This window comes from Streptomyces sp. NPDC001514 (genome assembly GCF_053597075.1).
In genome coordinates this window covers 124,980-181,508 of the sequence record NZ_JBSFHO010000001.1, presented here as the reverse complement: position 1 = coordinate 181,508, position 56,529 = coordinate 124,980, and the positions used below count along the sequence as shown (strand labels likewise).

Sequence of the window (56,529 nt, the reverse complement as noted above, 5' to 3'; positions counted from 1 at the left end):
CCAGATGCGCGAGCACCCGGTCGCGCGCGTCATGTTTCAGCTCGCCGTCGATCAGAGCTGCGAGCCGGTCCCCCAGGTGCTGCTCCGCGGGGGTCGGTCCGATGCCGCTCATTGCGCACCGCCCTCCCCGGCCACGCCCGCCAGTGCGCGCTGCTCGGCACGCGCCTCGGGGGAGCGGTGCTGGAGGGCCTTGCGCAGATGCGAGCGGCCGCGGTGGATGCGACTGCGGACGGTGCCGAGCTTGACGCCGAGCGTGGCCGCGATCTCCTCGTACGACAGCCCCTCGATGTCGCAGAGCACCACGGCGGCGCGGAACTCGGGCGCCAGGGTGTCCAGCGCCTGCTGCACATCGGCGTCGAAGTGTGTGTCGTGGAAGACCTGCTGCGGGGACGGCTCACGGCTGGGCAGCCGCTCGGCGGCGTCGTCTCCGAGCGCGTCGAAGCGGATCCGCTGCTTGCGGCGGACCATGTCCAGGAAGAGGTTCGTCGTGATGCGGTGCAGCCAGCCCTCGAACGTCCCCGGCGTGTACGTCGAAAGGGAACGGAAGACGCGGACGAAGACCTCCTGGGTGAGGTCCTCCGCGTCGTGCTGGTTTCCGGTCAGACGGTAGGCGAGGCGGTAGACCCGGGCGCTGTGCGTGCTGACGATGTCCTCCCACGAGGGAGGGGTCCACGCCTGCGAATCCGCATCCGATGCGAACGTCGCGGTGGGTACGGAGTCGGTCTGGCCGGAACGGGCGTCAGCGGTGTCTGTCACGGATTTCGGCTCACCCGCCGACCTGAGGAGGCGCCTCAGCACCCCTCTCCGATCCACAGGCGCAGCCGCACCTCCCCTGTCGGCTCTGGTGGTGTCCAGTGGAGTCCCTACCATAGCCACCTCGCCCGTTAGCTCCGGATAAGAATCTTTACGCGAATTTGGGGCCGGTCGGCGGTCGCCCGCACTGCCATCCCCGCCCTTCCATAACGCCCGGTCCCATCTGCGGGTTCCCGGGCACAGCGGATACAGTCACCGTTGCGCCAACTACGGGGACAGGAGAGGGTCATTACCGCCAACCGGCAGACGAGCTGGGCGTTCGCCGACGCCTTTGTCGCCGAGGACGAAGCGTTGCGCTGGGCCCGTGAGCGGGCCCGGGAAGCAGCGCTGCCCTCGGTGTCGCCAGGCACCGGCGCCGCGCTGCGACTGCTGGCCGCGACGGCGGACGCCAAGGCGGTGGCGGAGATCGGTACCGGCACCGGTGTCTCCGGGATCTATCTGCTGCAGGGCATGCGGCCCGACGGCGTACTGACGACCGTGGACCCCGAGCCGGAGCGCCAGGGCTTCGCGCGGCAGGCCTTCCGTGCCGCGGGCTTCGCGGGGAACCGGGCACGATTCATCCCGGGCCGCGCCCTGGACGTACTGCCGAGGCTCGCGGACGGCGGATACGACCTCGTCTTCTGCGACGGCGACCGGCTGGAGTCGCTGGACTATCTCGCTGAATCGTTGCGCCTGCTGCGACCTGGGGGTCTTGTCTGCTTCGAGGGCGTCTTCGCGGACGGCCGCACGGTCGACTCGGCGGCTCAGCCGGCCGAGGTGCTGCGGGTCCGGGAGCTGCTGCGGGCGGTACGGGAGAGCCAGGAGCTGCTGCCGTCGCTGCTGCCGGTGGGCGACGGGCTGCTGTGCGCGGTACGCCGCGGCTGACACGCCGGGGCGCCGCGGCCGATACGGCCGGGGTCGCGGGGCGTCGCCCGCGGGGGCGGCTCGTACAGCTCTGCCCCGGCACGGTCGTACCGTACCGGGGCAGCGCAGAAGGGTGTGGGCGCTCCTTGCGTCAGCCGACGACCTTCTTGAGGGCGTCGCCGAGCGCGTCGGCCTCGTCCGGAGTCAGCTCGACGACAAGCCGACCGCCGCCTTCGAGCGGAACGCGCATGACGATGCCCCGCCCCTCCTTGGTCACCTCGAGCGGGCCGTCGCCCGTCCGCGGCTTCATGGCCGCCATGCTCGTTCCCCTTCCTGAAACCAGCTCATCGTCAGCCGACGGCCCCCTGGGTGGGCACACGTCACCGGCATCGAACACATTGCTTCCCAGCCATTATCCCGCATGGCAGGACCCGATGACCAACATCGGTCGGCATCGCTTGCGCAACGCGCTTTCGCAAAACCACCCAATTCGGCGATCCGCCTGCGATACTTCGCCATCGCGCTCACACAAGTGACCCACAAATCTTTGACGCACGTCACATACCGGGCCGTATGTCGGGCCTCCGCGATCTCCGTCATGCTGGGCCCGACACGATCGCATCGCCCGAGCCGCAAAGGGGACCCCGCCATGGCCGACACCGTTCTGTACGAGGTGAAGGACGGACTCGCGACCATCACGATCAACCGGCCCGAGGCCATGAACGCGATGAACGTCGAGGCCAAGGAGGCCCTCCGGGACAGCGTGCGGGCCGCCGCGTCCGACGAGGCGGTGCGGGCGGTGCTGCTGACCGCGACCGGCCGGGCGTTCTGTGTGGGCCAGGACCTCAAGGAGCACATCTCGCTGCTGCAGTCCGACCGGGAGTCGGGCACCCGTAGCACCATGAGCACCGTGCGCGAGCACTACAACCCCATCGTCCGGGCACTCACGGAGATGCCGAAGCCGGTCGTCGCCGGCGTGAACGGCGTCGCGGCGGGTGCCGGTCTCGGCTTCGCGCTCGCCGCCGACTACCGGGTGGTCGCCGACTCGGCGAAGTTCACGACGTCTTTCGCAGGGGTCGCGCTGACCGCCGACTCGGGCGTCTCCTGGACGCTGCCGCGGCTGATCGGGGCGAGCCGCGCCGCCGATCTGCTGCTCTTCCCGCGGTCGATCTCGGCTCAGGAGGCGTACGACCTGGGCATCGCGAACAAGCTCGTCCCGACGGACGAGCTGGCCGCCGAGGCCGCGGCGGTCGCGCGCGCCCTGGCGGAGGGCCCGACCCTCGCGTACGCCGCGATCAAGGAGTCCCTGGCGTACGGCGCCGGTCACTCGCTCGGCGAGACGCTGGAGAAGGAGGACGAGCTGCAGGCCAGGGCCGGAGCCTCCGGGGACCACGGGATCGCGGTCCAGGCCTTCCTCGACAAGGCGAAGCCGAAGTACCTGGGGCGGTGACGCTCCCGCGCACCGGCCCCTCCGGCCCTCCGGTGATCCGGGGTCCCCGGTGATCCGGGGGCTCCGGTGGTCCGGGGTCCCCGGTGCGTGCTCTACGCGGTGACCGCCGCGACGCGGGCCACGCAGTCCGCCAGGTGGTCGTCGACCAGGCCGCAGGCCTGCATCAGGGCGTACGCCGTCGTGGGGCCGATGAAGCGCAGGCCGCGCTTCTTGAGGTCCTTGGAGAGGGCCGTGGATTCGTCCGTGACCGCCGGGATGTCCGCGAGGGAGCGCGGCGCCGGGCGGGCGGCCGGGTCCGGGGCGTACGACCAGATCAGCGCGTCCAGCTCGCCGGCCGGCCAGTCCGCGAGCACCCGCGCGTTGGCGAGGGTCGCCTCGATCTTGGCGCGGTTGCGGATGATTCCCGGGTCGGCGAGCAGGCGCTCCGTGTCGGCGTCCGTGAAGGCCGCCACCGACGCGATCTTGAAACTGTCGAAGGCCTGCCGGAAGCCCTCGCGGCGGCGCAGGATCGTGATCCAGGACAGCCCGGACTGGAAGGCCTCCAGACAGAGCCGCTCGAACAGTGCGTCGTCCCCGTGGACCGGGCGGCCCCACTCCTCGTCGTGGTACGCCACATAGTCCTCGGTGGACAGGCCCCAGGGGCAGCGCAGCCGCCCGTCCGGGCCCGCGATCGCGCCGCCGCTCATCGCTCCTCCTCCGGCCCCGGGCGCTCGTCCCCGGGATACCCGGCGGGCCGCTCGTCGAAGTCCTCACCAGGGCGCTTGTCGAAGAAGCCGCCGGGCCGCCCGCCGGGACGGTCACCCGGCTGCTCGCCGAACAGCTCCCGCGGCCCTGTCTCCGTCGCCTGCCGCCCGGCCAGGGCCGACTCCAGCTCGGCGATCCGCGCATCCCGCTCCGCGAGTTCCGCGCCCAGCCGGTCGAGGACCTCGTCGACATCCGCCATCCGGTAGCCCCGCGGCGCCACCGGCAGCCGCAGCGCATCGATGTCCGCGCGGCCGACCGGCCGCGCCGTCGGCAGCGGGTCCACCAGCTGCTCGGGCGCCACCTCCGGAAGGACCGCGCTCTCACCGCCGCCGACCACCGCCAGGGTGACCGCGGCGACCACCACGACCATCGCGATCAGCAAGAACCAGAACACAGCGTGCCTCTCCCCGGAGCAGGAAACCGTCCGCTGCCGATCGTGCCATGCGCCACCGACAGTTAAGGTCGCAGGCGACCGATCGCGAGGAGGAAACAGCGGATGCAGGGGATGCGCAGCGGGACTCTGCGGCTGGGGCGGCGCGAATTCGGCGCGCACGAGCCGGTGATCATGGCCATCGTGAACCGGACCCCGGACTCCTTCTACGACCAGGGCGCGACGTTCCGCGACGAGCCCGCCCTCGCCCGCGTCGAGCACGCGGTGTCGGAGGGCGCCGCCATCATCGACATCGGTGGCGTGAAGGCCGGTCCCGGGGAGGAGGTGACGGCCGAGGAGGAGGCCCGTCGCACGGTCGGTTTCGTCGCCGAGGTCCGCCGGCGCTTCCCGGACGTGGTGATCAGCGTCGACACCTGGCGCCATGACGTGGCGGCGGCTGTCTGCGAGGCGGGCGCGGATCTGCTGAACGACGCGTGGGGCGGCGTGGACCCGAAGCTGGCCGAGGTGGCGGCCCGCTTCGGGGTGGGGCTGGTGTGCACGCACGCGGGCGGCGCGGAGCCGAGGACGCGGCCGCACCGGATCGCGTACGACGACGTGATGGCGGACATTCTGCGGGTGACGACCGGGCTGGCGGAGCGGGCCGTGGAACTCGGCGTGCGCCGGGACGGCATCCTCATCGACCCAGGTCATGACTTCGGGAAGAACACCCGGCACTCGCTGGAGGCGACCCGGCGGCTCGGCGAGATGGTGGAGACGGGCTGGCCGGTGCTGGTGTCCCTCTCGAACAAGGACTTCGTCGGCGAGACGCTCGACCGCCCGGTGAAGGAGCGCGTGATCGGCACGCTCGCGACGACCGCGGTGTCGGCGTGGCTCGGTGCGCAGGTCTACCGCGTGCACGAGGTCGCGGAGACCCGGCAGGTACTGGACATGGTGGCGTCGATCGCGGGCCACCGGCCCCCGGCGGTCGCCCGCCGGGGACTGGCCTGAGTCCGGGCCGAGTCCGGCTCGAGTCCGGGCCCTAGGCCTCGTAGCCCTCGTAGGGGATCGGCGGGGGCGGGCCGGTCTCCTTCGTGACGAGGGCGACCGCCTCGTCCACGTCGTCCGTGACGTGGAAGAGCAGCAGGTCCCGGGCGGACGCCTTGCCCTGGGCGATCACGGTGTTGCGCAACCAGTCGACCAGGCCGGACCAGTACTCCGTCCCGAAGAGCACGATCGGGAAGCGGGTCACCTTGCGGGTCTGGACGAGGGTGAGGGCCTCGAAGAGCTCGTCCAGGGTGCCGAATCCGCCGGGCATGACCACGAAGCCCTGCGCGTACTTGACGAACATCGTCTTGCGGACGAAGAAGTACCGGAAGTTCACGCCGATGTCGACGTGCGGGTTGAGCCCCTGCTCGAAGGGCAGCTCGATACCGAGCCCGACGGAGATGCCCCGGGCCTCCCGCGCGCCCCTGTTGGCGGCCTCCATCGCACCGGGCCCGCCCCCGGTGATCACCGCGAAGCCGGCGTCGACGAGGGCCCTGCCGATGCGCACGCCCGCGTCGTACTCGGGAGTGCCGGGGGCGGTCCGCGCGGAGCCGAAGACGCTGATGGCGCTGGGCAGTTCGGCGAGGGCGCCGAAGCCCTCGACGAACTCCGACTGGATGCGCATGACCCGCCAGGGATCGGTGTGCACCCACTCGGAGTCGCCCTCGGTGTCCAGCAGCCGCTGATCCGTGGTGCCGGGCTGGATCTGCTCTCTGCGGCGCAGCACCGGTCCCAGCCGCTGTTCCTCCGGCCTCCGTGCTTCGTCGGGGTTGCCCATGACCTGCTCCCTCCGCTGCGGTGCTCGTTCCAGGTCAGCGTAGGTCGACGGAGGTGGACACGGGCGAAATTCCGCGGGTCGAACAGTGGGGGTCAGGCTGAGAGCCAGTCCCGGAGCCGCTCCTCGCAGTGCGTGATCTTGTCGATGGCCACATGTTCGTCGCGCTTGTGGGCGAAGAGCGGGTCGGCCGGCCCGTAGTTCACGGCGGGGACACCGAGCGCGCTGAACCGCGAGACATCGGTCCAGCCGAACTTCGGCCGGGCCGCCCCGCCGACGGCCTCCATGAACGCGGCGGCCGCCGGATGCGAGAGCCCGGGCAGCGCTCCGCCCGTGTGGTCGTCGACGACGAACTCGGTGACTCCGCAGTCCGCGAAGACCTCGCGGACGTGGGCCTCGGCCTCCGCCATGCTGCGGTCCGGGGCGTAGCGGTAGTTGATCACGACGGTGCACTCGTCGGGGATGACGTTGGTGGCGACGCCGCCCTCGATCCCGACGGCGTTGAGCCCCTCCCGGTACTCGAGTCCGTCGATCACCGGGCGGCGCGGCTCGTACGCGGCGAGGCGGGCCAGGATCGGGCCGACGGCGTGAATGGCGTTGGACCCCATCCAACTGCGCGCGGAGTGTGCGCGCTCGCCTGTCGTACGGAGATGGACCCGCAGCGTGCCCTGGCAACCGCCCTCGACCTGGGCGTCGGAAGGCTCCAGCAGTACGGCGAAGTCACCCTCCAGCCAGTCGGGGTGGGCCTCGGCTACATGCCCCAGACCGTTGAGGTGTGCGGCGACCTCTTCGTTGTCGTAGAAGACGAAGGTGAGGTCGCGGTTCGGGGCCGGGACGGTCGCGGCGATCCGCAGCTGGACGGCGACGCCCGACTTCATGTCCGAGGTGCCACAGCCCCACAGGATGCCGTTCTCGTCCAGCCTGGAGGGGAGGTTGTCGGCGATCGGCACCGTGTCGATGTGGCCCGCGAGGACGACCCGCTCGGCGCGGCCCAGGTTCGTACGGGCCACGACGTTGTTGCCGTGCCGGTCGACCGTGAGGTGCGGCAGCCGGCGCAGCGCCTCTTCGATCGCGTCGGCTAGGGCCTTCTCGCTGCCGCTGACCGACGGGAAGTCGACGAGCCTGGCGGTCAGTGCCGGGCCGTCCAGGGTGAGGTCAAGCGCGGTTTCGGACATGGCACCGACCCTAGCGCCCCGCATGCGGGGCCTGTCTTGTGGATCAGGCCCCGACCCACGCCGGGACGGCGGGAGAGGGCCGGTACGGTGTGCAGCGTGACCGAGACCGCCTCCCCCGTCCGGCGCGGCCGCCTTCTGCGCAGCACGGCCGCGCTCGCCGTGCTGCTGGCGCTGGTCGCGTATGTGGTCGTGCAGTACGTGAGCGGAGGCGGGGGCGCGCCGCGGTGCGTGGTGAGCTCGGCCGACGGTGCGGATTCCGGCTCCGGCTCCGGTACGTCGTACGAGCTCACCCCGGAGATGGCCGCCAACGCCGCCACGATCTCCGCGGTCGGCACGACCCGCGGGATGCCCGAGCGCGCGGTCACGATCGCCCTGGCGACGGCCCTGCAGGAGTCCGCGCTGCGCAACATCGGGCACGGCGACCGGGACTCGCTCGGCCTCTTCCAGCAGCGCCCCTCGCAGGGCTGGGGAACCCCTCAGCAGATCCTCGACCCGGTGTACTCCGCCGGGAAGTTCTACGACCACCTCGCCGAGGTGCCGGGCTATTCGCGGCTCCCGCTGACCGAGGCGGCGCAGCGCGTGCAGCGCAGCGGTTTCCCGCAGGCGTACGCGAAGCACGAGCCGGACGCCTCCCTGCTGGCGGCCGCGCTCACCGGGCGTGCGTCCGCCGCCCTGACCTGCACGGCCGGTCGGGAGCCCGGTCCGGGCGACCCGGCCGAGCTGCGCGCGGAGCTGACCCGCTCCTTCGGCACCGGCGTGCTGCCCGCGTCCCGGGGCGTGGACGGTGGCGAGCTGACCGTGCCGGTGAACGCGACGGCCGGGGCGGGTGCGGGCAAGGGCAAGGGCACCGGCGGGGCCGCCGGTGGCGCGTCCCGGCGGGGCTGGGAACTGGCCCACTGGGCGGTGGCTCAGGCGTCCGTGCTGCGCATCGAGGAGGTCTCGTACGCGGGGCGTGTCTGGAGCGCGGCCGAGGCGGACGAGGGCTGGACGTCGACGGACGCGGGCGCCGGCGCGGGTGAGGTCAGGATCCGCGTCGCGCGGTAGGCGGGCGGGCGCCTGCCGCGGGCCACGCGGCGGAGCCGCACATCGGACACAGCCCCCGCCCCGCCCTTTCCCGAACTGGAGCTCCCCAGACCCCGTTTTACGGTGCTCCGCACCGCACTCCGGGAATGTGGCCGGTACCGTCCGGCCGGCCCGCGTGTCCGTCCTCAAACGCCGGACGGGCTTGGTGTGTGGCCGTTACCGCCGAGCGCCATGCCCCGCGGCCCCCGAATTCGTATCGCTCAGGCGTCCAGCACCTCACTCCCCCGTGGGGCCCGCGGCGCGAGTGGGCGAGATTTCTGCGGGACGTTCGGGCACGTTCGACGGATATCCGTAATTCCCTTGCGCGAAAAGGGAAGTGACGGTTCACCAAGCTGTCTGGACGCGCATTGTTCGCCCGTTTTTGTCCGCAGCCGATTATGCGATGCATTGCAAACTCTTTACCTCGGCCCACCGCAACCATCCCGGGCCCAAGGACGGTTGTCACTGCGTCCGACCGCCGGACAGGCAACACCCAACGTTCTCTCGTCGAAGGAGCATCATGTCCCTCCCCCTGACCCGCCGGATCGCCCGTGCCGCGCTGCTCGTAGCAGCGGGTGCAGCTCCCGTGGTCGGTGCGGCCGGCTCCGCAAGCGCCGTGGACCTCTCCCAGGCCCAGAACCTGGGCGGCCTGACCCAGCTCGACAGCGCCGAGGCCGCCGACACCGCGAGCGGTGCCGCGCAGCAGGCGACCGGTCTGGCGAGCGAGGCCGGCGGCAAGCTGGTCGGCACGGGCCTGCCCGCCGCGAGCAGGACCGCCGGGCAGGCGGTCAAGACGGGCGCCCCCGCCGCGCAGGACGCGGCCGGCCAGGCGGTCGGCAGCACCACCGACCTCGCGGGCCGGACGGCGGGCACCGCGGCGGAGCAGGCCGTGCCCGCGGCCGGGGAACTGACGGGCGGGGTGCCGGTTCCGGACGCGGGCAACGCGCTGCCGACCGGCCAGCTTCCGACCGATCAGCTTCCGACCGACCAGCTCCCGGCCGACCAGCTGCCGACCGGCGAGCTGCCGACGAACCAGCTCCCGGCCGACGGGCTGCTCGGCTAGTCACCACCGCACGTACGGAAGGGCCCTCGGGAGCACGTGCTCACGAGGGCCCTTCCGTATGCCTTCCGCATACCGTCAGCCGAGGCGCTTCACCGCCGCCTCCACCCGCTCGTCGGTCGCCGTGAAGGCGACGCGCACGAACCGTTCGCCCGCCGCCCCGTAGAAGTCTCCGGGCGCGACGAGAATGCCCAGCTCCGCCAGGTGCGCCACCGTGTCCCAGCAGGGCTCGTCGCGAGTCGCCCACAGATAGAGGCTCGCCTCGCTGTGCTCGATCCGGAAGCCGTGCTTCAGCAGCGCCTCGCGCAGCGCGTCGCGCCGGGCCGCGTACCGGGCCCGCTGCTCCGCGACATGCGTGTCGTCGCCGAGCGCCGCAACGGTCGCCGCCTGCACCGGCGCGGGCGTCATCATCCCGCCGTGCTTGCGGATCTGGAGCAGTTCACCCAGCACGGCCGGGTCGCCCGCCACGAAAGCGGCCCGGTAGCCCGCCAGGTTCGAGCGCTTGGACAGCGAGTGCACGGAGACGATGCCCTCGTACGATCCGCCGGAGACGTCCGGGTGCAGTACGGAGACGGGCTCGGCCTCCCAGCCCAGCTCCAGATAGCACTCGTCGCTGAGGACGAGGACGCCGTGCTCGCGCGCCCACGCCACGATCCGGGTCAGCTCGTCCTTGGACAGGACCCGGCCGGTCGGGTTCGACGGCGAGTTCAGCCAGAGCAGCTTCAGCCCGGACGGGTCGAGCTCCGTGGGGTCGTCGTACACGACGGGAGTCGCCCCGCACAGTCGCGCGCCGACCTCGTACGTCGGGTAGGCGAGCCGCGGGTACGCGACCTTGTCGCCGACGCCCAGGCCCAGCTGGGTCGGCAGCCAGGCCACCAGTTCCTTGGACCCCACCACCGGCAGCACATTGGTGGGCGCGAACGACACCGCGCCGAGCCGTCGCTCGCACCACGACACCAGCGCGTCCCGCAGCGCCGCCGTCCCCCACACCGTCGGATAGCCGGGCGAGTCCGCGGCCGCGACGAGGGCCTCCTGGATCAGGGCAGGAACCGGGTCGACGGGCGTGCCGACGGACAGGTCGACGATGCCGTCCGGGTGGGCCGAGGCCGTCTCTTTGTACGGCTCGAGCTTGTCCCAGGGGAAGACGGGGAGGCGCGAAGAGACTGCGCTCACGGGCGGGTGCTCACTTTCTCGTACGTACGAAAACGCCACGGCCCCGTACGGCGGACGAACCGTACGGGACCGAGATCGCGCGATCAGCCGTTCTGCGGCGGCAGAGCGGCGATGAAGGGGTGGTCGCGCTCGATCAGACCCAGCTTGGACGCGCCACCCGGCGAACCGAGCTCGTCGAAGAACTCGACGTTCGCCTTGTAGTAGTCCTTCCACTCCTCGGGAGTGTCGTCCTCGTAGAAGATCGCCTCGACCGGGCAGACCGGCTCACATGCTCCGCAGTCGACGCATTCGTCCGGGTGGATGTACAAGGACCGCTGGCCCTCGTAGATGCAGTCGACGGGGCACTCCTCGATGCACGCCTTGTCCTTGACGTCGACACAAGGCTGCGCGATGACGTAGGTCACGCTGTCGTTCCTCCTCGGTAGGGCGCGGCGTCCGATCTGCGGCTCGCCGCGGGGCTGCGCGGGAGCGCGGCGTCGTCGATGCCCGCACCTAGTATCTCCGTTCCTGGGGATGATCCGAACAGGAGGGGAGGACTGAGCTGTGGAATTCACTGCAGGCGGACGACTGGAGGTCCGCATCACCCCCTCTGACGTGGGAAAACGTGTGTCGGTGCGACGGCGCGCCGAGCCGGGGGGCGGGTCGCGGATGTTCACCGACACGGTCGGTGTTCTCACATCATGGGACGAAGGTGTGCTGCTGATCACACGGAGGACCGGGGAGACTGTCCGGATCCCGGAATCCTCGCTGGTCGCGGGCAAGGTCGTCCCATCTGCGCCGGCCCGTCGACGGGGTCCCGCGGCGTCCTTCGATGAGCTCGCGCGGGTGTCGGCGCGGGCCTGGCAGCCGGTGGAGAGCGAGCCGCTCGGGGAGTGGGTGCTGCGGGCGGCGTCCGGCTTCACGCGGCGGGCGAACTCGGTGCTGCCCCTCGGCGATCCGGGGATGCCGCTGGACGATGCGTTGACGCGGGTGCGGACCTGGTACGCGGATCGTGATCTTCCGGCGTACATCCAGACCGCGACGGGGGCGGAGGGTACCCAGGAGCGGCTCTGCGCCGAGCTGGAGCAGCGCGGCTGGGAGCGCGAGGTGACGGCTGAGCTGCGGACGGGCGGGCTCGCGGCGGTCGGGGACCTGGACGCCGAGGTGTCGCGGGTGCGGCTGGGGCGGTCGGTCGACGAGGCGTGGCTCCGGCGCTACCAGCGGACCGGTGTGCCTGGCCCACATGTGCTGAAGGTCCTGTCCAGCGGGCCTTCGGTGTGGTTCGCGACGGTACCGGGCGAGGGTGACACCCCTGCCGCGATCGGTCGCTGTGTGGTCGACGGCCGCTGGGCGGGGTTCATGGCGGTGGAGGTGGCTCCGGAGTACCGCAGGCAGGGCCTGGCGACGGCCGTGATGGCAGCGCTCGCGCGGCGGGCCCTGGAGGAGGGCGCATCGGCGGCGTGGCTGCAGGTCGAGACGGACAACGGCGGCGCGCGGGCGTTGTACGAGGGAATGGGTTTCGCGATCCATCACCTCTATCACCATTTCGGATACTCCCGATCTTCCTGAGCGGGTACGAGACGCATATGCACCCGCCGCATCCCGAGCCCACGCGCCACTGGCGCCGCAGGTTCGCCGAGGAGGCCCGCTCCGCACGGCCCGACCTCGCGACGCTGTGCCTGCTCGTGGGCACGGAGGCCGACCCGGCACTGGACGAGGCGGGGCTCGACGCCGCCCAGATCGAGCTGGACCGGCTGGCGGGTCTGGTGCCGTACGGCATCGTCGGGCCGGAGGCCTGGGTGGCGGCGCTGGCCGGCCTGCTCGGCGAGCGCTGCGGCTTCCACGGCACTCCCGGCTGCTACCAGCGCCTGGAGTCCTCCCTGCTCCACCACGTCCTGCAGCGCCGTCGCGGCCTGCCGATCCTGCTCTCGGTCGTCTGGCTCGAGGTCGCCCGCCGTGCGGGGGCGCCCGTGTACGGTGTCTCCCTCCCCGGCCACTTCGTCGTCGGCTTCGGCGACCCGGCGAAGCCCGTCCTCGCGGACCCCTTCGCGGGCGGCCGTCTGCTGACCGGGGCGGACGCGGAGCTGCTCGTCGTGGGCGCGACGGGCGCGGCGCTCGACCCGTCGATGCTGGTCCCGGCGGATCCGCTGGAGATCGTCCTGCGGATACTCAACAACATCCGCGCGTGGGCCGCCGCCCGCCCGGAACGCACGGATGTCGCGCTGTGGGCCGTCGACCTCTCCCTCCTCCTGCCCTCCCACCCGGCCCGTCTCCGCTTCGAGCGCGCCCAGCTCCTCGTCCAGCGCGGCGACTTCCTCGCGGGCGCGGCGGAGATGGACGCGTACGCGGACATCGTCTCGGCGGTCGAGCCGGCGACGGCGGCGAAGATCAGGCGCCGGGCGCACGCGGCGCGCTCGATGCTGAACTGAACTGGGCTCAACTCGACCGGATCTGCTGTCCGTTGACACGCTTGCTCGGGCCGACCTACGCTGCCGCCGAGTTGGCGGTCGCCCGAACCACGGGGACTTGCCGGGTGGCCTGAAGGGCACAACCGGTTTCTGCACGCCACCCCCTCGGACTCGTACATCCGCATACGGGGGTATTTCGTGCGTCGCCATGATGGCCGTCAGGTCAAGCGTCAAACGATGTTTCATTTACGCAAGCGTGCTGTGGAACGAGTTGCCAACGGCGTCCCCGTCTCGGAGGTCTCCCAGGCGCTCGGGGTCTCCCGCACGGTGGTCTACAACTGGATGAAGCGATACGAGCAGGGCGGTGTCGAAGCGCTCCGGACACGCCCGGCGCGTGGGCGGCCCCGCAAGCTGGACGACGTACAGCTCTGCAGGCTCTACACCATGCTGGGTACGGGCGGGCCGGACCATTTCGACGTCGGCGACGAGCGCGTCTGGTGCTGCGGCAGCGTCAAGAAACTCGTGGAGCGGGACTTCGGCGTCCATCTGTCCACCAGCAGCCTGAGCCGCATCGTCCGCCGCCTCGGAGTGCCGTCCAACCGGCTGCTCACGGCTGTCGGCGAGCACTGGCTGGCCGAGGCCTCCGTCCAGGCTCACGCCCTGGCGCGTCCCCACGGGGGGACGGCCCTGGTGCTGGGCGAGACGGCCACACGGTGGGGTTCCGGAGACTGCTCCGGATCAACGAACGCGGCGTCGGTGACGACGACGACGGCGTATGCCATCGAGGCGTACCGCCCTCAGCATTTCCTCGTGTACGAGGGAACGCCCACGACTGATTTCCGGCAGGATTTCTACAGCCGGGTGCTGGAGAGCCTCGACGGTCCCACGGTGCTCGTCATCGACTGGCCTCAGGAGGACATCGCCCTGCCGGCAGACGCCCCGGTGATCACATGGCGCGAGTCCGTGCGGATGGTCCTGGCCCAGCCGGCGGTGCCGGCCCCGGCAGCGGAGCGCAGCTGACTGCCGGGGCGGCACGCGATCCCACTCTTCCGGTCGGCGCTTCCGGTCAGACTGCCGCCGCGGCCTTGTGCAGTGCCTGGACGAGCGCCTCCGTCTCCTGCACACCCTCGAACCGGGTGCCGTCGGGGAGGACGGTCGTGGGCACCGTGGTCACTCCGCTCGCGCGGGTTTCCGCGATCCTCTCGCGGGTCTCCGCGATCCCTTCCTCCGAGGCGAGGAAGGCCTTCGCCTGCTCCGGGTCGATGCCGGCCCGGTGGGCGAGCTCGGCCAGCGTCCCGTGGTCGGCGATGTTCAGGCCGTCGCGGAAGTACGCCTCGTAGAGCCGCTCGGAGAGGGCTGTCTGGACGCGGGTGCCGTGCCGCTCCTCGGCGAAGCGCAGCAGGCGGTGCGCGGTGAAGGTGTTCACGGCGCGGGCGTGTTCCAGGTTGAAGTCGAGCCCCTCGCGGCCGCCCAGCGCGGTCATCTCGGTGAACATCTTCTCGGTGTTCTCGGCGCCGAACTTGCGGCTCAGCGACTCCCGCAGCGGCATGGGCTCATCCGGCTCGGCCGGGTCCAGCTGGTGCGGCAGATGGCGGATTTCGAGCTGGACCTCGTCGCGCAGGGCGGCGGCGGCCTGCCGCAGCCGGTTGCGCCCTATCCGGCACCAGGGGCAGGCGATGTCCGCGTAGACGTCGATGGTCAGCTGCTTCGGGTTCTGCACGGGGGCTCCTTCGTTCGGGCCGGGGGTTCACATCGACGGGTTCACGTCGAGGGGCTTCACATCGACTGCGCGAACAGCACGGCCAGTCCGGCCGCGATCAGGGCGAGCACTGCGGCCGGGAGGGTCTCGCCCACCGAGTCGGAGGCCCTGCGGTGGTACACCACCGCCCCCGCCATCGTCAGGAAGAGTCCGATCGCGGCTGCCGCGCCAAGCGGCTTCACGGCGAGGCCGATGAGCAGCCCGACCGCGCCGGCCACCTCGGCGACGCCGATCAGCCGGAAGTTCTGGAAGGACAGTCCGAAGTGGTCGGCGCTCTTGCGCATGCTCGCGGCACCGGCGAGCTTTGCGCCGCCCGAGCCCAGGAAGACGGCTGCGAGCACCCCCGAAACGACTGCCAGCGTCACGGTCATGGATGGAATCTCCCTACTTCGTCACTTCGTCACGGGTTCGTGCTCGTGTCTTCCGAGCCCGTATCGGGCGGTGCCGTCCGGGCGTACGGCGTTCTCCAGGAGTGCGGTGGCGTTGTACGTCCGGGAGATCTCCGCGAGTTCCTCCGGTGCCATGACCTCGTGGATGTCGGTGAAGCCTCCGGGAGCCCGGCGGTGGACGACGTCGATGGCGCGTTCCGGGCCCATGGCGCGGTTGGCGGCCTGGATCGCGGTGAGGGCCGGGCGGCGCTCCGCCTGGAACTCCGCGAGTCCCCGGTCGATGTCGTGGTGGTGCGCGTCCAGATGCCAGGCGAGGGCGCGCCCGTCGAGGACGGCCTGGGTCGCCCCGTTGGATCCGACCGGGTACATCGGGTGCGCGGCGTCGCCGAGGAGGACGACGCGGCCGTGCACCCAGCTCTCCAGCGGATCCCGGTCCTGCATCGGGTACTCGAGGATCTGTGCGGCGTTCTCGATCAGGTACGGGATGTCGGCCCAGGGGACGTTCCAGTCGCCGTAGTGCCGCAGGACCTCTTCGGTGCGGGTGGCCGGGTCCGTCGCACTGCCGGTCAGGGCGGTGCGGGGCAGTCCGGTGACCCAGTTGACGAGCGTACGGCTCTCCGTGGCACCGGCCGGGACGATCGGGTAGATGACCAGCTTGTGCCGGTCGTCCCCGAGCACCACCATGGAGCGCCCGCCGAGGTAGGGCGGTGCCCAGGTGGTGCCGCGCCACATGATCATGCCGTTGGTGCAGGGGGCACCCTCGTGCGGGTGGAGGGCGGCACGTACCGCGGAGTGCAGTCCATCGGCGCCCACGAGCAGATCGGCCGTGGTCTCGCTGTGCGTCCCGGCGGCCCGGTGCTCGACGGTGACGCGGACCCGCCCGCCCGGCTGCTGGTCGCAGCCGGTCACGCGGGCGTCGGTCAGGACGGCCCTGGGCCCGAGCCGTTCCCGTACCGCATCGAGCAGCGTCTGCAGCAGATGGCCCCGGTGGATGGAGAGCTGGGGCCAGCTGTATCCGGCGGCGAGCCCGCGCGGCTCGCGCCAGATGAGGCCGCCGGTGCGGTGGTAGAGGAAGAAGTCCGCGGTCTGCACGGCCCGTTCGGCCAGGCGCTCGTAGAGACCCAGGTCCGTGAGTTCGCCGATGGCGTGCGGGAGGATGTTCAGCCCGACGCCGAGCGGGCGGATCTCCGCGGCCGCCTCCAGGACCCGTATGCGGGTGTAGCCCGCGGCGTGCAGGCTGAGCGCGGTCACGAGACCGCCTATCCCCGCCCCGGCGACGACGATCTCGGAGTCCCGGCCGTCAGCCATGGACCGCCTCCCTGGCCGCCGGGGCGGCGGCCCGCCAGCGGACGAGGGTGACGTTTTCCTTGGTGAGCGCGAGTATCTGGTGGAGCAGGGTGATGCTGCCGTTGCCGCTGCCGAGTTCGTACAGCCGGACCTCGTCGCGGTAGGCCTTGCGGGCGATGGTCAGGTGCTTGCCGCGGAAGACGGTGAGGGTGCGGAGCACGGCGGCCAGCGACCGTGCCGTGTCCAGCAACTGCGGCGGCGGGGCCCCGGCGGCCGCGTCCCCGACGCCGGCCTCGGTGAGCGCCGCCTCCACCTTGGTCACCAGCGACGGGCCGTTGGACCAGCCGGCGAGCAGGGCCCGCCACTGCGGGAGGGTGTGCGGCGCGACCTCGTCGATGAAGGCGTCGTAGACCGGGTCTCCCCGGTCGGAGGCCCAGATCACCATGTCCACCAGGAAGAGCGGCACATGGGCGGCGGCCGGCCCGAAGTAGCTGCGGCCGTCGACGGTGATGTCCTCGTAGTACGGGCGCACCTGCTGGGCGAAGAACTCGGGGGTGACCTTCTCGGTCACCATGGTGATCAGCTCGTCGAAGATGCTGACGGACCGGTCGACCTGGTCGAGCAGCTGCGCCGTCTCCTGGTCCGCCGGGTCGGCGTCGTACAGCAGGGAGCACAGATCGACGGCGTCGGCCACATGGGGCAGCGACAGCCGTGCCCCGTCCATCAGAAAGCCCTCCATCTTGTCGCCGGTGTACATGCGCCGGCGGAAGTTGGTGGGGTTCCACTCCGTGTAGTGGTGCACGGTGTCGCGAGGCACCATGCCGGTGCTGCGGCCGAGTTCGACGAGGATCGGTTCGGCTTCCGGTACGGCCTCGACCGGCTGGGTGCCGTGCCGCTTGAGCGAGCCGAGGAGGAGCCCGAGGTCGCGCATGGCGGCGAGCCGCTCGGGGAGGGAGTAGGAGCCGACGGTGTCGAGGTCGGGGAGGAGCCTGCGGAGCGCGTCGACGAGCGCGGGCACGTCGGCGGTCGCGTTGATTCCGGGCAGTCGGGGATAGAAGCTGTCGGCCCGCAGCGGGTCCAGTGCGCTGACGGTCCGTATGTCGCAAGGGTCGGTACGGTGCGGTAGCCGGGTGATCGGCATGGTCGTTGTCCGTCCGTTCGCTACTGACTCGCCGTGACTTACTTGCCGTGGAGCTGGCGGAGGTGGTCATAGGTCGTCGGCAGGGTGGACAGGAGCTCACTCTGCTTCTTCTTGATCTCCGCGAAGACGGCGTCCGCGCTGTCGATCGACGCGGGTCGGTGGGTGAGCTCGGGGAGAGTGCGGTCGGGCGTCATGCCGAGACCGGCGAAGATGCAGTAGTAGTTGCTGTTCTGCCAGAAGTTGCGGAACTCGGCCTCGAAGTTGTCGTAGTACGTGGTCTCGTCGGTGACCGCCATGTTCACGGCCAGGCCGGCGCGATACATGGCGATCTTCTCCTGGAATCCGTCCGCCAGCCGGAGCTCCTTGTTGGCCCTCCAGAAGGGCGTGTCGATGCGTGGGGCGAAGGAGAAGTGGGCCTGGATGAAGTCCCGCGAGTCGTCGAACATGATCTCGATCTCACGGTTGAAGCTGTCGATCAGCACCGGGTCGAAGCGCTTGTCGGGGAAGTGCTTGGCGAGCTGGTATATCGCGGCGGTGATGAAGTAGATCCCGGTCGACTCCAGCGGCTCCAGGAAGCAGGAGGAGAGGCCGATGCTCACACAGTTCTTGACCCAGGTACGGCGGTTGCGTCCGACCCGGAAGCGGACGTGGTTGAAGTCGGTCCCCTTGGGGTCCAGGTTCCACAGCCGGCAGAACTCGTCGGTCGCCTCGTCCTGGTCGGCGAAGCGGCTCGAGTAGACGTAGCCCGAGCCGAACCGGCCGAGCATGGGGATCTTCCAGGTCCAGCCCGACTTCATGGCGATGGCCGAGGTGTAGGGCTCGACGCCGTGCTGCGCGTCGTCGTGCGGGACGGCGGTGGCCACGGCCCGGTCGTTGAGCAGGAAGTCGCTCATGTCGAGGAACGGTTCCCGCATGGCCTGGTTGATCAGCAGACCGCGGAAGCCCGAGCAGTCGACGAAGAGGTCGGCGTCCAGCTGCAGTCCGCCCTTGGTGCGCAGCGCGGTGATGAAGCCGCGCTGGTCGAGCAGCGCCTCGGTCATCTCGTCCTGGATGTGCCGCACCTTCTGGCGCTCGGTGGCGAAGCGGCGCAGCATGTCCGCGACCTGCTGCGCGTCGAAGTGCCAGGCGTAGTTGGTCCACCGCTGCCCGTCGAGGGTCTTGGGCGCCAGCTTGGCGTCCAGGACCGGGGGCTCGCGGTAACAGGCGTAGTCGAAGGGCTCGTCCGTCTGCCCGGTCAGCTTCTGGTGCGTCCAGTAGTGGGAAAGCGGGAGGCGGTCGTGGTTCGGCAGGATGCCGAAGCAGTGGTAGAAGTGGTCGGTCGAGGAGCCGAAGGGCCGCGGCGCGGCCTCTCCCTCTCCCCCGGTGCGCCAGTTGATGAACTTGATGCCCATCTTGTAGCTGGCATTGCACTCGCGCATCCACTCGTCCTCGTCGAGCCCGAGGAAGTCGAACAGGACGCGCTGCAGATTGGGGATGGTCGCCTCCCCGACACCGATCTTGGGGATGGAAGGCGCCTCGAGCACGGTGAATTCCACCGTCTCCCCGAATGCCTTCGCCAGGTAGGAGGCCGTCATCCAGCCGGCGGTTCCGCCACCGAGTATGACGACCTTCTGAATCCGGTTGCTCATCGTTCCCGTGCCCCCTCGCGAGATTTTCCCAATTGAGCTCGGAAGGGGCGAATCCCCCGCCCTCCGATGCGGCCGACGCTAGTTCACGCCGAATCCGCGAGTCAATATCCACCAAAATTGAACAACGCGAACACGCCAATGAATGAATTATCAACGACGCGCTGACCAGGTGCGCAGCACGATTTTCGACATCCCGATCACACCCGAAGTGGCGCACCTCGTGCTGTTAACTTTCTTTTGGTGGACTCCCGCCGCTCCGGCCGGCCGCAGGGCGCTCAAGTATCCTGTTGACATTCGTCGAATGCCGTGGGTAGCGTCGGGCGCAACCAAGACGTTCGGCCTCAATTCCGGAATTTCCGAGTCCGCTCCCCCTCTATCATATTCGCGCGACAGCCCGAATGAAGGTGCCTGTGGTGAGCAATTCCATTACCCGGACGATTTCGCAAACGAATACCGAGCAAGCACCGGGTGACGGGGGTCGCCACGTGGACCTCCGGCCGTTCATGTCCCGTTTCCCTACGGGCGTGGCCGTCATCACCGCGCTGGACGCTCTGGGAGCGCCCTGGGGCATGACGTGCACCTCGGTGTGCAGCGTCTCGCTGCGTCCGCCGACCCTGCTGGTCTGCCTTCGGCTCGGCAGCCCCACGCTGCGGGCCGTGCTCGATCTGCGTACCTTCGGCCTCAATCTGCTGCACTCGGACGCGCGCGGTACCTCCGAGCTCTTCGCCTCCGGGGACGCGGACCGATTCGAGCGGGTGCGGTGGCAGCTGGACGAGGAGGCGGCAGGCCCGCATCTGATCGAGGACGCCCACACGACGGCGGACTGCGACGTGGTGCACACCGCTCCGGTCGGCGACCACATGGTCGTCTTCGGCGAGGTCCGCCGCGTCACCGAGCAGCGCCAGCCCACACCGCTGCTCTACGGGCTGCGCCGGTACGCCTGCTGGAAGGGCCTCACGGAGTAGCCCGCAACCGGCGCCGACAACCCAGTGACCGTCACACGGAGCAGCGCAGTCGTCCCGCGTCGCACCCGAACCGGAGGTCTCTTCCGCATGCCCGGCCCCCACGCCCCGAACGGCCCTTCCCCGTCCGGCCCTTCGCAGCCCGGCCCTTCGCAGCCCGGTCGCGCCCGGCCGGGACCCTCCCGCCCCGGACCCGTCCCGATCGCCGTCGTCGGCCTCGGCTGCCGTTTCCCGGGCGCGGACTCCCCCGCCCGGCTCTGGCAGCTGCTCTGCGACGGGGAGGACACCACCGGCGAGGTCCCGGCCGACCGCTTCGACGTGGAACCGCTCCTCTCCGACACCCCGGAGCCCGGCAAGCTGCTCAGCCGGCGCGCCGGCTACCTCGCCGACCCGTACGGCTTCGACGCGGACTTCTTCGGCCTCACGGACGAACAGGCCACCGAACTCGACCCGCAGCAGCGGCTGCTCATGATGACCGTCTGGGAGGCCTTCGAGGACGCGGGCGTCGTGCCGGAGCGGATCGCCGGCAGCCGCAGCGGCGTCTACGTCGGCTACTCCAACGCGGACTACGGCGAGCGGCAGTACCGTGCCGGGCTGGCCTCGCTCCGCCCCTCGACGGTCAAGAACTACCCGAGTCTGCTCTCCGGCCGCCTCTCCTTCGTCTTCGATCTCCGCGGCCCCAGCGTCTCCCTCAACACCGCCTGCTCCTCCTCCCTCACCGCGGTCCATCTGGCCTGCCAGAGCCTGCGCGCGGGAGAGACCGGGCTCGCGGTGGCCGCCGGAGTGAACCTCAAGTTCCTGCCCGACGAGGACGTGCTCTTCTCCCAGGTCCGCATGGTCGCGCCGGACGGACGGAGCAAGTTCGGCGACGTACGCGCGGACGGTTTCTCCCCCGGCGAGGGCATAGGAGCGGTCGTCCTCAAGCGGCTGGACACGGCCGTCGCCGACGGCGACCGCATCCGCGCGGTCATCCTCGGCAGCGCGGTCACCAACGACGGCTCCGGGAGCGGGGTCGTACTGCGGCCGACGTCGGAGGGCCAGCGGCAGACGATGGAGTGGGCGTACGAGGACGCGCGCGTCGACCCTGCCGAGGTCGACTACGTCGAGGCACACGGCACCGGCACCCCGCTGATCGACCCGCTGGAGCTGACCGCCTTCGGGGAGGTGTTCGCCAAGGGCAGGCCCGCGGACAGGCCGCTCGTGGTGGGCTCCGTGAAGACCAACGTCGGCCACGCCCAGGCGGCCGCGGGAATGGCCGGGCTGATCAAGACGGTGCTCTGCCTGGAGCACCGCACCGCACCGCCCAGCCTGCACTTCGAGACGCCCAATCCGAAGATCCCCTGGGAGCGGCTCCCGCTGACCGTACCGACCACCGCGACGCCGCTCGGGAGGCCCGGCACTCCGGTCGTCGCGGGCGTCAGCAGTCAGGGCCTCTCCTGTACCAACGCGCACGTCGTGCTCCGCGAGGCGGACTCCCACGAGCGCCCCCGCACCCCGACCGGCCGAGGACGCCGGCCCTTCACCGTCACCGCGAAGGACCCCCGTGCCCTGGAGGAGCTGGTACGCCGGTACGTGGACTACCTCGCACCCGGCGGCGAAGGACAGGGCCACGCCCTGCGGGACATCTGCTACAGCGCCTCCGTGCGCCGCCAGCGCTTCGGACACGGCTTCGCGACCACGGCGGAGACGCACGAGGAACTCGCCGCCGCCCTCAGGTCGTTCCTGTCGGGCACCGCGGACGGTTCGGCCGAGGGCCCGCAGGACTCCCAGGACCGGCAGGGTTCCCAGGACCAGCAGGACGCCCAGGACCCGCATGGCTCCCTGGACGCCCAGGACCCGCATGACTCCCTGGGCCTCTCGGACGCCGGCGTTACGGAGTGGGGCGACGCCCGCTTCGTACCGCTGCCGTCCTACCCCTGGCAGCTGCGCCGCTTCCGCCAGGGAAGCCCGGCATGATGCACAGCGTCGCCGCGGCGGGATCCGCCGAAGCCGTCGCCGGGATCGTGCTGGCCGATCTTGCCCTGATCCTGGCGGCGGCGGCCGCCCTCGGGAAGCTCGCCGAGCGGCTGCGGCAGCCCGCCGTGATCGGCGAGATCGTCGCGGGCCTCGCGCTCGGCCCCGCCCTGCTCGGTCTGATCCCGGGCGCGACGGATCTCCTCCTGCCCGCCCAGGCCCGCCCCTATCTCCAGGTCCTCGCCCAACTGGGCCTGGTGCTCTTCATGTTCGGCGTCGGCTACCACTTCGACCTGCGTGGCCTGCGCGGCTCGGGGCGACAGGTCACCGCGGTCTCGCTCACCTCGGTGGCGCTGCCGTTCGTGCTGGGCGCGGGGCTGGCGGTCGCGCTCCATCCGTGGTTCGACACCTCGCAGATGTCGACGGACGGGCTGCTCGGCCCCGTACTGTTCCTGGGCGCCGCGATGTCCATCACGGCCTTTCCCGTACTGGCGCGCATCATCACGGAACGCGGACTGCAGAAGGAGCGCATCGGCAACGTCGCCCTGGCCTGTGCGGCGATCCAGGACGTGCTGGCCTGGGGCATCCTCGCCGCCGTCGTGGCCGTCGTGCACGCCGAGGGCGGCGGCCCGCCGGTACGCATGGTGCTCACCACCGCGGCCTTCGGCCTGCTGCTCGTCCGGGGCGTGCGCCCCGCGCTGGCCTGGCTGCTGTCACCCCGCCGCCGCTGGGCCGGCAGCGCCGCCCTCGTGCACGCCGTACTCGTCACCGGTCTGCTGCTGTCCGCGTGGGCCACCCACTCCATCGGCCTGCACGCCGTCTTCGGCGCCTTCGCCTTCGGCGCGGTGGTGCCGCGCCGGCAGATCGACGCGGCAGCGCCCGAAGTGCCCGAGCGCATCGAGCAGACCAGCCTGCTGCTCCTGCCGGTCTTCTTCACCGTCACCGGCCTTTCGGTGGACCTGGCAGGACTGGGCACGCGTGGCTTCCTCATGCTCGTCGCGGTCACCGCCGTGGCCTGTGTCGGCAAGTTCGTCGGCGCCGCGGGCGCCGCCAGGCTGACCGGGTCCGGCGCCCGCGAGGCCACCGCCCTCGGAGTGCTCCTCAACACCCGGGGACTCACCGAGCTCGTGATCCTCAACGTCGGTCTCGGCCTGGGCGTGCTGGACACCCGGCTCTTCACCGCCATGGTCTGCATGGCGCTCATCACGACGGTGATGGCAGGCCCCCTGCTGCGCCTCACGCATCCGCCGGCTCCCCGCCCCAAGACCGTTCCGGCCGTACGCCCTGTGCCCGTCACGGCCGCCACCGAGCAGTCAGAGAACTGATCAGAGTTCAGAGAGCTGAGAGGCGATTCCGTGCTCAACACCGAACACCCGGCAGGTTCCCCCGCGGAGGAGTTCCAGAAGTTCCCGCTGACAGAGATCCAGTACGCCTACTGGGTCGGCCGGGGCTCCAACTTCGTCCTGGGGAACGTGGCCCCCCACGCCTACTTCGAGCTGGAAGGGCGCCGGCTCGACCCCGATGTGCTCTCGCACGCCTGGCGCAGGCTGATCGAGCGCCACGGCATGCTCCGGGCCGTCGTGGGGCAGGACGGCCGGCAGCAGATCCTGGAAACAGTCCCCGAGTTCCGTATCCGATGTACCGACTTACGCTCCGCACCCGAGGACGAAGCGGAGCGTACCCTCATGGCCGTCCGTGAGGAGATGTCGCACCACGTCTACACGGCCGCCGACTGGCCGCTGTTCGACATACGGATGTCCCGGCTCCCCGGGCACGACCGGCTCCACATAAGCCTCGACCTGCTCATGGTCGACCTGGCCAGCCTCACGCTCCTGTTCAGCGAATGGAGCGCCCTGTGCCAGGACCCCGACCGCACGCTCCCGCCCGTCGACGTGACCTTCCGCGACTACGCACTGGCGCTGGAGCGGGGCTCCGAGGCCCCCCGCCACCAAAAGGCACTCGACTACTGGACCTCCAGGGCCGAGACCCTCGCACCGCCCCCCGATCTTCCCCTCGCCAAGTCCCCGGTCAGCGTGCACAAGCCCCGCTTCACGCACCGCGCTTTCCACCTCCCCGAGGACCGGTGGAAGCGGCTGCAGGAGCGCTGCGAGGAGCGCGGTCTGACGCCCACCGCCGTGCTGGCCACGCTCTTCTCCGAGGTGCTGGCCGTCTGGAGCGGCACACGACGCTTCACGCTCAATCTCACCCTGTTCAACCGGCTGCCGCTGCTGCTCGCCGAGAACGAGGCGGGCAGGCGGATCGTCCATCCCCATCTGCGCCACATGGTCGGCGACTTCACCTCGATCTGCCTGCTGGAGATGGACGCCACCGGCGGCCGTCCGCTCGCGGAACGTGTGGAGACCACGCAGGCACAGCTCCAGCAGGATCTGCGCCACCGCCAGGTCAGCGCGCTGCAGACACTGCGCGAGCGCCGCCGTCGCGGGCTGCAGAGCGGGTTCGAGACGATGCCGGTCGTGTTCACCAGTGGTCTGGGCACCGCGGCCGATGTCTCCGGCGCGATGGAGTACTTCGGCGACATCACGTACCGGATCAGCCAGACCCCGCAGGTGTGGCTCGACCACCAGGTCGTCGACCTCACCGGGTCGCTCGATCTGACGTGGGACTGTGTGGAGGAGCTCTTCCCCGAGGGCCTGCTCGACGACATGTTCGCCACGTACTGCGACATGGTCGCGAGGCTGGCGTCCGACGACACCATGTGGGGCGAGGAGCCCGTCGTCACGCTGCCGCACCACCAGCTGACCGGCCGCACGCGGGCCAACGAGACCGCAGGCCGCCGGCCTGCCGGGCTGCTCCATGAGCCGCTGCTGGACCTGGCCGCCCGGCACCCCGACCGGCCCGCCGTGCTGTCCACCGCGGGCACCGTGACCTACGGCGAGCTGGCCGGCCACGCCCGGGCCATCGCCGGGCGGGTCACCGCGGCCGCGGGCCGAGGGGGCCTCAAGGACCGGCCGGTGGGCATCACGCTGCCGAAAGGCGCCGACCAGGTCGCCGCCGCCTACGGTGTGATGATGGCCGGCGGCGCCTATCTGCCCGTGAACGCCGGGCTCCCGGCACAGCGGAGGGCCCGCATCCTCGACGACGGCAGGGCACTGGCCGTCCTCACCGACAAGGCGCTGGACAGCGAGCTGGAGTGGCCCGATGGCGTGCCGCGCGTCCTGGTGCACCGGGACGAGGCCCCGGACGGCGGCCCCGTCCGCCACCCGTCGGGCCCCGCAGACCCGGAGAATCTGGCGTACGTCATCTACACCTCCGGATCGACCGGCGCGCCCAAGGGCGTGATGATCGAGCACCACGCCGCCCTCAACACCGTCGTCGACATCAACGAGCGGTTCGGCATCGGACCCCGGGACCGCGTCCTCGGCCTCGCCGACCTGGGCTTCGACCTGTCGGTCTACGACCTCTTCGGCACCTTCGCCGCAGGCGCCACGCTGGTGCTGCCCGCCCCGGAGATGCGCTCGGAACCCGCGCACTGGGCCGAGGTCATGGGCCGGCACGGGGTGACCGTGTGGAACTCCGTCCCCGCGCAGATGCTGATGCTGGTGGAGCATCTGGAGGCCGGCGGCGAGATTCCCGACGGGCTGCGCCTGGTGATGCTCAGCGGTGACTGGATTCCCGTCGACCTGCCCGACCGTATCCGCGCGTTGTGGCCCGACGCCACGGTCATCAGCCTGGGCGGCGCCACCGAGGCGTCGATCTGGTCGATATACCACCCTGTCGACAAGGTCCCCGCGGGCGCCAAGAGCGTGCCGTACGGCATACCGCTGCGCAACCAGACCTTCCACGTCCTGGACTCACGCCTCGAGCCGTGCCCTGTGTGGACCGCGGGCGAGCTCTACATCGGCGGTGCGGGGCTGGCGCGGGGCTACTGGGCCGACGAGGAGCGTACGGCCGCGAGCTTCGTCCGGCATCCACAGACCGGTGAACGGCTTTACCGCACGGGCGACTTCGGGCGTTACACGCCGGACGGGACGATCGAGTTCCTGGGCCGGCGGGACGGCCAGGTGAAGATCAACGGCCATCGGGTCGAGCTGGGCGAGATCGAGGCCGCGCTCACGCGCCACCCCGGCGTCGACAGCGCCGTGGTCGTGAAGTCCTCCGACGACCGGGGCGCCGCCCGCCTGCTCGGATACGTCGTGCCGTCGAAGGAGCGCGACGCGGAAGCGGCGCGGGACGCGAAAGGGCGGGACGCGAAAGGGCGGGACGCGAAAGGGCGGGACGCGAAAGGGCGGGACGTCGAGAGGCAGGACGTCGAGAGGCAGGACGCGGAGGGGCGGCATGCGCTGTTCGTGACGGAGCGCGCGGACCCCGAGGTACGCCGGAACCAGTGGCAGGCGCTGTGCGGCACCGCCGGCCGGCCCGCCATCGGCCCCGGCCCGGATGCGTTGCGTACCGCCTGGGACACGCTGAACGAGGTGCACACCACCGCCACCGCCGCCGCCTTCCGCGCCTTCGGGCTGCCGCATGCCCCCGGTGAGCGGTTCGACCCCGCGGCCCTGCGCGGCGCCGGCGTCGCACCCCGCTACGAGCGCTGGCTCGCCCGGGGTGTCCAGGCCCTGGAGCGGAGCGGACATCTGCGGCGGGAGGCGGCCGGGCTGAAGGTCGCGCGGGAGCTTCCCACGGAGCTCTCCCCGGAGCTCGCGGAGCGCACCCGCACGGTGCTGGGGGACGTGCTGGAGATCCCCGAGGACGTCAGCGACTGGATGCTGTCGCTCGCCGGGGACCTCGCCGGAGTGCTCACGCAGAGCATCCACTCCGCCGAGTTGTACGCCTCCGACCGCACGCCCGGCGTCTATGAGCGGCTGTTCGGCCCGACGTACGCGGCCGCGACCGACGCGGTGCGTGAGATGGTCGGCCGGTGGCCCGCCGACCGTCCCCTGAACGTCATGGAGGTCGGCGCCGGGTACGGCTCACTGACCCAGCACCTGCTGCCGCTGCTGCCGGAGGACCGCACGGAGTACGTCTTCACGGACATCTCGCGCTACTTCACCGACCGGGCGCAGTCCGCCTTAGCCGACTTCCCGTTCGTACGCTACGAGTTGTTCGACCTGGACCAGCCGCCCGCGACCCAGGGGTTCGAGAACCAGTCGGCCGACCTGGTCGTCGCGGCGAGCGTGCTGCACGACATGCGCCGGATCCGGCGGACGCTGCACGGACTGCGGACCGTGCTGGCGCCGGGCGGCGTCCTCCTGCTGGTCGAGCAGACCACGTTCCACCCGTGGTTCGACCTGGTCATGGGGATCCAGCAGGGCTTCGACAACTTCGAGGACACCGACCTGCGTACCGGCCACTGTCTGCTGGACCACGAACAGTGGCGGCAGGAGCTGGCGGCCGCCGGGTTCACCGACACGGCCGTGCTCACCACGTCCGGCGGACCTGCCTCCGTGGGCTTCGACGTGATCGTCGCCCAGGGCCCGGACACACGTCGCCGGTTCGCCCCCGAGGAGCTGCGGGCGTTCGCCGCCGAGCAGTTGCCCAAGCACATGGTGCCGGCCCAGCTCTTCGCGCTGGACGAGCTCCCGCTCAGCGGGACCGGGAAAGTGGACCGCGCGGCGCTGGCGAAGGCCGGAGCGCGCAGCACCCTGCGCGGCAGGCCGGCCAAGCCGCCACGCACCGACCGGCAACGCAAGCTGGTCGAGATGTGGCAGGACGTGCTGGGCCTGAGCAGGGTGGATCTGGCCGACGACTTCCTGGAGGCGGGCGGCGACTCGCTGCTCGCGGCGCGGCTGGTGGCCCAGCTGCAGTCCGCGTTCGACGTCGTCGTACCGGTCGGGACGGTCCTGCAGTACACGACGGTGGAAGCGCTCGACGGCCATCTCGAGCAGCTCCTCGGCCCGTCCGAGCTCATGCCGGAGGAGAAGTGATGAACAACCGCACCACCCTTTCCGCGCCCGCGGTCGAGTTGAGCCATGAGACGGTCGTCGACTGGATCACCGGATTCCTGGCGGAGATCCTCGACATCACCCCGAACGAGATCGACCCGACGACGCCCCTGGACCACCTCGGCGTCGACTCGGCGACCACACTGGTGATCTGCGCCGGGTTCCGCGAGGAGCTGGGGATCCAGGTGCGCCCCAGGGACGTCTTCGACCACTTCACGGCCGACGCGCTGGCACGCCATCTGTCGGGGCCCGTCACCGGCACCGGGCCGCTCACCGGGACCGGGCCGCTCCCGGCGGGAGTGTGAGGCATCCATGACCATCGTCGCGTCGCCCCGCTGGCTGATCAGCGGGGCGCCGCGGCCGACCGCCCCCAAGCTCTACTGCTTCGCGCACGGGGGCGGTTCGGCCGCGGAATACCTTCGCTGGGCCCGCGATCTGCGAGGCACCGAGCTGCACGCCGTACAGCTGCCGGGCCGTGGTTCGCGGGCCGCCGAGCCGGTTCTCACGTCGATGGACGCACTGGTCGAGGCGTTCCTCGCCGACGTGCCGCTCGGCGGTCCTGCGCCGTACGCCTTCTTCGGGCACAGCCTCGGCGCGCTCGTCTCGTACGAGATCACCCGCGCCCTGCGCGCGGCCGGGCGCCGTCTGCCCGCCCGGCTGATCGTGTCCGGCTTCCCCGCGCCTCATCTCCACCGGCAACGGACCGCCGAACCGCTGCACCGGCTGCCCGACACGGACCTCGTCGAAGCGGTGTCCAGGATCCACGGCGGCATCCCGGAAGAGGTCCTGGCCTCATCGGAGTTGCGTACGCTCACGGCGACCCCGCTGCGGGCCGACTACCAACTCCTGGAGACGTACTCCTGGCGGGCCGAGGACCCCCTCCCCGTTCCGGTCACGGTCTTCGGCGGCCGGGACGACCGCGTCACGCGCGAGCAGCTGGAGGCGTGGCAGGACCACACGACGGCCGAGGTGACCGTGCGGCAGTTCCCCGGGGGCCACTTCTATCTGCGTGAGCAGCCCGCCGTCGTACTGCGGGCGCTCGCCGGAGCCGTCGGCGCGCTCCGCGCTGCGGAGAAGAGCACACCGTGCTGACCTTCGCCGCCGCGTCCCTGGTCCTCGTCATGATCCCCGGCCCCGACCAGGCCCTGATCACGCGGAACGCACTCGCGGGCGGCCGGAAGGCCGGGCTGCTGACGATGGTCGGCGGAGTGCTCGGCCTGAGCGTCCACGTCGCGGCGGCGGTCCTGGGCATCTCCGCGCTGCTGGTCGCCTCGGCGACGGCGTTCACCGTCCTGAAGGTCGTGGGCGCCGTCTATCTGGCGTGGATGGGCATCGCGACCCTCCGCAGCGCCCGGCGCACCATGACGGACGACACCGCGGACGGTGACGGCGATGCCGCGCAGAAAGGCACGAAGTACCTGCGGCACGGCTTCCTCTCCAACGCGCTCAACCCCAAGGTCGCGCTGTTCTTCGTGACCTTCCTGCCCCAGTTCCTGCCACCCGGGGGGAGCGTGCTGCCCAGAGCGCTGCTGCTGTCCCTGGTCTTCGCCGTGATCTACCTGCTGTGGTTCAGCACCTACGTGATCACGGTCGACCGCCTGGGCAGAGTGCTCCGCCGTCCACGGGTGCGGGCCCGGATCGAACAGGTCACGGGAGTCCTGCTCATCGGCTTCGCGGCACGGCTGGCCCTGCAGTCGCCCTAAGTGCCCCGCGAGTTCGATCGCGTGGGCCCGTCACTGACCCGCGAAGCCGTCCAGCGCCGCGAGGACATGGGCACGTGTCGTGGCGCTGCCCAGGTGGCCCGCGTCCTCCACGACGAGCAGCTCCGCATCCGGCCAGGCACTGGCGAGCTCCCATGCGGTGTCGAGCGGGCCGGACACGTCGAGGCGGCCGTGGACCAGTACGCCCGGGATGCCCGCCAGCCGGTGGGCGTCGCGCAGCAGGGCTCCCTCCTCCAGCCAGGCGCCGTGGGAGAAGTAACGGGAGCAGATGCGTACGAGGGCGAGTCGGTCGGCCGGGGGACGGTCGCCGTACGGGTTGGAGGTGCCGTTCGTCTCGCCGGACAGGACCGCGTCCTCCCAGGCGCACCAGTCGGCGGTGGCCTTGGCGCGGACTGCGGGATCGGGGTGCTCCGCCAAGCGGGCGTAGGCGGCGACGATGTCGCCGTCGCGTGGCGTGCCCGGGGCTCCGGCGAGGAAGCGTTCCCACTGCTCGGGGAAGAACCGGCCGGCGCCCCGGTAGAGCCAGTCGATCTCCGAACGCCGGGTGGTGGTGACGCTCGCGATGACGATCCGGGACACCCGCTCGGGGTGCCGTTCGGCATAGGCCAGGATCAGTGTGGAGCCCCACGAACCGCCGTACAGCAGCCAGCGGTCGATGCCCAGATGCTCCCGAAGCAGCTCCATGTCCGCGATCAGATGCCGGGTGGTGTTGTGCCGCATGTCGGTCGCGGGATCGCTCGCATGCGGGGTACTGCGTCCGCAGCCACGCTGGTCGAACAGAATCACCCGGTACCGGTCCGGGTCGAAGTATCGGCGCGCGCCGGGGCCGCACCCTGATCCCGGACCGCCGTGGACGACGAGTGCGGGTTTGCCGTCGGGATTGCCGCAGGCCTCCCAGTACACGAGGTTGCCGTCACCGACGTCGAGCATGCCCTGCTCGTACGGCTCGATCGGCGGGTAGGGCTGACCCATGATCAGGCCCTGTCGCTGGGACGGGACTTGTGCCGGAACGACGGAGGGGTGCCCATTGCCCTTCATGCCGTTGATTCAAGCATGCGCCCGACGAGGTCGATGACCTTCGTTCACCCGCCCCAGGCGGCGCCAGGCTTGGCCGCCGAGGGCGTGCAGGTGGTGGCAGGCGCGCGGCACTCCTCCGACGGGCTGGACGCGTTGGTCCAGGGCGGGAACGTCCCCTTGGTGCAGGTGGATCTGGCCGAGCGCGGCGAGCGGGACGGCCGCCGCCCGGTCGTGGTCCGGCGTGGCCGGCTTGGTGGCGAGCATGTCCGCGGGGACGGTGGGACGCGGGGCACACGGCGACGAGCGCTTCACCCGCCGTCGGCTCGGGGTGCGCGAGAACGCCCCTGGGGCGGGCGCGCGCCGTCACCGGAGCCCGGCTGAGCGGGCCTGGTGACGGCTCACTGGTGGGCGCGCCGCCCTGCTACGGGCAGCTGATGCGTGTGTCGCCCGGGTCGGTGGTGCAGGTGTCGAAGCCGGAGCCGCCGTCGGCCGTGTCGTTGGCGGCGGTGTTGTCGACGGTGTTGAGGTTGTCGTTGCCGTACGAGCCGGTCAGGACGTCGCTTCCGGGGCCGCCGTTGAGGGTGTCGTTGCCGTAGCTGCCGTCGATGTTGTCGTTGCCGGGGCCGCCGTAGGCGGTGTCGTTGCCGAAGCCCGGGCGGATGGTGTCGTTGCCGCCGAGGCCGCAGATGACGTCGTTGCTGAAACCGCCGGTCAGGTTGTCGGCGCCGCTGGTGCCGATGATCGTGCAGCCGCGGGCGTTGTTCACGGTGGTGGTCGCCGTGGCGGTGTTGTTGGCGGGCACGGGGTCGGATTCCGTGGCGCTGGCCGTGGCGGTGTCGGAGAGGGTGCCGGTGGCCCGGGGCTCCGCCACGACGGTCACGGTCGCGGAGGCGTCGGGGAGGAGGGCGCCCAGGGTGCAGTTCGCGCTGGTGGCCGTGGTCGCGCAGGTGCCCTGGCTCGGCGTGGCCGACAGCAGAGTGCCTCCGGCTCCGGTGAGGGTGTCGGCCAGGGTGACGCCGGTGGCCGCGGTGGCGCTGGTGTTGTGCACCGTCACGGTGTACGAGGCCTGGTCGCCGATGCTGACGGTGGCGGGGCCGGTCTTGGTGACCGCAAGGTCGACGGTGTCCGGGGGCGGGGTGCCGGTGCCGTCCTGGTAGCGGGCCAGGGCGAAGTCGCCGGCGCCGCCGCCCCCGGCAGCGACGATCTTGCCGTCGGACTGCAGCGTCACGCCGTGGGCGAAGTCGACGACGCCGCCGCCGAAGCTGGTGGACACCCTGCCGCCCACACCGAACCCGGCGTCGAGGCTGCCGTTCGAGAGGTAGCGGCCGAGCAGGAAGCCGCCGGAGCCGCGGCCTGCGACCACGATCTTGCCGTCCTGCTGCAGCACCGCATCCTTGGCCTGGCCGCCGGCGGTGATCACCCGGCCGTCGGTGTCGAAACTGGTGTCCAGGGCACCGTTGGAGTGGTAACGGGCCAGCAGGACACCGTCGCCGGAGCCGACAGCAACGATCTTGCCGTCGGGCTGGACCAGCACATCCTCACCGAAATCGGTGGAGCCGAAATCGGTGGTCACCAGGCCGTCGCCACTGAAGCCGGTGTCGAGGCTGCCGTCGGGGTTGTGGCGGGCCAGCGCGAAGTCGAAGGCGGTGGACCCGACATAGCCGACGGTGACGATCCTTCCGTCGGGCTGCAGCGCCAGGCCGAGGGCGATGCCGCCGGGCTCCTGCGGCACGCCGGGGGTGAAGTCGGTGATCACCGTGCCGTCGCCGCCGAACGTGGTGTCCAGGCTGCCGTCGACGGCGCTGAGGCGTACCAGCCCGAACCCTGCACCACCGCCATTGCCGGCGATGACGATCTTGCCGTCGGGCCGCACCGCCACGTCGGCGGCCTCCGAGGCGCCGCCGAATTCGCTGACGACCACCGTGCCGTCGCCGCCGAAAGTGGCGTCCAGGCTGCCGGTGGTGTCGTAGCGGGCCACCGTGAAGAAGCAGCAGCCCTCGTCGGGCACCTCGCTCACGCCGACGACCACGATCTTGCCGTCGGACTGCAGCGCCACGGCGTTGGCGATGTCGCTGCCTCCGTCGATGTCGGTGGACACCAGGCCGTCGACACTGAAGTCGGTGTCGAGGCTGCCGTCGGGGTTGTAGCGGGCCAGCGCGAAGTTCCCGGCGAAGTCCGCCGTGTCGAGGCCAACGGCGACGATCTTGCCGTCGGGCTGCACCGCCATGCCGCGTGCCTCCTCGCTGCTGTCGAAGAAGTCGGTGAGCACCTTGCCGTCGCCGCTGAACGTGGGATCCAGGTCGCCCGGGGCCGCCAGTGCCGCACCGGGCAGCGCCAGGGCGAGGGCCAGGCCCGCGAGGGCCGCCACCGCCGCTCGGCGCGCACCTGCTCTCACCCGGGTGCGCAGACCAGAAATGAACGTGGACATGCAGACCTCTCCGCTTCTCGTCACCGTGACAGCCACAGGACAGCCACAGCTTCCGGCCGTCCCCGGCCGCCGTCGGCGGCGACGCATCCGCGGCTGCGCCCACTGGCCCTCGAATCCACCCCCGTGGGTGAGGGCGTACATGCGAGAGCCCCCGCCCGTGGTCGGGCGGGGGCTCTGAGCAGCGGATTCGCCGGCCGAGGCCGGACCTCGCGTCAGCCCTGCGGGTTGAGCTCGATCGTCTGGGTCCGTTCGGCCGGGGTCTTGCCGAGCAGTGCCTTCTGCATCGCGTGGGCGACGTCGTCGGCCGACAGCGGGTGCTGCTTGCCGTCGCCCTTGGTGATCAGGATGCCGTCGAAGACCCCGTCCAGGAGCTCCTCGATCGCCTTCTTGTCGTAGACCTCGACCAGCCGGCCGTTGACCGGCTTCATGGAGAGGATCTTCGGAAGCGACCGGGCAGGACCGAACTGGATCTGCTTGCCGCCTGCCTTGATCGTGACCAGGCCGGACATCGCGGGCTCGGCGAACTCCTTCATCGCCCGGTCCAGTTCGGCCTTGGTGATGGTGGGCTGCCGGATGCCGACGGGCAGTTCGACCTCGTTCGTCCTGCCCGTCTCGACCTGGGCGCGGTACGCGTCCTTGACCGAGATCATCGACTGACGGACGTCCAGCGACTCTCCCGCCTTGCCCGGTACGGCGACGACCTTGCCCGGCTCGAACCGGATCGTGCCCTCGGTGGCCGAGCCGGAGGTGCCCGCCAGGTCGGTCAGCGCGACCTGGAGCTTCTCCTCGTCGACCGGGATGACCGGCTGGGCCTCCCGCTCGCCCCCGAAGAGGGAGCCGATGACCGAGACCGGGTTGTAGTCGCTGCCGGCCGCGTCCCTGACGGTCGCCTGGCTGTCGAGGGTGAGGCCCGCCTTGTCCGGGGCGAGCCGCTCCTTCTTGTTGCCCACCGTGAGCTGGAGCGGCGCGGTGGCGCGCCCGCCGAGGGCGGCTTCAAGCTTGGCGACCGCGTCCTCCTTGGTGCCGCCGCCGATGTCGACGCCGAGGACAGTGGTGCCCTTGGGGACCTCGGAGTGGTTGAGCAGCAGCCCGGCGCAGTAGGCGATACCGAGCAGGCCGAACACGGCCGCGCCCGCGAGGACCAGCTTGGACCGGCCCTTCTTGGCGGCGGGGCGGGGCGACGACGCGGGCGCCGCTGCCGACGGGGACGGCGAGGGCCTGGGCGCGAGGTGGCCCGGGCCGGCCGGGCCGGGGAAGTCGGGCGCCGAGAAGTCCGTGCCGGGGCCGGAGGACGGCCAGGGGCCGCCGTCCTCGCCGACCGAGGGGCCGCCCGGCACCGGGGGCGCGAACGGTGAGCGGTGCTCCGGCGGGACCACCGGGATACCGCTCGTGAGCGTGTCGCCGGAGACGTTGGCGCCGGGGAACGACGGACCGGGCACGGACGGGCCCTGGCCCGGCTCGGGCGCAGGCTGCTGCGGAGTCAGTACGGCCGTGTCGTCGCTCATCCGCGGCGCGCCGCCACCAACGCCCGGGGCGAAGGGCGAAGTGCCGGTGACCGGACCCGTCGTGGGGCCGGTGGGGCCCTGCGCTCCCCCTACGCCCTGCGGCGCGGAGGGACCCCCGGGCGGGCGCAGACCGAGCTGAGGCGTGGACCGGCCTGCTCCCGGTGCGTCCGCATTCGCCGCGAGGTCGCTGAGCGAACCGCCGGGACGCGGGATCGCGGGGCCCGGCCGCATGCCCGGCGCACCCGGTACACCCGGTGCACCCGGCGCGCCCGAGCCGCTCGGCGCCTCAGGAGCAGCCGGGGCGGGACCCGCGGGAGGCGTCGGCGTCGGCGCCTTGCGCGGCGCGAACCAGTCGCTCGCCTTCTCCTCGGCCGGCTTCTCCGGCGCGGCCGGGGCCTCCTCGCGCGGGGCAGGCGTGGCCGGTGCCTGGGTGGCCGCCGCGGGTCGCGGCGTGCTGCCCGTACGCTCGGCAGGCCGCTCACCCTTCGCACCCTTGGCGCCATTCGCACCATTCGCACCATTGCCGCCGTTCGCGGCCTCACGCGCGTTCACGTCGCTCATGGGCGTACGCATGACGACCGGCGGAATCGGCCGCGAACCCGGAATGTTGATCCGGATGCGCGTGGTCAGCGTGGTCTCGGTCCTGGGCTCGTCCGGCTGCGGAGCGGGCGCAGGCTCGGCTCGCTCTTCCGGAGCGTCCTGCGTGGGGTGCAGCGACGGATACTGGCGGGATCCGTACGGCGGCGTCCCCGAGGGGTACGCGGCTCCGCCACGCCCCTGGGGGCCGGAGGACGAACTGTCAGTTTCACGACTCAAAGCAGGTTCTCCCGATCGGCTCCGCCGCCCGTTCTTACTGTTTCCACTGCTGCGGGCGGCTCGGCGGCGCGCACCACCATACTGGCCGCCGCCGACCCGCACCCGGCGACTGCGGGAAGCGGCGTTCCGCATGCGCTGCGCGGGGCTGGGTCACGGCATGGTCATTTCGGCCTGAGACGGGACACGTCACGTGCCAAGTCGGCCTGTACGCCCGCCCGGTTGCGGCAACCGCGCCATGGTGGCGCAGATCACAGCAACAACCATTCCGCCCAGCAGGAAGACGATCTCACCGATCCCGCCGGCGAAGAGGCCGTCGCCCTCCGGCCGTCCGGCGCTCAGCAGCAGCACCGCTGCGATCCAGCCCGCGGCGGGTGCGACCACGCCCAGCTGGGTGCCGGTGGCGCGCAGCCCGCCGTAGAAGAGCCCCGCGACGCCGAGCAGCGCCAGCAGCAACCCGGCCGGGAACCAGGCGGCTTGGACCAGCGAGCCGGCGGTTCCGACGAGGAAGCCGAGGACGGCGAGGCCGAGATATGCGGCGATGCGTCCAGGTTTCAGGGACTTGGTCATCCAGGCTCCGGGCTCGGTCATGAGGCCATCCCCTCGAACAGGTCGTACTCGCGCGCACCGGCCGGTGCGCCGGATTCGCCGCGTACCAACTGGTAGTACTCGGTGGTGAACAGCGGCTGGCCCAGGTCGTTGGAGAGTGCGAAGAAGGGGCCGTCCACCGCGATCTGGGTGGCGTGGGCCCGCATCGCGGCCGACTTCCGGTCGGCGTACGCGGTGCCGTCGATCTCGGTGGTGATCTCCGAATCGTCCACGACGCCCGGGATATCGCTGATGTCCGCGATTCCCGGGAAGGTATGGGCTCCGTGGCCGGCCCGCAGGTGCGCGAAGGCCTCCTCCGCGACCGAGCGCGGCACCCGGTTCCAGTAGATCTTGGCGATGGTGTGCGGGTCGCCGAGGTCGCGCCGGAAGGCCGGCTCGGCGGCGAGGTCGGCGGCCCGCATCGCGACACGGTGCGCCTGGATGTGGTCGGGGTGGCCGTAGCCGCCGCGGGGGTCGTACGTGACGAGGACCTGCGGACGCACCGTGCGGATCACCTCGACGAGGTGCGGCGCTGCGTCGTCCACCGGCGTGTTCCAGAAGGCGCCTGGGCGGCGGTTCTGGGGCAGGCCCATCATCCCGGAATCGCGGAAACGGCCCGGGCCGCCGAGGAAGCGGTGGTCGGTGACGCCCAGCGCGGCCATGGCGGCCGTCAGTTCGCCGATCCGGTGCGCGCCGAGGCTGTCCTCCTTGTCGGCGGTCAGATGGGCGAGCTCGGGCGGGATGACCTCGCCCTCCTCGCCGAGGGTGCACGTCACCAGCGTGACGCGGGCGCCCTCGGCGGCGTACCGCGCCATGGTGGCGCCGTTGTTGATCGACTCGTCGTCGGGGTGCGCGTGCACCAGGAGCAGACGACGGGCTGGCAGGTCCGTCATGACCCCAGCCTACGAGGCCCGGGGCCAGGGCCTGTCTTCCGGATCAGGCTTCCCGATCCGGCTCCCCGAACCGGCTTCCCGAACCGGCTCCCCGATCAGGCTCCCCGTCCTTGCTTCCGGATCAGCCCTAGAACTTGATGCCGCCGATCATGCCCGCGACATTCGTGGTCAGCTCGCTGATCGTGGGCGCGATGGAGGAGCTGGCCAGATAGAACCCGAGGAGCATGCAGACCGCCGCGTGCCCGGCCTTGAGCCCGGATTTCTTGACCAGCAGGAAGACGATGATCGCCAGCAGCACCACCGCCGAAATCGAGAGTGCCACGGCGGTTCACCTCCACAGATATTCGGTTCGCAACGGTCAGAACGCATGTGCCCACGTGCCGGAGGATTCCTACCCACCTGGCGACACGGATCATAACTATCCACACCCACGCATCGATCGGTGCACAGCAGCACGCGGGGGCGCACGGCACTAGATTCGGCCACATGACCTCGAGGCAGCAGCTCCCCCGTACGCCCTCCGGCCCACCCTCCGGCCAGCCTTCCGTCCCGCTCTCGTTTCCCCGCCAGTACGCCAGGACGCAGCGCTTCGGTCTGGGCGCACCACGTGCGTTCACGGTGGCGCCCGACGGCTCCCGGGTGGTGTTCCTCCGCTCCCCCTCGGGGACGGAACGGGCCCACCGGCTCTGGGTGCTCGACCTCGCCGGGGAGGTGCGTGAGCGCGTCGCCGCCGATCCCGACGCACTGCTGGGCGGAGCCGCCGAGGAGTTGCCCGCCGAGGAGCGTGCGCGCCGGGAGCGCAGCCGCGAGGGGTCCGGAGGCATCGTCGGCTATGCCGTTGACCGGGAAGTGGAGTTGGCGGCTTTCGCGCTGTCCGGTCGGCTGTTCACGGCGGAGCTGCGGGCCGGCACATCACGTGAACTGCCCGCCACCGGGCCGGTGATCGACCCGCGTCCCTCGCCGGACGGGCGGTACGTCGCGTACGCGGCGCAGGGTGCGCTGCGGGTGATCGGCGCGGAGGGGGACGGGGACCGCGCGCTCGCCGAGCCGGAGGACGCGCAGACGACGTACGGCATCGCAGAGTTCCTGGCGGCCGAGGAGATGGGCCGTACCCGCGGGTTCTGGTGGGGGCCCGAGAGTGACCGGCTGTTGGTGGCGCGCGTCGACGAGTCTCCCGTACAGCGGTGGTGGATGGCGGATCCGGCGCATCCGGACCGGGAGCCCGCGCCGGTCGCGTATCCGGCGGCGGGGACGGCCAACGCGGACGTACGGCTGTATCTGGTCGGGCTCGACGGCGAGCGGACGGAGGTCGTCTGGGACCGGGGGCGGTACCCGTACCTGGCACGCGTCCACTGGTCGTCGTCCGGGGCTCCGCTGCTGCTCGTGCAGGCGCGGGACCAGCGCACGGCGCTGTATCTCGCCGTGGACACCGATACGGGTGGGACGCGCACGGTGCACGCGGACGAGGACCCGGTGTGGATCGAGCTGCTGTCAGGGGCGCCCGCGTGGGCTCCGGACGGGCGGCTGGTGCGGATCGCCGACGAGGGCGGTGCGCGGGTGCTGGCGGTGGGCGACCGGCCGCTGACCGGGGCGCAGTTGCACGTGCGGGCGGTGCTGGACATCGGGGATGCGGATGTCCTGGTCTCGGCGTCGGCGGGTGCGGACGCGGCCGAGCCGGAGACCGGCGAGATCCATGTGTACCGGGTCGACGAGCGGGGCGTGGAGCGGGTTTCCGAGGGTGTGGGGCTGCACTCGGCGGTACGTTCCGGAGCGGTGACCGTACTCGCTTCGGCACGTCCGGATTCGAGCGGCTCGACGGTTCAGGTGCTGCGGGACGGGAAGCTCGTCGCCGTGATCCCCTCGCACGCGGAGGAACCGGTCCTGTCCGCTCGCGTGATCCTCACCGAAGGGGGCGCACGGCGCATTCCGTGCGCCGTCCTGCTGCCCTCCGGCCACCGGGAGTCGGACGGTGCGCTTCCCGTGCTGCTCGATCCCTACGGCGGGCCGCACGGCCAGCGTGTGGTCGCCGCACACAATGCGCATCTCACCTCGCAATGGTTCGCCGAACAGGGCTTCGCAGTGGTCGTCGTGGACGGACGGGGCTCCCCCGGCCGCTCCCCCGCCTGGGAGAAGGCGATCGAGGGCGACTTCACACTCACGCTCGACGACCAGATCGAGGCGCTGCAGGACCTCGCCGGCCGGTTCCCGCTCGACCTCGGCCGGGTGGCGATCCGAGGCTGGTCGTACGGGGGTTACCTCGCCGCATTGGCGGTGCTCCGGCGCCCCGACGTCTTCCACGCGGCGATCGCGGGGGCGCCGGTCACCGACTGGCGGCTGTACGACACCCACTACACGGAGCGCTATCTGGGCGTCCCTGACGATCGGCCCGAGGTGTACGCCGCGAACTCGCTCGTCACGGACGACGGGCTGAGCGGTGCGGCGGAGCCGGCGAGGCCGTTGATGATCATCCACGGCCTGGCGGACGACAATGTGGTGATGGCCCACAGCCTCCGTCTGTCGTCGGCCTTGCTGGCGGCGGGCCGCCCCCATGAGCTGCTTCCGCTCAGCGGAGTCACCCACATGACCCCTCAGGAACAGGTCGCCGAGAACCTGCTGCTGCTCCAGGTGGACTTCCTGAGGCGGTCGCTGGGCCTGGGGCAGGGCCAGGAATAGGGCCCCGACCACGGCCGAAGGCCGCCGGCGCATAAAACCGGCCGGGGCGCTCACGCGTCCCGGCCGGTCTACGGCACCCGCACGGCCGTACGGAGTTCAGTGTGACGCGTTCGTATATCGGTGCCGGGTCGGCGGAGTTGCCTGGGCGTTAACGAATTTGACGGACAATCACCGCGTCCCGGACGGCGGCGTCGTGCGCCAGTACCCCAGGGAGTGCACCCGGTCCTTGGGCACGGCGAGCTCCTTGCGGACGTACGACGTGAGGGTGCGGGTGGTCGTCGCGTCGCAGGCGATCCAGACGTACGCCTTCGCCGGGTCGTCCCCGAGCAGGCCCGGCAGCGCGGCCCGTACCTCCTCGACCAGCCGGGCGCCGGCGTCGCGACGCGGGACTCTGCGCAGCTCGTGGCGGTCCGGGTCGGTCCGTACCGGGAGTTCGGCGTCGGACTCGTGCGGCGTCTCGAACCAGATGGTGGCGGGAGTCCCCGGCATGGAGCCGAGGAGCGAGTTGATCGCGGGCAGCGAGGCCGGGTCGCCGATGACGAACAGCCGGGACGGCAGCGGATCGGGCACGGTGAAACCGGTGCCCTGGACGGTCGCCTCGATCGTGTCGCCCGGCCGGGCCTTACGGGCCCAGTCGCTCGCGCAGCCGTCATGGAGGGCGAACTCCAGGCTGAAGGTGCCGGTTTCGGGGTCGGGGTCCACAAGGGTGTAGGCGCGCTGGTGCGGCTTGCCCGCGTTGTCGAACCACAGCCGCACCCACATCGTCGGGTGCACTCCGGTCGCGCCGAGCATGCCGCCGTCGGTGAGACGGACCCGACGGTACTGCTCGGTGACCTGCTCCGCCCCGGTCACCGTGAATGCGAAGTCCTTGCCCCGCATCAGCTTGAGGACCATGCCCTCCCAGCCATGCCCCACCCTGCGCTCCTCACCCTCGACCCCGCTATGGTTAGGTCAGCCTAACCTAAGAGAGGAGCGGTGTGAGCACCGGGACCGAGGTCTACCGGGATGCGTGGGGCATCCCGCATCTGCGCGCGGGCAGCGCGAGCGAACTCGCCTACGCCCAGGGGCACAACGCCGCCGTCGACCGGGCCTGGCAGCTGGAGGTCGAGCGGCACAGGGCGCAGGGCACGACAGCCTCCTTCCTGGGCGCGGAGGCCGTCGCCTGGGACCGGTTCGCCCGGCAGGTGCGGATCGACGACACGGCCCGGCGTTGCTACGAGGCGCTCGACGCGGAGACCCGCGACTGGGTCGGGGCGTACGTCGACGGGGTCCGCGACGGCCTCACGCAGGGCGCCGCGGCCGCACCCGAGTTCGCGAAGGCCGGGGCGGCCCCGGGGGTGTGGAACCCCTGGACCCCACTGGCGGTCTGGCTCTCCACGCACATCCTCTTCGCGGGCTTCCCGACCAAGCTGTGGCGCGAGGAGGTCGCGCGACGGCTCGGCGACGAGGCGATCGAGCTCTTCGCGATGGACGGCCCCGGCACGGCGGGCTCAAACGGCTGGCTCGTCCCGGGCGGCCGTACCCGCACCGGGTCCGCGATCATCGCGGGCGACCCGCACCGCTTCATCGAGGACCCCGGCGTCTACCAGCAGGTCCATCTGGTCTGTCCCGAGTACGACGTCGTCGGCCTGGCCTTCCCCGGTGTCCCGGGCGTCGCCCACTTCGCCCACACCGGCTCCGTCGCCTGGTCGATCACCAACGCGATGGCCGACTACCAGGACCTGTACCGGGAGCGGCTGCGGCGCACGGACGACGGCGGGATCGAGGCGCTCGGCCCGGACGGCTGGCGACCGGCCGCGTACCGCACCGAGGCCGTCGAGGTGGCGGGCGGCGAACCCGTCACGGTCGAGGTGATCGAGACCGACCGCGGACCGGTGATCATCGGCGGAGCCCCCGGCGGCGCGGGCACCGACGACGGGACCGCGGAGGCGATCAGCCTGCGCTACGTCCCACGCGTCACCGCCGACCTCGGCTTCGCAGCGATCCCCGCCCTGCTCAGAGCCCGCAGCGTCGCCGACGTGGACCGGGCGTTCGAGCAGTGGGTCGAGCCCGTGAACGTCGTACAGGCCGCCGACACCTCCGGCGGACTGCTGCACCGGACCGCCGGACGGGTGCCGCTGCGGCACCGGGACAACCGGCTGCGGGTCGTGCCGGCGTGGGAGCAGGGGCACGACTGGCAGGGCTGGCACGAGCCGATGCCGCGCGCCGAGGTCGAGGACTTCGCCGTCATGGCGAACGAACGCGCGCTCGCGGGGCCCCTCGGCGTCGAGTTCGCGTCCCCGCACCGGGCCGAGCGCATCGCCGCACTGCTGCGGGAGTCGAAGTCCTGGACCGCCCCGGACATGGCGGCCGTGCACATGGACACGCATCTGGCGTCCGCCCGCCCGCTCCTCGACCTGCTGGCCGGGCTGGAGGGGCTCGCTCCGGCCGCCGCCGAGCTGCGGGACCGGCTGCTGCGCTGGGACCGCCGGATGGACGCCGACAGCACCGTCGCCGCTGCCTATGCCTCGGTACGGCACGCTGTCGTACGGCGGCTCGCCGCGCACCCGGAGCTGGCGGACCTCGCCGGGCCGCTGCCGTACCCTGCGGTGTTCCAGCCCTGGCTCGCCCTCGTCGTGAAGACCGGCTACGCGCTGGAGGGGCTGCTTGCGACCAAGCTGCTGCCGGGCATCGACCGGGCCGAGATCGTCCGTCAGGCCGTCGAGGAGGCCGCGGCGGACCCGCAGGAGGCCCCTTGGGGCGAGCGGCACCGGCTCGCACCCTGGCAGGCACTGCCCCTGACGGAGGACGAGGAGTGGCCCGGGATGGCCGGCGACCACGACTGCGTACTCGCCACGTCCAGCGTCCCCGGCCTCACGGACCACGCCGCGCGCGGGCCGGCTGCCCGCTACGTGTGGGACCTCGCCCGGCGCGACGACAGCCTCTGGGTGGTCCCGCTGGGCGCTCGCGGCATCCCGGGCGACGCCCATCACCGCGACCAGCTGCCGCTGTGGCTGCGCGGCGAACTCGTCCCCGTCGTCACCGACTTCGCACAGCTCACGAAGGAGAGCCACCACCATGACCACTGAAGCCGTGTACGAGCAGGCCGCCGACGGCTTCGGTACGGTCCGCGTCCGCCGCCTGGACCCGGAGCGCGACGTCGACACGATCCACTCCTGGGTCACCGAGGAGCGCGCCCGCTTCTGGGGCATGGGCGAGGCGAGCCGTGCCGAGGTGCTGGAGATCTACCGGCACATGGACACGCTCACCACGCACCACGCGTGGCTGGTGGAGTGCGACGGCCGGCCCGTGATGCTCTTCCAGACATACGAGCCGGAGGCGGACCGCGTCAGCGAGTGCTACGACGCCGAGCCCGGCGACATGGGCGTCCACCTGATGATCGGGCCCGCACAGGGCGGGCCCCGGCCAGGTTTCAGCGCGGCCATGCTGACCGTCCTCATCGACTGCGTCCTGTCCGATCCGAAGGTCCGGCGGATCGTCGCCGAGCCGGACGTCCGCAACGCCAAGGCGGTCGAGCGGTTGGCTCGTACCGGCTTCGAGCTCGGGCCGGAGATCGTCCTGCCGGAGATCGATCTCCCGGAGGTCTTCCTTCCGGAGAAGAGGGCCCGGCTGGCCTTCCTCCGCCGCGAGACGGTCGAAGCGGCGCGGAGCCGGCGCGTGGGCCAGGCGGGTTAGGGGCCGGGCAGGTCGGTCCAGAAGCCGGCCGGCTCCAGAGGGCCGGGCGGGTCCAGGTCGTGGCGGGTCCAGGTCGTGGCGGGTCTAGGCGGTGGGCGGGGCGGGGCCCGTCTGCGGCCCGCCCAGCTCGTCCTCGTCGGGCACCACGTGCTTCTCCTCCGCGAAGTGGCACGCGGAGTCGTGCCGGGCGGGCCCGTCGATGAACCGGAAGACCGCCGGAACCGCCAGCTCCGGCACCTCGAGCGCGCACCGCTCCTGCGCCTTCCAGCAGCGGGTGCGGAAGCGGCAGCCGGACGGGATGTTCGTCGGTGAGGGCACATCGCCGGTGAGGATGATCCGCTCCCGGTGCTCGCGCGCCTCCGGGTCGGGCACCGGCACCGCCGAGAGCAGCGCCTGTGTGTACGGATGCGTCGGATGCTCGTAGATCTCCGCGTCCTTGCCGATCTCCACGATCCGGCCCAGGTACATCACGCCCACCCGGTTCGCGATATGACGGACGATCGACAGGTCGTGCGCGATGAAGACGTACGACAGACTGAACTCGCTCTGCAGTCGCTCCAGCAGATTGACGACCTGCGCCTGTACGGACACGTCGAGCGCCGACACAGGCTCGTCGGCCACGATGATCTCCGGCCGCAGGGCGAGCCCGCGCGCGATGCCGATGCGCTGACGCTGGCCGCCCGAGAACTGGTGGGGATAACGGTTGATGTACTCGGGGTTGAGCCCGACGACGTCCAGGAGCTCCTGGACCTTCTGTCTGCGGGAGCCCTTCGGCGCCACCTCGGGGTGGATCTCGTAGGGCTCGCCGATGATGTCGCCGACGGTCATCCGCGGGTTCAGTGAGGTGTACGGGTCCTGGAACACCATCTGGATGTTGCGGCGCACCGCCTTGAGCGCACGCCCGGACAGCTTGGTGATGTCCTCGCCCTTGTAGCGGATCTCGCCGCTCGTCGGCCGCTCCAGGTTGACGAGCATCTTCGCGAGCGTGGACTTGCCGCAGCCGGACTCGCCGACGATGCCGAGGGTCTCGCCCTGGAACAGGTCGACATCGACGCCGTCGACTGCCTTGACCGCCCCCACCTTCTTCTTGAAGACGATGCCCCGGGTGAGCGGGTAGTACTTGTGGAGTCCGCGCACCTCGAGGATCGGCTCGCCCGGCCTGCTCGGCTCCCTGGGCCTGCTCGGCTCGCTGGGCCTGCTGGGCTTGCTCGGCTCGGCCATGGAGGCGCTCCTTCACTGCGTCGCTCAGCACTTGAATATCCCGCTACGACGCCCAGAGCGCACTTTTAGCCCGTTTGCACCAAGAGACATCAAGTCGCGCTACGGCACACCGTGCAGCGCCTGGTCCTTCTGGCAGTCGCACACTCCCCACCGGTACTGGAAGCGTCCTCCCGGGACCGGGCGATCACCCGTGGAGGCATTGCCTCCAGAAGAAGCAGGCGCTCCCCCGGTCCCGGCTCACGGGGAACAGCTCCGGCTCGTCGGTCGTGCACACCTCCTGCGCCATGGGGCAGCGCGGGTGGAAGGCGCAGCCGGACGGGATGTTCATGAGGTTGGGCGGCAGGCCCTTGATCGCGTACAGCTCCTGGCCCTTCTGGTCCAGACGCGGGATGGAGTCGAGCAGCCCTCTTGTGTACGGATGGGCCGGCGCCCGGTAGATGTCGTGCACGGGCGCGGTCTCGACGATCCGGCCCGCGTACATCACGGCGATCCTGTCGGCGACGTCCGCGACGACTCCGAGGTCGTGCGTGATGAGGATGAGCCCCATGTCGAGCTCGCGCTGGAGCTCGGCGAGCAGCTCCATGACCTGCGCCTGCACGGTCACGTCGAGCGCGGTGGTCGGTTCGTCCGCGATGATCAGGTCCGGCTCCAGCGCCAGCGCCATGGCGATCATGATGCGCTGGCGCATACCGCCGCTGAACTGGTGCGGATACTGACCGACGCGCTCCTTGGCGGCGGGGATCCGCACCCGGTCCATCAGCTCGACCGCCCGGGTCCTGGCGTCCTTCCTCGACAACCCGCGGTGCACGGTGAACATCTCGCCGAGCTGGTCGCCGACGGTCAGCACCGGGTTGAGCGAGGAGAGCGCGTCCTGGAAGATCATCGCCATCCCGGCGCCGCGGATCTTCCGCCGCTCTTCCTCCTTGAGTTTCAGCACGTCCTGGCCCTGGAAGAGGATCTCGCCGCCGGTGATCCGGCCCGGCGGGATGTCGAGGATGCCCATGACGGCCTGCGCCGTGACGGACTTGCCGGAGCCGGACTCGCCGAGCACGGCGAGCGTCTCGCCCGCGTCGACCGCGTAATTGACACCGTTGACGGCCTTGGCGACTCCGTCCCTGGTCCGGAACTCCACGTGCAGATCGCGCACTTCGAGCAGCATCGCGACCACCGCCTCCTCAGCGCAGCTTGGGGTCGAGGGCGTCGCGCACCGCGTCGCCGAGCATGATGAACGCGAGCACGGTGATGGCGAGCGCACCGGCCGGCCAGAGCAGCATGTGCGGGGCGTTGCGGATGTACGGGGACGCGGCGGAGATCTGGATGCCCCACGACACGGTGGGCGGCCGCAGCCCGACGCCGAGGTACGAGAGGGTCGCCTCCAGCGCGATGTACGTACCGAGCGCGATCGTCGCCACGACGATGACCGGCGCCACCGCGTTGGGCGTGATGTGCCGCAGAAGCAGCCGGGAGTGGGACGCGCCGAGGGCCCGCGCGGCCTGGACGTAGTCGTTCTGCTTGGCCGTGATCACCGCGCCGCGCGCGATGCGGGTGATCTGCGGCCAGCCGAGCAGCACCATGAAGCCGATCACGGGCCAGACCGTGTTGCTGGTGACGACGGACAGCAGTACCAGGCCGCCGAGGACGACCGGGATGGCGAAGAAGACGTCGGTGAGCCGGGACAGGACGGAGTCCGGAGCTCCGCCGAAGTATCCGGCGACCCCGCCGAGTACGGACCCGAGGAGCGCAACGCCGAGGGTCGCGCAGACGCCGACGGTCACCGAGGTGCGGGCGCCGTAGACGACCCGGGTGTACACGTCGCAGCCCTGGCCGTCGAAGCCGAAGGGGTGGCCCGGCTGGGAGCCCTCCTGGGCCTTGGCGAGGTCACAGGTGAGCGGGTTGCCGGAGGCGATGAGCGACGGCCAGATCGAGATGATCACGAGGAAGACGATGATCAGTCCCGAGACGATGAAGACGGGATTGCGGCGCAGATCGCGCCAGGCGTCGGACCAGAGGCTGCGCGGTTTGCCGGCGGGGCCGGTGCCGAGCGGTCCGCCGGGGACCTTCTCCAGGGTCTCGCCCTCGCTCGTGGCGAGGTCCATCGCGCCGCCGGCGCCGGTCGGGGCGATGGCTCCCCCGTCGTCGTACTGCGGCTCAGGCATAGCGGATCCTCGGGTCGAGTACGGCATACAGAAGGTCGACGAGCAGGTTCACCGCCAGGAACACGAGCACCAGCACGGTCACGAAGCCGACGACGGTCTGGGTGTTCTGGCGGAGGATGCCCTGGTAGAGCTGGTAGCCGACGCCATGGATGTTGAAGATCCGCTCGGTGACGATGGCGCCGCCCATCAGGGCGCCGATGTCGGCGCCGATGAAGGTGACCACGGGGATCAGCGAGTTGCGCAGCAGGTGGCGGCCGATGACGCGGCGGCGCGGCAGTCCTTTGGCGATCGCCGTGCGGACGTAGTCGGCGCGTTTGTTCTCGGCGATGGACGTCCTCGTCAGCCGGGTGACGTAGGCGAGGGAGACGGAGGCGAGCACGAGTCCCGGCACGATCAGTTCGCCGAGCGCCGCCTCGGAGGAGACGGAGGGTCTGATCCAGCCCCACTGCACCCCGAGCAGCAGTTGGAGCAGCAGGCCGGTGACGAAGGTCGGGACAGAGATGACCACCAGCGTGAGCAGCAGCACGGAGGTGTCGACGGGACGGCCGCGGCGCAGTCCGGTGAGCACGCCGAGGCCGATGCCGATGACGATCTCGAAGAAGATCGCGACGAGGGTGAGCCGGATGGTGACCGGGAAGGCCGTGGCCATCAGTTCGGTGACCGGCTGGCCGTTGAACGCGGTGCCGAAGTCCCCGGTGAAGACATTGCCCATGTAGGTCAGGTACTGCTGCCACACGGGCTTATCGAGGCCGAACTCCTTGCGCAGCTGGGCGGCGGTCGCCGGGTCGCATTCCCGCTCGCCGCACAGCCCGGCGATGGGGTCGCCCATCACGTTCACCATCAGGAAGATCAGCAGCGTCGCGCCGATGAAGACCGGGATCATCTGGAGCAGACGCCGGATCACATAACGTCCCATGCGGGGCTCCTGGGGGTGCGGGTCCGGGCGAACAGCGGCCGGGCGGCCGTCAGCTGACCTTGATCTCGTTGTAGACGGGGACGCTGAACTGGTTGAGCGAGACGTTGCTGATCCGTTCCGAGTAGCCGGCGCTGCCGTTCTGGTACCAGAGCGGGATCGCCGCCATCTGGTCCCGTACGACCCCCTCGGCCTGCTTGAACGTGCCGATGGCCTTCGCCGTGTCGGTCTCGGCGTTGGCCTCGTCGACGAGCCGGTCGAACTCCTCGTTGGACCACTTGCCGTCGTTGGAGGAGGCGTTGGTGTAGTAGAGCGGCTGGAGGAAGTTCTGGATGAGCGGGTAGTCCATCTGCCAGCCGGCCCGGAAGGGGCCGGTCATCTTGGACCGGGTGATCTGGTTGCGGTAGTCGGCGAAGGTGCCGACGGGGTTGCCGACGCAGGCCTTGTCGTTGCCGAGCGCGTTGTTGATGGAGTTGCAGACGGCGTCCACCCACTCCTTGTGGGAGCCGCTGTCAGCGTTGTACGAGATCTTCACCTGTCCGCGGGGGAGCCCACCGCCCTCAGCGATCAGCTTCTTCGCCTCGCCCGGGTTGTACGTACAGGCGTCACCGCAGAGCGAGTCGTCGTAGCCGCCGTCCGCCCCGAGGACCGGGGACGTCCAGTCCTTGGCGGGCGTGCGGGTCTTCTGGAAGATCGTGTCGGTGATCTGGCCTCGGTTGATCGCCATGGACAGGCCCTTGCGCACCTTCTCCTGGCCGGGCTTGTTCCAGGCAGGGTCGTAGTAGGGGAAGGCAAGCGTCTGGATGATGCCGGCGGGGGTGTTGATGTACCGGTCGCCGAGGTCGGCCTTCACGTTCTTGAGCTGGGACGCGGGGACGTCGTCGACGAGGTCGAGGTTCCCGGCCGTCAGATCGGTGTAGGCGGTGTTGTTGTCCGTGTAGACCTTGAGGTCGATGCCGCCGTTCTCCGCCTTGTCGTCGCCGGGGTACTGGTCCCAGCGGCGCAGGGACATCTGGGAGCCCCTCGCGTACGAGTCGACGGTGTACGGGCCGTTGCCGACGGGCTTGGCCAGCCAGGCGCTGTGGTCGGTGAAGAAGGTCTTGGGGAGCGGCGAGAACGCGGCGTAGCCGAGGGTCTCGGGCCAGGTGGAGAACTTCTGCGTGAGCTTGACCGTGAAGGTCCGCGGGCCGGTCACCTTCAGGCCGGACATGGTCGCGGCGGTGGGCTCGCCGGATTCGGGGTGGACCTGGTCGTAGCCCTCGATGTAGCCGAAGAAGTAGGCGTTGCGCTGGTTGTTCTTGAGGTGGGCGCCGTAGTTCCAGGCGTCGACGAAGGACTGGGCGGTGACGGGCTCGCCGTTGGAGAAGGTCCAGCCGTCCTTGACGGTGACGGTGAAATTGGTGGAGTCGGTGGTGTCGATCTTCTCGGCGAGCATGTCCTGTGCCTCGCCGGTCTTCGGGTCGTACTGCTTGAGACCGCGGAAGATCATGTCGAGGACCTTGCCGCCCTGGACCTCGTTGGTGTTCGCCGGCTCCAGCGGGTTCTGCGGGTCCCCCCAGGAGGAGCTGACGATCCCGTCGGCACCGCCGCCGCCTTCGCCACCGCCGCCGCAGCCGGTGGCGGCGAGCACGACGGCGGCGGCGCAGGCGGCCCATCGGGCGGGCGTGGCGCGGATGGCTCGGCGCATGGCGTGCCTCCTGGGGCGCAGGGCGATACGTAGATCCCAATATCACCCCAAAACCACACATATCGCACTCACGCAACGCCGGTACTTCCGCGAGCAGGGCTCACGGGCGCAGAGGCACCGTCAGTTCCCAGGTGTCCGCGGAGTAGTGGAGCGACATCCCGCTGCGCTCGTACAGCCGCAGCGCACCCGTGGTGTTGCCGGTGTCGACCGCGAGCCCCACCGTGGTCCGGCCGCGGCGGGCGAACTCCGCGAACGCCTGGCGCAGCAGCAGCGCGCCGATCCCGCGCCCGCGGGCTGACGGGAGCACCCCGAGCGCTCGCACCCAGCCCATGCTGCCGCGGTCGTCAGGGCCAGGAGCACCGCCGCATCGTCCGCGCAGTCCGCACGGGCGATCCAGACGAGGGGGCGTCGGGCTCCACGGGCTCGCCGGTCTCCTGCCGCACCATGCCGAAGGCGACGGGCTTGCCGCCCTCCTCGGCGAGCCAGGCCTCGGTCCCCGGGACGTCCGACCGCCGCGCCAGGGGACGCCGGCACCCGGGAACGCCGAAGGCGCCCGGAACCTCAGTGGTTCCGGGCGCCCCAGGTGCCGTACGGGCGAAGATCACACCGCGTGGACGACGTCCTTCTCCTCGGCGAAGTGGCACGCCGACTCGTGCGCGGCCGGGGTGTCCTGGCCGACGAAGCGCTCCGGGACCGCCAGCAGCGGCACCTCGGTGGCGCACTTGTCCTCGGCCTTCCAGCAGCGGGTGCGGAAGCGGCAGCCGGACGGCGGGTTCGCCGGGGACGGGACGTCACCGGTGAGGATGATCCGCTCGCGGCCCTCACGGGCCTCCGGGTCGGGCACGGGGACCGCCGACAGCAGCGCCTGGGTGTAGGGGTGCGTCGGGTGGTCGTAGATCTGCGTGTCCGTACCGATCTCGGCCATCTTGCCGAGGTACATCACGCCGACCCGGTCGGAGATGTGCCGGACGATCGACAGGTCGTGCGCGATGAAGATGTAGGACAGGTTGAACTCGTCCTGCAGCTTCTCCATCAGGTTGATGACCTGCGCCTGCACGGAGACGTCGAGCGCCGAGACCGGCTCGTCGCAGATGATGATCTCCGGGTTGAGCGCGAGACCGCGGGCGATGCCGATGCGCTGGCGCTGACCGCCGGAGAACTGGTGCGGGTACCGGTTGATGTACTCCGGGTTCAGACCGACGACGTCAAGCAGCTCCTGCACCTTGCGGCGCCGGTCGCCCTTCGGGGCCACCTCGGGGTGGATGTCGAAGGGCTCGCCGATGATGTCGCCGACCGTCATACGCGGGTTCAGCGAGGTGTACGGGTCCTGGAACACCATCTGGATGTTCCGGCGGACCGCCTTCAGCGCCCGCCCGGACAGCCTCGTGATGTCCTGGCCCTTGTAGAAGACCTCGCCGGCCGTCGCGGTCTCCAGCGACATCAGCAGCTTGGCGACCGTGGACTTGCCACAGCCGGACTCGCCCACGATGCCGAGGGTCTCGCCCTGGTAGAGGTCGAAGGAGACCCCGTCCACGGCCTTGACCGCGCCGACGCTCTTCTTGAAGAGGATGCCCTGGGTCAGCGGGAAGTGCTTGACCAGATTGCGCACCTGGAGGATCGGCTCACCGCGGTCGACCGGCGCCTCGAGGGCGGCCACGGCCTCCGCCTCGGTGGCGGCGTCGACCGTCTCGACCTCGGTCACGTTCGGCGTCGCGTCCACGGCCTCATCGTTCTTGCTGAGCTCAGCCATGGATCGTCTCCTTCCAGAAGTGGCACGCGCTTCCGCGGCCGGGCAGCTCGGTGCCGTCCTGCTCGGTCACCGGGTGCAGAGCCGGGATCTGCGTACGGCAGATGTCGTCCGCCTTCGGGCACCGCGGGTTGAAGGCGCAGCCGGACGGCACACGCAGCAGGTTGGGCGGCAGACCCTTGATCGCGTACAGCTCCTGGCCCTTCTGGTCCAGGCGCGGGATCGAGTCCAGCAGACCACGCGTGTACGGGTGCGCGGGGCGCTTGTACAGCTCGTGCACCGGTGCCTGCTCGACGATCCGGCCCGCGTACATCACGGCGATCTTGTCAGCGACATCGGCAACGACGCCGAGGTCGTGGGTGATCAGGATCAGACCCATGTTGTACTCGGCCTGCAGCTCCGCGAGCAGGTCCATCACCTGGGCCTGAACGGTCACGTCGAGCGCGGTGGTCGGCTCGTCCGCGATGATCAGGTCCGGCTCCAGCGCCAGCGCCATGGCGATCATGATGCGCTGACGCATACCGCCCGAGAACTGGTGCGGGTAGTCGTTGACCCGGGCCGCGGCGGCCGGGATCTTGACCTTGTCCATCAGCTCGATGGCCTTGGCCTTGGCGTCCTTCTTGGACAGGCCGTGGTGGACGCGGAACATCTCGCCGAGCTGGTAGCCGACGGTCAGCACCGGGTTCAGCGAGGAGAGTGCGTCCTGGAAGATCATCGCGATCTTCTGGCCGCGGATCTTCCGCCGCTCCTCGTAGGACATCTTGAGCATGTCCTCGCCGCGGAAAAGGATCTCGCCCTGCGGGATCTTTCCGGGCGGCATGTCGAGGATGCCCATGATGGCCTGTGCGGTGACGGACTTGCCGGAGCCGGACTCACCCAGCACGGCCAGCGTCTCACCGGCGTTCACCGAGTAGTTGACGCCGTTGACGGCCTTGGCCACGCCGTCCCGGGTGTGGAACTCGACGTGCAGGTCGCGGACTTCGAGCAGTGGCCCGTTGTGGTTGTCGCCGTCGCGCGGCGCGGGGACCGTCGTGGTGTTGTCGATGATGGTCACGTACGCCCTCCTCAGCGCAGCTTGGGGTCGAGGGCGTTGCGGACTGCTTCGCCGAGCATGATGAACGCCAGAACGGTGATGCTCAGCATGATCGACGGGTACAGCAGGATGTGCTGCGACGTACGGATCTGCTGGACACCGGCGGAGACGTCGACACCCCACGAGATGGTGGGTGACGCGAGACCCAGACCCAGGTAGGACAGGGTCGCCTCGGCCGAGATGTAGCCGCCGAGCGCGATGGTCGCGACGACGATCACCGGAGCCATGGCGTTCGGCAGGATGTGCCGGAACAGGATTCGGGTCGTACCGGCGCCCAGCGCCTTCGCCGCGTGGACGTAGTCGGCCTGCTTGATGGTGATCACGGCACCGCGCATGACGCGGGTGATCTGGGTCCAGCCGAGGAACGCGAGGGCGAAGACGACCACCCAGATGGTGCGCTCGGTGAAGGACTGCAGGACGACCATGGCGCCGAGCAGGAACGGGATGCCGAAGAAGATGTCGGTGATCCGGGAGAGGACCGCGTCGATGATGCCGCCGAAGTAGCCGGCGATCATGCCCATGATGCCGCCGACGATGGTGACGATCAGAGTGACGGAGATACCGACGATGACCGAGGCGCGGGTGCCGTAGATCAGACGGGCGTAGACGGAACGGCCCTGGATGTCGTAGCCGAGCCAGCCCTCGGAGCCGATCTTGCCGAGTTCCGGCTTGCCCACGTAGTGGTGGACGAGGTCACCGAACGTCGGCGAGGCGCTGGTGAACCAGCCCGGGAAGGCGGTGAGCACCAGCAGGAAGAAGATCAGGACCGACGAGACGAGGAAGTACGGGTTGCGCCGCAGGTCGTGCCAGGCGTCGCCCCAAAGGCTGCGGGCCTTGTCCTGCTTCGGCCGGGGCGCGGGCTCCGTCGCAGAGGGGGGTGCGACGGCGTCCTCGACGGCGGCGACGGTCTTGGTCACGTCAGGCATAACGGATCCTCGGGTCCAGGACCGCGTACAGCAGGTCGATGAGCAGGCTGGTGACGAGGTAGACGAGCACCAGGATCGTGACGAGGCCGACGATGGTGGTGCCCTCGCGCCGGGAGATCGACTCGTAGATGACGCCGCCGATGCCCTTGATGTTGAAGATGCCCTCGGTGACGACCGCGCCGCCCATCAGGGCGCCGATGTCGGTGCCGAGGAAGGTGACGACGGGGATCATCGAGTTGCGCATCAGGTGGACGCCGATGACCCGGCGCTTCGGCAGGCCCTTGGCGATGGCCGTACGCATGTAGTCGGCGCGCAGGTTCTCCGCCATGGAGGTCCGGGTGAGCCGGGCCACGTAGGCGAGAGAGAGACCGCCGAGCACGATGGCCGGCGCGATCAGCTCCGACACCTTTGGCTCGACGCCGACGTTCGGTGCGATCCAGTCCAGCTGGAAGGCGAAGACCATCTTGATGATGAAGCCGAGCACGAAGACCGGGATCGAGATGATCAGCAGGGTGAAGATCAGGATGGCGTTGTCGGCCAGGCGGCCGGCGCGCAGGCCCGCGACGACACCCAGGCCGATGCCGAAGACCAGCTCGAAGGCGAAGGCCAGTGCAGCGAGCTGCAGGGTGATGGGGAACGCGTCACCCAGCACTTCGGTGACCGGGCGACCGTTGCGGATCTGGTTGCCGAAGTCGAAGTGCAGGACGATGTTGGTCATGTAGTTCCAGTACTGCTGCCAGATCGGCAGATCCAGTCCCAGTTCTTTTCTCTTCGCGGCGAGAGTCGCCGGGTCCACGCCCTTGTCGCCGAAAAGCCCCGCCACGGGGTCGCCGGGCAGGCTGTAGACCATGAAGAAGATCAGAGCAGTTGTCCCGAGGAAGACCGGGATCATCTGGAGCAGTCGTCGTGCGACATAGCGCCCCATCATGCCTCCGTTGAGATGTGAACAGCCGCAGCCGGACAGGCCCTCCCTCGGCAACCGCGCCCCAGTGGGTACGCGGATGTCGTGGAAGGGCCCCCCAGCCACTGCGTAAGGCACCGGGGCGGGGCTGACGATCCGTCAGCCCCGCATCGGCGTGCGGACTACGCTTGGATGATTACTTCTTGACCTCGACGCCGGTCAGGATCGGGTCACCGTCCTGGCCGTACTGAACGCCGGAGACCTTCTCCGAGTAGCCCGCGTTGACCTTGTAGTACCAGAGCGGGATCGACGGCATGTAGTTGACCAGGTCCTTCTCGATGGCCTGGAACTGCTTCACCGAGTCGTCGAGCGACGAGGCGGAGTCGGCAGCCGCGATCTTGGCGTCCAGGGCCTTGTTGGTGAAGCCACCCTGGTTACCCGCCGCGCCCGTGCGGAACAGGTCGCTGATGAAGTTGGAGTTGACCGGGTAGTCCAGCACCCAGCCGGAGCGGTAGATCGACTTGACCTGCTGGCTCTTACGAGCGGTCAGGTCGGCCTGGAAGTCCGGCTTGCTGTCGCCGGTGCACTTGACACCGGTCGCCTGGGTGATGCTGTTGCAGACAGCGTCGACCCACTCCTTGTGGCCGCCGTCCGCGTTGAACTGGATGGTGATGGCGTTGCCCGGAACGCCGCCACCCGCCTTGATCATTTCCTTGGCCTTGGCCGGGTTGAACGTGGTGACCTCGCCCGCGGCGTTCGGCTGGTAGCCGAGCACGCCCTTGGCGACCCAGCCGGTGGCCGGCTCACGCGTACCCTGCAGCACCGTCTTGGTGATGGTGTTGCGGTCGATGGCCATGGACAGACCCTGGACGACCTTCGGGTCGACCGCCTTCGGCTTCTTCCACTGGTCGGCGTAGAAGGCGATGGCCAGCGTCTGGACGGCGGAGTAGGCCTGGTCCACGGCGCGGTCACCGAGGTCCTGGCGGTAGACCGGGAGGTCCTTCGGCGCGATCTGACGCAGGACGTCCACGTTGCCGGACTTGAGGTCCTCGTAGGCCGCCTCGAGGGTGGTGTAGTTCTTGAAGACCACACCACCGTTCTTGGCCTTGTTCGGGCCCTTGTAGCCGTCGAAGCGGACGATCTTGATCTGCTTCTTGTGGTCCCAGCTCTCGAACTTGTAGGGACCGTTGCCGACCGGCTTCTCACCGGCGGCCTTCGGGTCCTTGTAGAAGGACTCCGGCAGCGGCGCGAAGACGATGTAGGCGAGCTTGTGAGCGAAGTACGGAACCGGGTTCTTCAGCTCGATGGTGAAGGTGGTGTCGTCGACGACCTTGAGGCCCTCCATGGCCTCGGCGGTCGGCTTGGCGCCTTCCTTCTCCGGGTGCAGGGCGTCGAAGCCCTTGATGTCCGCGAACCAGGAAGACAGGCCCTGGGCGTTGTTGATGTTGGCGTTCCAGTTCCACGCGTCCACGTAGGACTTGGCGGTCACCGGGGTGCCGTCGTGGAAGGTCCAGCCCTTCTTGAGCTTGACGGTCCACGTCTTCGAGTCGGTGCTCTCCACCGACTCGGCGTTGATCATCTCGAGCGATCCGTCGGCCTTGTAGTCGACGAGCCTCGAGAACAGGCCGTCCATGACCGCGGAGCCGTTCGACTCCATCGTGTCACCGGTGTGCAGGAGCTTCTCCGGCTCACCAAGCTCGATGGAGAAGATGCCATTGGGGTCGACCGCACCCTTGTTGGCATCGGAGCCACTGTCACTGCCCCCGCCACAGGCGGTCGCTGCCAGGGCGACGACGATCGCGCCCACTACCCACTTGGCGCTCTTGGCACCGCGCATGGGTTCCTCCTCATGAGTCCACTAGTCACTACAAGATGGGCACTGTTCTACGCGCGCTGACACCCCTGACAGCGAGCTTGTCAAGTACCCCGAGTGTGCTCGTGAGTCGGCGCTCCCCACAGCGCGTGACCCATTGACCCGAGCTCAATGGAGCCAACTATTAAGGAGGTGAGGGCTGTAAACCACACTTAAAGGGTCTCGTTTTGACAACATCGACGGAACCACCCGGCCCGAAATCCGGACAAAGCGAGCACAGACAGACACCCGCGAAACGGACCGTTAACACATGTTCCGGAGAGCTACGTTCGATAAACGGACGTAGGGGTCAGGGCCAAGGACCTCAAATGAGTTGACGAAAGGCCCGGCTCCCCACAGTGTCTGCGGGGAGCCGGGCCTTGTGCGCGGAGTTGACCTGGCGTTGACCTGCGTGACGCAGGCCGCGGTCCGGGGACCGCCGGTCAGGTGGCCGGCCGGGCCGTGGTCAGCCGGTCAGCCGTGCTTGGCGCGCGAAGCGGCGCGGGCGCGCTCCCGGGCGTCCAGGTTGACCTTACGGATACGGACGGCCTCCGGCGTCACCTCGACGCACTCGTCGTCGCGGCAGAACTCCAGGGACTGCTCCAGGGACAGCTTGCGCGGCGGAACGATGGACTCCGCGACATCGGCCGTGGAGGAGCGCATGTTGGTGAGCTTCTTCTCCTTGGTGATGTTCACGTCCATGTCGTCGGAGCGGGAGTTCTCGCCGACGATCATGCCCTCGTAGACCTCGGTGCCCGGCTCGACGAAGAGAACGCCGCGCTCCTGGAGGTTGGTCATCGCGAAG

Annotated in this window: 52 protein-coding genes (2 of these 52 running past the window's edge); 18 read left to right on the top strand and 34 right to left on the bottom strand. The window is 70.4% G+C overall.

Annotation, left to right across the window (positions count from 1 at the left end; all coding sequences use genetic code 11):
* Positions 1 to 112, bottom strand: partial view of an anti-sigma factor family protein gene (locus ACWCXB_RS00790; RefSeq protein ID WP_450717527.1) — the beginning only. Its footprint begins 725 nt before the window's first position; only the first 112 of its 837 coding nucleotides appear in the window; its start codon is at positions 110 to 112; its stop codon lies off the left edge, out of view.
* The gene (sigE, locus tag ACWCXB_RS00785) at positions 109 to 870 is read right to left on the bottom strand and encodes an RNA polymerase sigma factor SigE (RefSeq protein ID WP_450717525.1); all 762 of its coding nucleotides are present in this window, start codon (positions 868 to 870) and stop codon (positions 109 to 111) included. The genes ACWCXB_RS00790 and sigE overlap by 4 nt, the downstream gene beginning before the upstream one ends.
* A 141-nt stretch (positions 871 to 1,011) precedes the next feature.
* Between sigE and ACWCXB_RS00780 the strand changes: the two genes are divergently transcribed.
* Positions 1,012 to 1,677, top strand: a complete 666-nt coding sequence (locus ACWCXB_RS00780) for an O-methyltransferase (RefSeq protein WP_450717523.1) — start codon at positions 1,012 to 1,014, stop codon at positions 1,675 to 1,677.
* Positions 1,678 to 1,807: 130 nt separating this feature from the next.
* On the opposite strand, the gene ACWCXB_RS00775 is transcribed toward ACWCXB_RS00780, so the two are convergent.
* Positions 1,808 to 1,975 (bottom strand): DUF3117 domain-containing protein, encoded by a 168-nt coding sequence (locus tag ACWCXB_RS00775; protein ID WP_003966491.1) that lies wholly within the window; start codon positions 1,973 to 1,975, stop codon positions 1,808 to 1,810.
* Between the two features lie 330 nt (positions 1,976 to 2,305).
* Between ACWCXB_RS00775 and chcB the strand changes: the two genes are divergently transcribed.
* Entirely contained in the window at positions 2,306 to 3,106 is an 801-nt protein-coding gene (gene chcB, locus ACWCXB_RS00770; protein WP_450717521.1) for a 2-cyclohexenylcarbonyl CoA isomerase, read from the top strand.
* Between the two features lie 92 nt (positions 3,107 to 3,198).
* Here chcB and ACWCXB_RS00765 read toward each other — a convergent pair whose 3' ends face one another.
* Both ACWCXB_RS00765 and ACWCXB_RS00760 read right to left on the bottom strand, forming a co-directional pair.
* Positions 3,199 to 3,792: a DNA-3-methyladenine glycosylase I gene (locus ACWCXB_RS00765; protein ID WP_450717519.1), complete on the bottom strand. Its 594-nt coding sequence runs from the start codon at positions 3,790 to 3,792 to the stop codon at positions 3,199 to 3,201.
* Positions 3,789 to 4,244, bottom strand: coding sequence for a DivIVA domain-containing protein (locus ACWCXB_RS00760; protein WP_450717517.1), 456 nt, complete (start codon positions 4,242 to 4,244; stop codon positions 3,789 to 3,791). Before ACWCXB_RS00760 ends, ACWCXB_RS00765 begins: the two co-directional genes overlap by 4 nt.
* A 111-nt stretch (positions 4,245 to 4,355) precedes the next feature.
* Here ACWCXB_RS00760 and folP point away from each other — a divergent pair, with 111 nt between their 5' ends.
* Positions 4,356 to 5,228, top strand: a complete 873-nt coding sequence (gene folP / locus ACWCXB_RS00755) for a dihydropteroate synthase (RefSeq protein ID WP_450717515.1) — start codon at positions 4,356 to 4,358, stop codon at positions 5,226 to 5,228.
* A gap of 31 nt (positions 5,229 to 5,259) precedes the next feature.
* Here folP and ACWCXB_RS00750 read toward each other — a convergent pair whose 3' ends face one another.
* The gene (locus tag ACWCXB_RS00750; RefSeq protein ID WP_450717513.1) at positions 5,260 to 6,042 is read right to left on the bottom strand and encodes an LOG family protein; all 783 of its coding nucleotides are present in this window, start codon (positions 6,040 to 6,042) and stop codon (positions 5,260 to 5,262) included.
* A gap of 92 nt (positions 6,043 to 6,134) precedes the next feature.
* A complete protein-coding gene (dapE, locus tag ACWCXB_RS00745; protein ID WP_450717511.1) occupies positions 6,135 to 7,214 on the bottom strand; it encodes a succinyl-diaminopimelate desuccinylase in 1,080 nt (359 codons plus the stop codon).
* Between the two features lie 96 nt (positions 7,215 to 7,310).
* On the opposite strand from dapE, the gene ACWCXB_RS00740 reads away from it, so the two are divergent.
* Both ACWCXB_RS00740 and ACWCXB_RS00735 read left to right on the top strand, forming a co-directional pair.
* Positions 7,311 to 8,258: a hypothetical protein gene (locus tag ACWCXB_RS00740; protein WP_450717509.1), complete on the top strand. Its 948-nt coding sequence runs from the start codon at positions 7,311 to 7,313 to the stop codon at positions 8,256 to 8,258.
* 538 nt (positions 8,259 to 8,796) lie between these two features.
* Entirely contained in the window at positions 8,797 to 9,339 is a 543-nt protein-coding gene (locus ACWCXB_RS00735) for an ATP-binding protein (RefSeq protein ID WP_450717507.1), read from the top strand.
* 75 nt (positions 9,340 to 9,414) lie between these two features.
* Here ACWCXB_RS00735 and ACWCXB_RS00730 read toward each other — a convergent pair whose 3' ends face one another.
* On the bottom strand, positions 9,415 to 10,509 hold the full coding sequence (locus ACWCXB_RS00730; protein ID WP_450717505.1) for a bifunctional succinyldiaminopimelate transaminase/glutamate-prephenate aminotransferase: 1,095 nt from the start codon (positions 10,507 to 10,509) through the stop codon (positions 9,415 to 9,417).
* A gap of 83 nt (positions 10,510 to 10,592) precedes the next feature.
* Positions 10,593 to 10,913 (bottom strand): ferredoxin, encoded by a 321-nt coding sequence (gene fdxA / locus ACWCXB_RS00725; protein ID WP_010474859.1) that lies wholly within the window; start codon positions 10,911 to 10,913, stop codon positions 10,593 to 10,595.
* Positions 10,914 to 11,052: 139 nt separating this feature from the next.
* On the opposite strand from fdxA, the gene ACWCXB_RS00720 reads away from it, so the two are divergent.
* The 3 genes from ACWCXB_RS00720 to ACWCXB_RS00710 all read left to right on the top strand — a co-directional run bounded on the left by ACWCXB_RS00720 (position 11,053) and on the right by ACWCXB_RS00710 (position 13,916).
* Complete coding sequence (locus ACWCXB_RS00720) at positions 11,053 to 12,057, top strand: GNAT family N-acetyltransferase (RefSeq protein WP_450717503.1); 1,005 nt, start codon at positions 11,053 to 11,055, stop codon at positions 12,055 to 12,057.
* Between the two features lie 17 nt (positions 12,058 to 12,074).
* Positions 12,075 to 12,917 (top strand): transglutaminase family protein, encoded by an 843-nt coding sequence (locus ACWCXB_RS00715; protein WP_450717501.1) that lies wholly within the window; start codon positions 12,075 to 12,077, stop codon positions 12,915 to 12,917.
* A gap of 216 nt (positions 12,918 to 13,133) precedes the next feature.
* A complete protein-coding gene (locus tag ACWCXB_RS00710) occupies positions 13,134 to 13,916 on the top strand; it encodes a helix-turn-helix domain-containing protein (RefSeq protein WP_450717499.1) in 783 nt (260 codons plus the stop codon).
* A gap of 46 nt (positions 13,917 to 13,962) precedes the next feature.
* Here ACWCXB_RS00710 and ACWCXB_RS00705 read toward each other — a convergent pair whose 3' ends face one another.
* From ACWCXB_RS00705 to ACWCXB_RS00685, 5 genes are read right to left on the bottom strand one after another with little or no spacing between them, the layout of a single operon-like run.
* A complete protein-coding gene (locus ACWCXB_RS00705; protein WP_450717498.1) occupies positions 13,963 to 14,616 on the bottom strand; it encodes a DsbA family oxidoreductase in 654 nt (217 codons plus the stop codon).
* Between the two features lie 56 nt (positions 14,617 to 14,672).
* On the bottom strand, positions 14,673 to 15,026 hold the full coding sequence (locus ACWCXB_RS00700) for a DoxX family protein (RefSeq protein ID WP_450717496.1): 354 nt from the start codon (positions 15,024 to 15,026) through the stop codon (positions 14,673 to 14,675).
* 21 nt (positions 15,027 to 15,047) lie between these two features.
* Entirely contained in the window at positions 15,048 to 16,352 is a 1,305-nt protein-coding gene (locus ACWCXB_RS00695; protein WP_450717494.1) for a flavin-dependent oxidoreductase, read from the bottom strand.
* Positions 16,345 to 17,472, bottom strand: coding sequence for a monodechloroaminopyrrolnitrin synthase PrnB family protein (locus ACWCXB_RS00690; RefSeq protein ID WP_450717492.1), 1,128 nt, complete (start codon positions 17,470 to 17,472; stop codon positions 16,345 to 16,347). Before ACWCXB_RS00690 ends, ACWCXB_RS00695 begins: the two co-directional genes overlap by 8 nt.
* 38 nt (positions 17,473 to 17,510) lie before the next feature.
* Positions 17,511 to 19,100, bottom strand: coding sequence for a tryptophan halogenase family protein (locus ACWCXB_RS00685; RefSeq protein ID WP_450717490.1), 1,590 nt, complete (start codon positions 19,098 to 19,100; stop codon positions 17,511 to 17,513).
* A gap of 398 nt (positions 19,101 to 19,498) precedes the next feature.
* Here ACWCXB_RS00685 and ACWCXB_RS00680 point away from each other — a divergent pair, with 398 nt between their 5' ends.
* From ACWCXB_RS00680 to ACWCXB_RS00650, 7 genes are all read left to right on the top strand, one after another.
* Positions 19,499 to 20,065 (top strand): flavin reductase family protein, encoded by a 567-nt coding sequence (locus ACWCXB_RS00680; RefSeq protein ID WP_450717488.1) that lies wholly within the window; start codon positions 19,499 to 19,501, stop codon positions 20,063 to 20,065.
* 87 nt (positions 20,066 to 20,152) lie between these two features.
* Positions 20,153 to 22,018, top strand: coding sequence for a type I polyketide synthase (locus ACWCXB_RS00675; RefSeq protein WP_450717486.1), 1,866 nt, complete (start codon positions 20,153 to 20,155; stop codon positions 22,016 to 22,018).
* Positions 22,015 to 23,340: a cation:proton antiporter gene (locus ACWCXB_RS00670; protein WP_450717484.1), complete on the top strand. Its 1,326-nt coding sequence runs from the start codon at positions 22,015 to 22,017 to the stop codon at positions 23,338 to 23,340. The genes ACWCXB_RS00675 and ACWCXB_RS00670 overlap by 4 nt, the downstream gene beginning before the upstream one ends.
* 30 nt (positions 23,341 to 23,370) lie before the next feature.
* Entirely contained in the window at positions 23,371 to 27,897 is a 4,527-nt protein-coding gene (locus ACWCXB_RS00665; protein WP_450717482.1) for an amino acid adenylation domain-containing protein, read from the top strand.
* A complete protein-coding gene (locus ACWCXB_RS00660) occupies positions 27,897 to 28,220 on the top strand; it encodes an acyl carrier protein (protein WP_450717480.1) in 324 nt (107 codons plus the stop codon). Before ACWCXB_RS00665 ends, ACWCXB_RS00660 begins: the two co-directional genes overlap by 1 nt.
* Before the next feature lie 7 nt (positions 28,221 to 28,227).
* Positions 28,228 to 29,007 carry a thioesterase II family protein gene (locus tag ACWCXB_RS00655; RefSeq protein WP_450717478.1) on the top strand — a complete coding sequence of 260 codons (780 nt, stop codon included), beginning with the start codon at positions 28,228 to 28,230 and terminating at the stop codon, positions 29,005 to 29,007.
* Positions 29,001 to 29,618 carry a LysE family translocator gene (locus ACWCXB_RS00650; RefSeq protein WP_450717476.1) on the top strand — a complete coding sequence of 206 codons (618 nt, stop codon included), beginning with the start codon at positions 29,001 to 29,003 and terminating at the stop codon, positions 29,616 to 29,618. The genes ACWCXB_RS00655 and ACWCXB_RS00650 overlap by 7 nt, the downstream gene beginning before the upstream one ends.
* Positions 29,619 to 29,648: 30 nt before the next feature.
* On the opposite strand, the gene pip is transcribed toward ACWCXB_RS00650, so the two are convergent.
* The 7 genes from pip to ACWCXB_RS00615 all read right to left on the bottom strand — a co-directional run bounded on the left by pip (position 29,649) and on the right by ACWCXB_RS00615 (position 37,202).
* Positions 29,649 to 30,608, bottom strand: coding sequence for a prolyl aminopeptidase (gene pip, locus ACWCXB_RS00645; RefSeq protein ID WP_450717474.1), 960 nt, complete (start codon positions 30,606 to 30,608; stop codon positions 29,649 to 29,651).
* A 75-nt stretch (positions 30,609 to 30,683) separates the two neighbouring features.
* Positions 30,684 to 30,917: a hypothetical protein gene (locus tag ACWCXB_RS00640; protein WP_450717472.1), complete on the bottom strand. Its 234-nt coding sequence runs from the start codon at positions 30,915 to 30,917 to the stop codon at positions 30,684 to 30,686.
* Between the two features lie 157 nt (positions 30,918 to 31,074).
* On the bottom strand, positions 31,075 to 33,081 hold the full coding sequence (locus ACWCXB_RS00635) for a calcium-binding protein (RefSeq protein ID WP_450717470.1): 2,007 nt from the start codon (positions 33,079 to 33,081) through the stop codon (positions 31,075 to 31,077).
* A 212-nt stretch (positions 33,082 to 33,293) separates the two neighbouring features.
* Positions 33,294 to 35,402, bottom strand: a complete 2,109-nt coding sequence (locus ACWCXB_RS00630; protein WP_450717468.1) for a hypothetical protein — start codon at positions 35,400 to 35,402, stop codon at positions 33,294 to 33,296.
* Positions 35,403 to 35,588: 186 nt separating this feature from the next.
* Positions 35,589 to 35,990 (bottom strand): DUF6113 family protein, encoded by a 402-nt coding sequence (locus tag ACWCXB_RS00625; RefSeq protein ID WP_450717466.1) that lies wholly within the window; start codon positions 35,988 to 35,990, stop codon positions 35,589 to 35,591.
* Positions 35,987 to 36,880: an N-acetyl-1-D-myo-inositol-2-amino-2-deoxy-alpha-D-glucopyranoside deacetylase gene (mshB, locus tag ACWCXB_RS00620; protein ID WP_450717464.1), complete on the bottom strand. Its 894-nt coding sequence runs from the start codon at positions 36,878 to 36,880 to the stop codon at positions 35,987 to 35,989. Before mshB ends, ACWCXB_RS00625 begins: the two co-directional genes overlap by 4 nt.
* A 127-nt stretch (positions 36,881 to 37,007) precedes the next feature.
* Positions 37,008 to 37,202 carry a hypothetical protein gene (locus ACWCXB_RS00615; RefSeq protein ID WP_242329672.1) on the bottom strand — a complete coding sequence of 65 codons (195 nt, stop codon included), beginning with the start codon at positions 37,200 to 37,202 and terminating at the stop codon, positions 37,008 to 37,010.
* A gap of 164 nt (positions 37,203 to 37,366) precedes the next feature.
* Between ACWCXB_RS00615 and ACWCXB_RS00610 the strand changes: the two genes are divergently transcribed.
* The gene (locus tag ACWCXB_RS00610) at positions 37,367 to 39,553 is read left to right on the top strand and encodes an alpha/beta fold hydrolase (protein WP_450717462.1); all 2,187 of its coding nucleotides are present in this window, start codon (positions 37,367 to 37,369) and stop codon (positions 39,551 to 39,553) included.
* 168 nt (positions 39,554 to 39,721) lie between these two features.
* Here ACWCXB_RS00610 and ACWCXB_RS00605 read toward each other — a convergent pair whose 3' ends face one another.
* Entirely contained in the window at positions 39,722 to 40,468 is a 747-nt protein-coding gene (locus ACWCXB_RS00605) for a siderophore-interacting protein (protein ID WP_450717460.1), read from the bottom strand.
* Positions 40,469 to 40,530: 62 nt separating this feature from the next.
* Here ACWCXB_RS00605 and ACWCXB_RS00600 point away from each other — a divergent pair, with 62 nt between their 5' ends.
* Positions 40,531 to 42,621: a penicillin acylase family protein gene (locus ACWCXB_RS00600; protein WP_450717458.1), complete on the top strand. Its 2,091-nt coding sequence runs from the start codon at positions 40,531 to 40,533 to the stop codon at positions 42,619 to 42,621.
* Positions 42,611 to 43,228 carry a GNAT family N-acetyltransferase gene (locus tag ACWCXB_RS00595; RefSeq protein WP_450717456.1) on the top strand — a complete coding sequence of 206 codons (618 nt, stop codon included), beginning with the start codon at positions 42,611 to 42,613 and terminating at the stop codon, positions 43,226 to 43,228. The genes ACWCXB_RS00600 and ACWCXB_RS00595 overlap by 11 nt, the downstream gene beginning before the upstream one ends.
* Before the next feature lie 84 nt (positions 43,229 to 43,312).
* Here ACWCXB_RS00595 and ACWCXB_RS00590 read toward each other — a convergent pair whose 3' ends face one another.
* The 12 genes from ACWCXB_RS00590 to typA all read right to left on the bottom strand — a co-directional run.
* Positions 43,313 to 44,449 (bottom strand): ABC transporter ATP-binding protein, encoded by a 1,137-nt coding sequence (locus ACWCXB_RS00590; RefSeq protein ID WP_450717454.1) that lies wholly within the window; start codon positions 44,447 to 44,449, stop codon positions 43,313 to 43,315.
* A gap of 184 nt (positions 44,450 to 44,633) precedes the next feature.
* Positions 44,634 to 45,608, bottom strand: coding sequence for an ABC transporter ATP-binding protein (locus tag ACWCXB_RS00585; RefSeq protein ID WP_450717452.1), 975 nt, complete (start codon positions 45,606 to 45,608; stop codon positions 44,634 to 44,636).
* 16 nt (positions 45,609 to 45,624) lie between these two features.
* Positions 45,625 to 46,605, bottom strand: coding sequence for an ABC transporter permease (locus tag ACWCXB_RS00580; RefSeq protein WP_450717450.1), 981 nt, complete (start codon positions 46,603 to 46,605; stop codon positions 45,625 to 45,627).
* Complete coding sequence (locus tag ACWCXB_RS00575; protein WP_450717448.1) at positions 46,598 to 47,521, bottom strand: ABC transporter permease; 924 nt, start codon at positions 47,519 to 47,521, stop codon at positions 46,598 to 46,600. The genes ACWCXB_RS00580 and ACWCXB_RS00575 overlap by 8 nt, the downstream gene beginning before the upstream one ends.
* 49 nt (positions 47,522 to 47,570) lie before the next feature.
* Positions 47,571 to 49,205 (bottom strand): peptide ABC transporter substrate-binding protein, encoded by a 1,635-nt coding sequence (locus ACWCXB_RS00570; protein ID WP_450717446.1) that lies wholly within the window; start codon positions 49,203 to 49,205, stop codon positions 47,571 to 47,573.
* Between the two features lie 100 nt (positions 49,206 to 49,305).
* Positions 49,306 to 49,536 (bottom strand): GNAT family N-acetyltransferase, encoded by a 231-nt coding sequence (locus ACWCXB_RS00565; protein ID WP_450717444.1) that lies wholly within the window; start codon positions 49,534 to 49,536, stop codon positions 49,306 to 49,308.
* Between the two features lie 270 nt (positions 49,537 to 49,806).
* Complete coding sequence (locus ACWCXB_RS00560; RefSeq protein ID WP_450717442.1) at positions 49,807 to 50,955, bottom strand: ABC transporter ATP-binding protein; 1,149 nt, start codon at positions 50,953 to 50,955, stop codon at positions 49,807 to 49,809.
* Positions 50,948 to 52,006 (bottom strand): ABC transporter ATP-binding protein, encoded by a 1,059-nt coding sequence (locus ACWCXB_RS00555; protein WP_450717440.1) that lies wholly within the window; start codon positions 52,004 to 52,006, stop codon positions 50,948 to 50,950. Before ACWCXB_RS00555 ends, ACWCXB_RS00560 begins: the two co-directional genes overlap by 8 nt.
* Before the next feature lie 11 nt (positions 52,007 to 52,017).
* The gene (locus ACWCXB_RS00550; RefSeq protein WP_450717438.1) at positions 52,018 to 52,971 is read right to left on the bottom strand and encodes an ABC transporter permease; all 954 of its coding nucleotides are present in this window, start codon (positions 52,969 to 52,971) and stop codon (positions 52,018 to 52,020) included.
* Positions 52,964 to 53,896 (bottom strand): ABC transporter permease, encoded by a 933-nt coding sequence (locus tag ACWCXB_RS00545; RefSeq protein ID WP_450718178.1) that lies wholly within the window; start codon positions 53,894 to 53,896, stop codon positions 52,964 to 52,966. The genes ACWCXB_RS00550 and ACWCXB_RS00545 overlap by 8 nt, the downstream gene beginning before the upstream one ends.
* A 172-nt stretch (positions 53,897 to 54,068) precedes the next feature.
* Complete coding sequence (locus tag ACWCXB_RS00540; protein WP_450717436.1) at positions 54,069 to 55,709, bottom strand: peptide ABC transporter substrate-binding protein; 1,641 nt, start codon at positions 55,707 to 55,709, stop codon at positions 54,069 to 54,071.
* A 489-nt stretch (positions 55,710 to 56,198) separates the two neighbouring features.
* On the bottom strand, positions 56,199 to 56,529 hold the end of the coding sequence (gene typA / locus ACWCXB_RS00535) for a translational GTPase TypA (protein WP_450717434.1). Its footprint extends 1,571 nt past the window's final position; the window shows 331 of its 1,902 coding nt (coding positions 1,572-1,902); its start codon lies beyond the right edge, outside the window; its stop codon occupies positions 56,199 to 56,201.

Coding starts and splice junctions, on each gene's coding strand:
- sigE (WP_450717525.1), bottom strand. CDS start 870: ATGGTAGGGACTCCACTGGACACCACCAGAGCCGACAGGGGAGGTGCG.
- ACWCXB_RS00775 (WP_003966491.1), bottom strand. CDS start 1,975: ATGGCGGCCATGAAGCCGCGGACGGGCGACGGCCCGCTCGAGGTGACC.
- chcB (WP_450717521.1), top strand. CDS start 2,306: ATGGCCGACACCGTTCTGTACGAGGTGAAGGACGGACTCGCGACCATC.
- ACWCXB_RS00765 (WP_450717519.1), bottom strand. CDS start 3,792: ATGAGCGGCGGCGCGATCGCGGGCCCGGACGGGCGGCTGCGCTGCCCC.
- folP (WP_450717515.1), top strand. CDS start 4,356: ATGCGCAGCGGGACTCTGCGGCTGGGGCGGCGCGAATTCGGCGCGCAC.
- ACWCXB_RS00750 (WP_450717513.1), bottom strand. CDS start 6,042: ATGGGCAACCCCGACGAAGCACGGAGGCCGGAGGAACAGCGGCTGGGA.
- dapE (WP_450717511.1), bottom strand. CDS start 7,214: ATGTCCGAAACCGCGCTTGACCTCACCCTGGACGGCCCGGCACTGACC.
- ACWCXB_RS00735 (WP_450717507.1), top strand. CDS start 8,797: ATGTCCCTCCCCCTGACCCGCCGGATCGCCCGTGCCGCGCTGCTCGTA.
- ACWCXB_RS00715 (WP_450717501.1), top strand. CDS start 12,075: ATGCACCCGCCGCATCCCGAGCCCACGCGCCACTGGCGCCGCAGGTTC.
- ACWCXB_RS00710 (WP_450717499.1), top strand. CDS start 13,134: ATGTTTCATTTACGCAAGCGTGCTGTGGAACGAGTTGCCAACGGCGTC.
- ACWCXB_RS00700 (WP_450717496.1), bottom strand. CDS start 15,026: ATGACCGTGACGCTGGCAGTCGTTTCGGGGGTGCTCGCAGCCGTCTTC.
- ACWCXB_RS00695 (WP_450717494.1), bottom strand. CDS start 16,352: ATGGCTGACGGCCGGGACTCCGAGATCGTCGTCGCCGGGGCGGGGATA.
- ACWCXB_RS00690 (WP_450717492.1), bottom strand. CDS start 17,472: ATGCCGATCACCCGGCTACCGCACCGTACCGACCCTTGCGACATACGG.
- ACWCXB_RS00685 (WP_450717490.1), bottom strand. CDS start 19,100: ATGAGCAACCGGATTCAGAAGGTCGTCATACTCGGTGGCGGAACCGCC.
- ACWCXB_RS00680 (WP_450717488.1), top strand. CDS start 19,499: ATGAAGGTGCCTGTGGTGAGCAATTCCATTACCCGGACGATTTCGCAA.
- ACWCXB_RS00675 (WP_450717486.1), top strand. CDS start 20,153: ATGCCCGGCCCCCACGCCCCGAACGGCCCTTCCCCGTCCGGCCCTTCG.
- ACWCXB_RS00670 (WP_450717484.1), top strand. CDS start 22,015: ATGATGCACAGCGTCGCCGCGGCGGGATCCGCCGAAGCCGTCGCCGGG.
- ACWCXB_RS00660 (WP_450717480.1), top strand. CDS start 27,897: ATGAACAACCGCACCACCCTTTCCGCGCCCGCGGTCGAGTTGAGCCAT.
- ACWCXB_RS00655 (WP_450717478.1), top strand. CDS start 28,228: ATGACCATCGTCGCGTCGCCCCGCTGGCTGATCAGCGGGGCGCCGCGG.
- pip (WP_450717474.1), bottom strand. CDS start 30,608: ATGGGTCAGCCCTACCCGCCGATCGAGCCGTACGAGCAGGGCATGCTC.
- ACWCXB_RS00640 (WP_450717472.1), bottom strand. CDS start 30,917: ATGCTCGCCACCAAGCCGGCCACGCCGGACCACGACCGGGCGGCGGCC.
- ACWCXB_RS00635 (WP_450717470.1), bottom strand. CDS start 33,081: ATGTCCACGTTCATTTCTGGTCTGCGCACCCGGGTGAGAGCAGGTGCG.
- ACWCXB_RS00625 (WP_450717466.1), bottom strand. CDS start 35,990: ATGACCGAGCCCGGAGCCTGGATGACCAAGTCCCTGAAACCTGGACGC.
- mshB (WP_450717464.1), bottom strand. CDS start 36,880: ATGACGGACCTGCCAGCCCGTCGTCTGCTCCTGGTGCACGCGCACCCC.
- ACWCXB_RS00610 (WP_450717462.1), top strand. CDS start 37,367: ATGACCTCGAGGCAGCAGCTCCCCCGTACGCCCTCCGGCCCACCCTCC.
- ACWCXB_RS00595 (WP_450717456.1), top strand. CDS start 42,611: ATGACCACTGAAGCCGTGTACGAGCAGGCCGCCGACGGCTTCGGTACG.
- ACWCXB_RS00590 (WP_450717454.1), bottom strand. CDS start 44,449: ATGGCCGAGCCGAGCAAGCCCAGCAGGCCCAGCGAGCCGAGCAGGCCC.
- ACWCXB_RS00585 (WP_450717452.1), bottom strand. CDS start 45,608: ATGCTGCTCGAAGTGCGCGATCTGCACGTGGAGTTCCGGACCAGGGAC.
- ACWCXB_RS00580 (WP_450717450.1), bottom strand. CDS start 46,605: ATGCCTGAGCCGCAGTACGACGACGGGGGAGCCATCGCCCCGACCGGC.
- ACWCXB_RS00575 (WP_450717448.1), bottom strand. CDS start 47,521: ATGGGACGTTATGTGATCCGGCGTCTGCTCCAGATGATCCCGGTCTTC.
- ACWCXB_RS00570 (WP_450717446.1), bottom strand. CDS start 49,205: ATGCGCCGAGCCATCCGCGCCACGCCCGCCCGATGGGCCGCCTGCGCC.
- ACWCXB_RS00565 (WP_450717444.1), bottom strand. CDS start 49,536: ATGGGCTGGGTGCGAGCGCTCGGGGTGCTCCCGTCAGCCCGCGGGCGC.
- ACWCXB_RS00560 (WP_450717442.1), bottom strand. CDS start 50,955: ATGGCTGAGCTCAGCAAGAACGATGAGGCCGTGGACGCGACGCCGAAC.
- ACWCXB_RS00550 (WP_450717438.1), bottom strand. CDS start 52,971: ATGCCTGACGTGACCAAGACCGTCGCCGCCGTCGAGGACGCCGTCGCA.
- ACWCXB_RS00545 (WP_450718178.1), bottom strand. CDS start 53,896: ATGGGGCGCTATGTCGCACGACGACTGCTCCAGATGATCCCGGTCTTC.
- ACWCXB_RS00540 (WP_450717436.1), bottom strand. CDS start 55,709: ATGCGCGGTGCCAAGAGCGCCAAGTGGGTAGTGGGCGCGATCGTCGTC.